Annotated in this window: 37 protein-coding genes and 1 tRNA gene (1 of these 38 running past the window's edge); 30 read left to right on the plus strand and 8 right to left on the minus strand. The window is 53.0% G+C overall.

The annotated features are described in order from the left end of the window. Window positions 1–187 precede the first annotated feature (187 nt). Window positions 188–1,213 (plus strand): phenylalanine--tRNA ligase subunit alpha, encoded by a 1,026-nt coding sequence (pheS, locus tag L215_RS0102705; protein WP_025884236.1) that lies wholly within the window; start codon window positions 188–190, stop codon window positions 1,211–1,213. A 14-nt stretch (window positions 1,214–1,227) separates the two neighbouring features. Next, window positions 1,228–1,875 carry an endonuclease III gene (nth, locus tag L215_RS0102710; protein WP_025884235.1) on the plus strand — a complete coding sequence of 216 codons (648 nt, stop codon included), beginning with the start codon at window positions 1,228–1,230 and terminating at the stop codon, window positions 1,873–1,875. A 37-nt stretch (window positions 1,876–1,912) separates the two neighbouring features. Here nth and dnaX read toward each other — a convergent pair whose 3' ends face one another. The 4 genes from dnaX to L215_RS0102730 form a co-directional block, all read right to left on the minus strand. Then, entirely contained in the window at window positions 1,913–3,733 is a 1,821-nt protein-coding gene (dnaX, locus tag L215_RS0102715; protein WP_154657835.1) for a DNA polymerase III subunit gamma/tau, read from the minus strand. Beyond that, window positions 3,687–4,973 carry an AI-2E family transporter gene (locus L215_RS0102720; RefSeq protein ID WP_025884231.1) on the minus strand — a complete coding sequence of 429 codons (1,287 nt, stop codon included), beginning with the start codon at window positions 4,971–4,973 and terminating at the stop codon, window positions 3,687–3,689. Before L215_RS0102720 ends, dnaX begins: the two co-directional genes overlap by 47 nt. A gap of 166 nt (window positions 4,974–5,139) precedes the next feature. Next, window positions 5,140–5,217, minus strand: a tRNA-Pro gene (locus L215_RS0102725). Between the two features lie 86 nt (window positions 5,218–5,303). Then, a complete protein-coding gene (locus tag L215_RS0102730) occupies window positions 5,304–6,188 on the minus strand; it encodes a helix-turn-helix transcriptional regulator (protein WP_027451298.1) in 885 nt (294 codons plus the stop codon). Window positions 6,189–6,648: 460 nt separating this feature from the next. Between L215_RS0102730 and L215_RS0102735 the strand changes: the two genes are divergently transcribed. From L215_RS0102735 to L215_RS0102820, 18 genes are all read left to right on the plus strand, one after another. Next, complete coding sequence (locus L215_RS0102735; protein ID WP_025884228.1) at window positions 6,649–6,849, plus strand: PspC domain-containing protein; 201 nt, start codon at window positions 6,649–6,651, stop codon at window positions 6,847–6,849. A 27-nt stretch (window positions 6,850–6,876) separates the two neighbouring features. Continuing rightward, window positions 6,877–7,545 carry a MarR family winged helix-turn-helix transcriptional regulator gene (locus L215_RS0102740; RefSeq protein ID WP_025884227.1) on the plus strand — a complete coding sequence of 223 codons (669 nt, stop codon included), beginning with the start codon at window positions 6,877–6,879 and terminating at the stop codon, window positions 7,543–7,545. A 63-nt stretch (window positions 7,546–7,608) separates the two neighbouring features. Then, complete coding sequence (locus L215_RS0102745) at window positions 7,609–9,420, plus strand: AMP-dependent synthetase/ligase (RefSeq protein ID WP_025884226.1); 1,812 nt, start codon at window positions 7,609–7,611, stop codon at window positions 9,418–9,420. Window positions 9,421–9,499: 79 nt separating this feature from the next. Further along, a protein-coding gene (gene prfB, locus L215_RS0102750; RefSeq protein ID WP_154657836.1) for a peptide chain release factor 2 occupies window positions 9,500–10,622 on the plus strand; the annotation gives its coding sequence in 2 pieces (ribosomal slippage) (window positions 9,500–9,562 and window positions 9,564–10,622; 1,122 coding nt in all). Between the two features lie 15 nt (window positions 10,623–10,637). Beyond that, window positions 10,638–12,455, plus strand: a complete 1,818-nt coding sequence (locus L215_RS0102755) for a DNA topoisomerase 3 (protein WP_027451300.1) — start codon at window positions 10,638–10,640, stop codon at window positions 12,453–12,455. 748 nt (window positions 12,456–13,203) lie between these two features. Beyond that, the gene (locus tag L215_RS0102760; RefSeq protein ID WP_025884118.1) at window positions 13,204–14,700 is read left to right on the plus strand and encodes an Mfa1 family fimbria major subunit; all 1,497 of its coding nucleotides are present in this window, start codon (window positions 13,204–13,206) and stop codon (window positions 14,698–14,700) included. A gap of 117 nt (window positions 14,701–14,817) precedes the next feature. Further along, on the plus strand, window positions 14,818–15,813 hold the full coding sequence (locus L215_RS0102765) for a FimB/Mfa2 family fimbrial subunit (protein WP_081780329.1): 996 nt from the start codon (window positions 14,818–14,820) through the stop codon (window positions 15,811–15,813). Window positions 15,814–15,841: 28 nt separating this feature from the next. Beyond that, window positions 15,842–17,176: a hypothetical protein gene (locus L215_RS0102770; RefSeq protein WP_025884116.1), complete on the plus strand. Its 1,335-nt coding sequence runs from the start codon at window positions 15,842–15,844 to the stop codon at window positions 17,174–17,176. A 57-nt stretch (window positions 17,177–17,233) separates the two neighbouring features. After that, window positions 17,234–22,528, plus strand: a complete 5,295-nt coding sequence (locus L215_RS0102775) for a hypothetical protein (protein WP_044111650.1) — start codon at window positions 17,234–17,236, stop codon at window positions 22,526–22,528. Between the two features lie 535 nt (window positions 22,529–23,063). Further along, window positions 23,064–26,027, plus strand: a complete 2,964-nt coding sequence (locus L215_RS0102780) for a putative LPS assembly protein LptD (RefSeq protein WP_025884111.1) — start codon at window positions 23,064–23,066, stop codon at window positions 26,025–26,027. A gap of 35 nt (window positions 26,028–26,062) precedes the next feature. Then, window positions 26,063–26,782 carry a rhomboid family intramembrane serine protease gene (locus L215_RS0102785; protein WP_025884109.1) on the plus strand — a complete coding sequence of 240 codons (720 nt, stop codon included), beginning with the start codon at window positions 26,063–26,065 and terminating at the stop codon, window positions 26,780–26,782. Continuing rightward, window positions 26,754–27,557 carry a rhomboid family intramembrane serine protease gene (locus L215_RS0102790; protein WP_025884108.1) on the plus strand — a complete coding sequence of 268 codons (804 nt, stop codon included), beginning with the start codon at window positions 26,754–26,756 and terminating at the stop codon, window positions 27,555–27,557. Before L215_RS0102785 ends, L215_RS0102790 begins: the two co-directional genes overlap by 29 nt. 11 nt (window positions 27,558–27,568) lie before the next feature. Continuing rightward, window positions 27,569–28,738 (plus strand): endonuclease/exonuclease/phosphatase family protein, encoded by a 1,170-nt coding sequence (locus tag L215_RS0102795; protein ID WP_027451302.1) that lies wholly within the window; start codon window positions 27,569–27,571, stop codon window positions 28,736–28,738. Between the two features lie 660 nt (window positions 28,739–29,398). Next, window positions 29,399–31,609 carry a polyribonucleotide nucleotidyltransferase gene (locus L215_RS0102800; RefSeq protein WP_027451303.1) on the plus strand — a complete coding sequence of 737 codons (2,211 nt, stop codon included), beginning with the start codon at window positions 29,399–29,401 and terminating at the stop codon, window positions 31,607–31,609. 180 nt (window positions 31,610–31,789) lie between these two features. Beyond that, window positions 31,790–33,070 carry an MFS transporter gene (locus L215_RS0102805; RefSeq protein WP_025884390.1) on the plus strand — a complete coding sequence of 427 codons (1,281 nt, stop codon included), beginning with the start codon at window positions 31,790–31,792 and terminating at the stop codon, window positions 33,068–33,070. A gap of 37 nt (window positions 33,071–33,107) precedes the next feature. After that, on the plus strand, window positions 33,108–33,518 hold the full coding sequence (locus L215_RS0102810) for an MliC family protein (protein WP_025884389.1): 411 nt from the start codon (window positions 33,108–33,110) through the stop codon (window positions 33,516–33,518). Window positions 33,519–33,799: 281 nt separating this feature from the next. Next, on the plus strand, window positions 33,800–34,249 hold the full coding sequence (locus L215_RS0102815; RefSeq protein ID WP_027451305.1) for a hypothetical protein: 450 nt from the start codon (window positions 33,800–33,802) through the stop codon (window positions 34,247–34,249). A 32-nt stretch (window positions 34,250–34,281) separates the two neighbouring features. Next, window positions 34,282–34,851 (plus strand): cob(I)yrinic acid a,c-diamide adenosyltransferase, encoded by a 570-nt coding sequence (locus L215_RS0102820; RefSeq protein WP_025884094.1) that lies wholly within the window; start codon window positions 34,282–34,284, stop codon window positions 34,849–34,851. 155 nt (window positions 34,852–35,006) lie between these two features. Here the strand turns inward: L215_RS0102820 and L215_RS0102825 are convergent, their stop codons facing one another. From L215_RS0102825 to L215_RS0102835, 3 genes are all read right to left on the minus strand, one after another. Continuing rightward, entirely contained in the window at window positions 35,007–35,612 is a 606-nt protein-coding gene (locus tag L215_RS0102825; RefSeq protein WP_025884095.1) for a response regulator transcription factor, read from the minus strand. Window positions 35,613–35,624: 12 nt separating this feature from the next. Beyond that, window positions 35,625–36,347 (minus strand): hemerythrin domain-containing protein, encoded by a 723-nt coding sequence (locus L215_RS0102830; protein ID WP_027451306.1) that lies wholly within the window; start codon window positions 36,345–36,347, stop codon window positions 35,625–35,627. 315 nt (window positions 36,348–36,662) lie between these two features. Then, window positions 36,663–37,682, minus strand: coding sequence for a branched-chain amino acid aminotransferase (locus tag L215_RS0102835; RefSeq protein ID WP_025884096.1), 1,020 nt, complete (start codon window positions 37,680–37,682; stop codon window positions 36,663–36,665). Between the two features lie 408 nt (window positions 37,683–38,090). Between L215_RS0102835 and L215_RS0102840 the strand changes: the two genes are divergently transcribed. The 8 genes from L215_RS0102840 (at window position 38,091) to L215_RS0102875 (ending at window position 51,073) form a co-directional block, all read left to right on the plus strand. Beyond that, window positions 38,091–41,708, plus strand: coding sequence for a T9SS type A sorting domain-containing protein (locus L215_RS0102840; protein ID WP_027451307.1), 3,618 nt, complete (start codon window positions 38,091–38,093; stop codon window positions 41,706–41,708). 217 nt (window positions 41,709–41,925) lie between these two features. Beyond that, a complete protein-coding gene (locus tag L215_RS0102845; RefSeq protein WP_154657838.1) occupies window positions 41,926–43,788 on the plus strand; it encodes an InlB B-repeat-containing protein in 1,863 nt (620 codons plus the stop codon). Window positions 43,789–44,365: 577 nt separating this feature from the next. Continuing rightward, window positions 44,366–45,796, plus strand: coding sequence for a cardiolipin synthase (gene cls, locus L215_RS0102850; protein ID WP_027451308.1), 1,431 nt, complete (start codon window positions 44,366–44,368; stop codon window positions 45,794–45,796). A gap of 709 nt (window positions 45,797–46,505) precedes the next feature. Next, entirely contained in the window at window positions 46,506–47,453 is a 948-nt protein-coding gene (gene trxB, locus L215_RS0102855) for a thioredoxin-disulfide reductase (RefSeq protein ID WP_025884102.1), read from the plus strand. A 59-nt stretch (window positions 47,454–47,512) separates the two neighbouring features. Next, the gene (locus tag L215_RS0102860) at window positions 47,513–48,247 is read left to right on the plus strand and encodes an SIMPL domain-containing protein (RefSeq protein ID WP_025884103.1); all 735 of its coding nucleotides are present in this window, start codon (window positions 47,513–47,515) and stop codon (window positions 48,245–48,247) included. Between the two features lie 118 nt (window positions 48,248–48,365). Next, window positions 48,366–48,851, plus strand: coding sequence for a deoxycytidylate deaminase (locus tag L215_RS0102865; RefSeq protein ID WP_025884104.1), 486 nt, complete (start codon window positions 48,366–48,368; stop codon window positions 48,849–48,851). A 66-nt stretch (window positions 48,852–48,917) separates the two neighbouring features. Further along, complete coding sequence (locus L215_RS0102870; protein ID WP_238296628.1) at window positions 48,918–50,489, plus strand: S41 family peptidase; 1,572 nt, start codon at window positions 48,918–48,920, stop codon at window positions 50,487–50,489. Window positions 50,490–50,503: 14 nt separating this feature from the next. Beyond that, window positions 50,504–51,073 carry a 5-formyltetrahydrofolate cyclo-ligase gene (locus L215_RS0102875; RefSeq protein WP_025884107.1) on the plus strand — a complete coding sequence of 190 codons (570 nt, stop codon included), beginning with the start codon at window positions 50,504–50,506 and terminating at the stop codon, window positions 51,071–51,073. 320 nt (window positions 51,074–51,393) lie between these two features. Here the strand turns inward: L215_RS0102875 and megL are convergent, their stop codons facing one another. Continuing rightward, window positions 51,394–52,596, minus strand: coding sequence for a methionine gamma-lyase (megL, locus tag L215_RS0102880; protein ID WP_044111652.1), 1,203 nt, complete (start codon window positions 52,594–52,596; stop codon window positions 51,394–51,396). A 954-nt stretch (window positions 52,597–53,550) separates the two neighbouring features. Between megL and L215_RS0102885 the strand changes: the two genes are divergently transcribed. Both L215_RS0102885 and L215_RS0102890 read left to right on the plus strand, forming a co-directional pair. Beyond that, window positions 53,551–56,070: a T9SS type A sorting domain-containing protein gene (locus tag L215_RS0102885; RefSeq protein WP_025884346.1), complete on the plus strand. Its 2,520-nt coding sequence runs from the start codon at window positions 53,551–53,553 to the stop codon at window positions 56,068–56,070. A gap of 12 nt (window positions 56,071–56,082) precedes the next feature. Continuing rightward, window positions 56,083–57,671: the 5' portion of a hypothetical protein gene (locus tag L215_RS0102890; RefSeq protein ID WP_027451311.1), read on the plus strand. The gene runs 712 nt beyond the window's last position; the window shows 1,589 of its 2,301 coding nt (coding positions 1–1,589); the start codon lies at window positions 56,083–56,085; its stop codon lies beyond the right edge, outside the window.

Raw genomic sequence — 57,671 nt, forward strand, 5'->3', positions numbered from 1 at the left:
CCTCAGCGCCTTGCGCTTCATCCTTTCTGCAAAGTCAAGACAATCTTGCAAGCAAGATTGTGAGACTGTTGACTTTTGCAACAGTCTCACCATAATGTAGCCCATTCGTTGAGAGCTATCTGCGTCACGCTACGCTCATGCGCTAGCTTGACGTGGCGGGTAGCTCTCTTTGTTATATATCCCATCTATGCTTGATCAAATCCAGCAACTACAATCGGCTCTCGCCCACCTCGTAGCCTCTACGCCCGAGGAGGCTGAGCAGCTACGCATAGCTTATCTAGGCAAGAAAGGTCGTATCACTCAGCTCTTTGAGGCGTTTCGCCAGCTTCCCCCTGAGGAAAAGCGCCAACTCGGAGCAGCTCTCAATCAGCTCAAGCAAGAGGCCACTGCACGTATCAAGGAGCTCCTATCCTCTGTCGCTACGCAGTCTGTACAGCAGACGATCGACCTGACCCGTCCTGCGGTGCCTTACCCGCTAGGCTCTCGTCATCCGCTCACACTCATACAGGAGGAGATCTGTAACATCTTCGAGCGCATGGGCTTTAGCATAGCTGAGGGGCCTGAGGTGGAGGATGACTGGCACGTCTTTGAAGCGCTCAACTTCCCGCCAGACCATCCCGCACGAGACATGCAGGACACTTTCTTTGTGGATCACAAGAGCAATATCTTGCTTCGCACCCACACCTCCTCCGTCCAGACGCGCGTCATGAAGAGCCAAGAGCCTCCCATACGCGTCCTCTGCCCTGGGCGTGTCTATCGCAACGAGGCTATATCCGCTCGTGCTCACTGCTTCTTTCACCAGATCGAGGGACTATACATTGATCGCAACGTGAGCTACGCCGACCTGAGAGAGGCGTTGCTCTTCTTCGCTCAGTCGCTTTTTGGCGCTGATACACAGATTCGCTTGCGCCCCTCCTACTTCCCCTTTACCGAGCCGAGCGCTGAGATGGATATCTCTTGCGGGCTGTGCCATGGCGAGGGTTGTGGCTTCTGCAAGCATACTGGATGGGTCGAGATCCTAGGCTGTGGCATGGTCGATCCCAACGTGCTGGAGAATTGTGGCATCGACAGCTCCGTCTACAGTGGCTACGCCTTCGGACTAGGCGTGGAGCGCATTGCCAATCTTAAGTACAATGTGAAGGATCTACGCTACTTCTCGGAAAACAACCTAGACTTCCTCTCGCAGTTTACCGCACACACCACTCCCCTCTAAAGGCTCCTTCGAAAGTGACTCTAGACGAACGCTACGGCTTGGCTCTGGAAGGGCTGACCAAGCTCTACCCCAACGCTGATACGGAGCTTATCTATCACGATCCCTTTAGTCTACTCGTGGCGGTCGTCCTCTCGGCTCAGTGCACCGACAAGCGGGTTAACATGGTTACTCCGCAACTGATGGCGCACTTCCCGACGCCCGAGGCGATGGCGCGCGCCTCGGTCGATGATCTGCTAGCTTTCATGGGGAGTGTGAGCTATCCAAACAATAAGGCGAAGCACCTCATTGGGCTCTCCGAGCGGATCGCTCAGGAGCATCACGGCGTCGTCCCCTCTACGCGTGAAGAGCTAGAGGCGCTCCCAGGCGTAGGGCGCAAGAGTGCCAGCGTGATGCTGGCCGTCTGCTTTGATACGCCAGCGATGCCTGTTGATACGCACGTCTTCCGTGTGGCCAAGCGCATTGGTCTCGCCTCCTCACGAGCCACCACGCCCTTAGCTGTCGAGCAAGCGCTCAGGCGACGCATACCTCGTGAGCAACTCATACGGGCGCATCATCAGCTTATCCTATTAGGCCGTTACATCTGCAAAGCGCGCAAACCGCTCTGCGACGAGTGCACCCTCACCGCCTGCTGTCGCCATTACGCTACAGCTTCGAAAGATTAAGTGACCGGAGGTTTCGGTGTTACGAGCACTTTCTCCGTCACTTGACACGGAGACCGAGTGTTTCCGTTAGGTAGGCGACCTCTTTGTAGTGCTCCTTGTAGTAAGCCGCACGCTCCTGAGCTGTCGAGGCGTGCTGCGTCTGCTCCACAGCTGCGACCTCAGTCGTCAGGGTCAGGTGATCGTTGTGTAGCTTCTCCTTGAGATAGCGTAGCAAAGAACGCTCGATTCGCTCGAACGACTCTAGCTGTATGTTGCTTACGAGTGAGAGCTTCAGCTCATGAGGTGGCTGTAGCTCCGGGGTGACCGTGTGGAGTAGCTGGGAGAGATAAGCCTCCTCCGTGAGCTCCTCGTCAGCGTAGGCGAGCCACCACTTGAGTAGCGCCTCAGGCGTGACAGGCTCGTCACGTTGCTCTGTGGCCGTGGTGGCGCTATCGTCCTCAGCCTTACTGGCAGTGGCTTGTGCGGAGAGGGACTCCTCCGCCTGACGCTTGAGCGCCGATATACGTAGTGAGGAGGCCTTGGGTGTGTACTGCTTTGGTTGGCTAGTGGCTACCTGAGGACTCTTTTTTTTTTCGTCCTGTGTAGACGTAGCTGTAGAAGGCTTAGGCGTAGCCGCAGGAGGCGCCTGATAAGTAGCTTGCGGAGCTTGGACGCTACTTTCTTGTGGTGCTGGAGCTGCTGGTGCTTCTGTCTGGGGAGCGACCGTAGCATTCTTAAAGGCGCCACACATCTCGGAGATCCCCATGAAGGTCAGCTCTACGAGTAGGCGCTTAGCTTGTGACGAGCGGTAGTTACGCTCGCAGGAGACCAACTTAGAGATAGACTTATAGAGAAAGAGCGGATGTATCTGCTGCGCTAGCGTGGCAAAGCGCTCCGCATGTACGCCCGTATAGGGAAAGAGTTGCATCGTCTCCGGGGTGCGAGCTACCAGCAGGTTGCGCATGAAGTCAGCCAAGCCGATGATCAGCTGTCGCATGGCTACTCCCTTGGCTAGGAGCTCGTCGAGGAGTAGGAGCGTGCGCTTGTAGTCACCACTATATAGGTAGGTGGTGAAGTAAAAATAGTACTCGTCGTCTAGTATGTTGAGCGTCTGTAGCGTCTGCTCGTAAGAGATGACACCGTCCTGCGCTGTGCTAGCCAGGCGGTCAAAGAGTGAGAGCGCATCGCGCATACCGCCATCGGCAATGCGTGCGATCGTGTCAAAAGAGCGAGGGTCGTACTGCAACCCCTCCGCATCAGCCACACGGCGTAGCTGCTCTGCGATCTGCTCCGGCGGTATCGGCTTGAAGTCGTACACCTGACAGCGTGAGAGGATCGTGGGGAGTACCTTGTCCTTTTCGGTTGTGGCTAGGATAAAGACTACATAGCCAGGGGGCTCCTCAAGGGTTTTGAGAAAAGCGTTGAAAGCGCCCGACGAGAGCATATGCACCTCATCGATGATGTAGACCTTGTACTTGCCCTGCTGTGGACGTATGTAGACATCCTCGTTGAGACGGCGTATATCGTCGACCGAGTTGTTGGAGGCGGCGTCCAGCTCGTATATGTTGAACGCACGCTGATGCAGAGCAGCCTGACAGTTGGGGCATACGCCACACGCCTCTCCCTGCGGGGTTAGTTGCTCACAATTGATCGTACGGGCTAGGATACGCGCTGCAGACGTCTTGCCCACACCGCGAGGCCCGCAGAAAAGGTATGCGTGAGCTATCTTGCCCTGCTGTATAGCACTCTTGAGCGTGAGACAGATAGCCTCCTGCCCGAGCATCTCGTCGAATGTCTGCGGGCGGTACTTACGCGCTGATACTATAAAGTTGTCACTCATCTCCTTCTGGTTTATCATCGTCCGTATGAGCCTTCTCATAGCGCTCCTGCTCTGACTGGCTTAGGGCTGAGAGTCCGCTGTTCTGTACAATTTGTGAGAGACGCTCGAGCGACTTCGTCTCTTGAAGGTCCGTAGAGGCGGTCGGCTTGGCCTTTGACCCAGGCACGTAGTCGTGACGATAGAGATTGATAAAGAGTACGATCAGGGAGAGTATCAGCGGTCCGAAGATGACTCCCCAGAAGCCAAAGAGCGAGAGCCCGATGAAGACACCGAAGATGGTGATCAGCGGGTGAATGTTTGCCATCTGCTTCTGTAGGAGTAGTCGTGCCACATTGTCCACGCCTCCGATGACGATGAAGCCGTAGAGCGCTAGTAGGATAGCATTGAGCCAGTCTCCGTTGATCCCCATGAAGACCGCTAGTGGAATCCATACGATCATAGTACCTAGCACGGGGATGATCGTCGTAAAGGTCGTCAGTACGGCAAAGAGTAGCGCATTGTTTACCCCAAAGATGAGGTAGCCTATATAGGCAAAGACTCCCTGTACGATCGCTAGGACTGGTATGCCGATAGCATTACTCTTGACGATGCTGACTGTCTCGTTGGTGACTGTCTTTTTATTATCCTCTGTAAAGGGAAGTAGCTCCTCCACGGCTGCCTCAAAATGGTCATAACCTCGTAGCATGAAGTAGAGGAGGAAGAGGATGACAAAAGCGTTTAGGAAGAACGAAGACATCCCCTGTAGCAACCCTTTGACCAAAGTGGTTGAGAAGCTCGTCAGCTTCTGCAGGTTTTCTTCGCTCCATAGTTCTATGCCAAAGCGATCCTCCACCTGCTGGATCATATCTTGCGCCTGCGTCGTCAGTACATTGAGTGACTCTGGATCGAATGTGGAGAAGAGGTCGATGAGCATCAAGACGATCCCCAAGAGTGGTATGAGAAAGAAGAAGATAGCCTCTATGGTCAGTAGCGAAGCGGCCCAGTTGCGTCCCCAGTGCTTGCGCTCCACAAGCCACTTCATCTGACCTCTCAGGAGGACGTAGATGGTTAGGGCTCCCAGCACACCACTCATGTAGGGTAGGGCATGCTTGCCGATTATAAGCATCAAGATGAGGATGAGCGTGATCAGAGAGGTACGAGGCGTCCAGAAGGAAACCTTGTATATAGGCTCTCCGAGCTTCGTGTGGCTGTGCGTGAATTCGTTAGGAGCAGTCTGGCTGGCACCCTTCGTTGCAGACGATGGGGCGTTTGAGTCGTTAGGGGCTTTTCTATCTGACATAGGGCAAGAGTGAGTTTTGGGAAAACTGTCTTGAGAAATAATAGTTAGACGTATCAAGTTTCACCCAAAGGTACGAAAAAAGAAGTTAGAGCTCCTCGCCTTAGACGCAAAAAAGAGAGTGACTCACACGCTGTGTAAGTCACTCTTGATATAGGTCTGACGACCTTGGTCGGGATGACTGGATTCGAACCAGCGACCTCACGCCCCCCAGACGCGCACTCTAACCGGACTGAGCTACATCCCGTATTTCGAGGGGCAAAGGTACAACTTATTTTTGGACTAGCCAAATCTACGGAGCCCCTAGACTGTGTGTCACGACGAGCCTCTCGGCTAGTCGTTTTTGCCACTCCTCTGTAGCAACTCTTCTGGAGAAGCTCCCTCCTGCAAGGTGTGGCGTAGCTCCGAGGGGGAGAGCCCGAAGTTGTTGGAGCAGTAGCGTGAGAAGCTGGACTGTGCGCTGAAGGATAGCTGGCTGGCTATCTCGCCGATGGAGAGATCGTAGTCCTGAATGAGGAAGAGTATCTGCTTATTGCTCTGCATACGTATCCACTGCTCGGGCGAAGTGCCAAACTCCTCTCTAAATCGCTTGTAAAAAGCGGAGGTAGACATATAGACCCGCTCGGCTAGTTCGGAGACCTTTGTATTGCAGGAGAAAGCACTGATCACATCACTATGAAACTTGGACTCTCCTAGGATAGGCCACAAGAAAGTGGCTAGCTCCTCACGGCTATAGTAAGCTCGTAGATTCCAAAAGAGCTCCTTGACCTTGAGCTCGTGGAGGTAGGCGCACAGTGCCTGATCATTGAGGTACACCTTGAGCGTTGTTAGTAGCGAGTGGATAGCCCCACGTATCTCAAGCGGAGCTGGATCGTAGGTCACCTCCAGCTTGAGCTCCTCGAGTTGCTGCAGTGAGATCTTGTCGCATATGAAGTCCACAACGTCAAAGTATGCGTCTAGGAGCTCTCCGTCGGCACTGAAGGTGGCATTTACCGTACTACCACGCGGGATAAACTTCATCTGCCCCTCTCGCAGTTCCCACAGTTCGTCAGATATGGCTAGACGCACCGATCCTCTCGTGCAGAAGAGGATCGAGTGGTATTCAGTCATCCCACGGTAGAATCTTTTGTCAGAGCCATCGACGCGGAGCCACCCATTATTGGCATGTGTTGCGTAGTGGTGGCAGGAGAGATGCTCTGGTGGGTTGAATAGTGTCATAGAGGTCATCTTAGGTTAGTGCTTTGAGCGAGCTAATCTTCCGATGAGGCTCCCCCTGAGAAGCTAGCCCAGCGACTTGAAGTCATCAGCATCGTGACTCACAAGCTTGCCACGTTTCTAGCGACCCACCCCTCCTACTGATCTAGTAAAAAGGGAGCATGCAGGGACGGGCCTCATCCGCTCGCCCAAAAAAAGAACAGCCTGATCCAAAAGGGTACAGACCACCCTTCCTACCTCAAAGGTAGTGAAAACATTTGTAACGACAAATAGGCTGGAGGACGCACGGGGCGAGTAGCCCGTCGTAGGGCTACTCGTCCGATCACTCCGATAGCTCTATTCCCGCTATCTCTAATCTCTCAGCGAAGTCTAGAACTTTTTGTACATTTGTAGGTAGATGAGCGTGGCTTACTAGGACGAGCTACGGCGAAATTGTGAATCAACTTAAGATCATTGCAGTATTATGGAAAACAACAAAAGATTCTACCGCTCTCGTGATGCAAGGATTGGTGGCGTATGCGGAGGCATCGCAAACTACTTCGGATGGGATGCGACAGTCGTGCGAATTATCTACCTATTGCTAACATTCACAACGGCCTTTGCGGGGATTCCCATCTATATCCTCATGTGGATATTCGTCCCGCGGGAGAGGTTTAACAACTAACGAAACCCTTTTGGAGCATAGCACAATATGAGTTACCCATTACTACATGAGTTACTTGACCTAGTTGAGAGGTACGAAGAGTTTCGTGGCAATGCTGAGCAGTCGATGAGCAATTTCCTGCGCTTTGCTGATCAGTCTCTTGAGCAGCAGGCATCCACCGAGGAGTCTAAGACGGGCTCAAAGGGTGATGCCTATCTTAATGCGGTGATAGCACGTGACATAAGCTTCGTATACCGCTACATGCGCTACCTCGTGCGTAAGGCGATCAAGGATACGCCTCTACAGACCATCGATGAGTACTCTTATCTCATCACGCTGATGGCCAAGGGCGAGATGACCAAGACCGAGCTCAACAACTACAACGTCGTCGAGAAGACCTCTGGTAGTGAGATCATACGTCGTCTCCTCAAGAGTGGGCTAATCTCACAAAAGCGTAACATGCAGGACAAGCGTAGTCTGCTCCTCTCGATCACGCCCGAGGGACGCTCCGTGGTCCGGGAGCTACTACCTCGCATGCAGCGGAGTAGCGACCTACTCCTGCGAGACCTCTCGTGGGATCAGAAGATCTTCCTCCATACCCTCCACGAGCAGCTCTACGAGAGCAATCACCCGCTCTTCCTTAACGAGCGAGACACAGAGCTCGATAAGCTACTAGAGAAGGTCCCCATCAAGCACGCCACGCACCCTAACAAGTAGGCTCTAATATCTAACCTCTAACCTCTAACTTCTAATCTCTAACCTCTAACCTCTACCCAACCCATGAATCATCTGAGTGATCTGCTTAAGCTCTTTGCTACCACTTATCGACACAAGACGCTCCTGCGCTTTATGGATCGTACGCCTGAGGAGCGCTGGCATGAGTGGAGTGGCGAGCAGCTAGCCGAGCAGACTATGCTGGCAGCGCAAGCACTCGTACGCGCTGGCGTCAAGCCTGGCGACCGTGTGGCACTCTACACGCAAAACATGATGGAGGGCATCATCACCGAGCTGGGACTGATGGCGATACGGGCTGTCTGCGTACCGCTCTACGCCACTTGCTCGCCAGAGCAGGTAGCCTTCATCACGGAGCATGCTGGGGTCCAGTTGATCCTCGTGGGGGAGCAGTTTCAGTACAACAATGTCTACCCACTCCTGGCGAACCACTCCACACTACGCCAGCTAGTCATACTAGACGAGCGGGTCGTGCGTGATCCCGCAGACGATCGGAGCGAGTACTTTGACACCTTCCTCTCGATGGGTGATGCGATGCCCTACGAGACGGAGGTGCGGGCGCAGCTAGGGGCTGGCACACCCGACGAGACGGCGGTCATCATCTACACCTCAGGTACTACGGGCACGCCAAAGGGGGTGCAGATCACCCATCACATGATCCTCACACAGGTAGAGCGACACCAGAATCTCTTCCCGACGCTGGGAGATCATGATGTCTCGGTCAACTTCCTCCCGCTGAGCCATGTCTTCGAGAAGCTCTGGGTCTACTACTGTCTCGCCACAGGTATCAAAGTGGCGGTCGTGACCAACCCGAAGCGCATCATGGAGCTGATGCCTCAGATACGTCCCACGGTAATGTGCAATGTGCCACGCTACTGGGAGAAGGTCTACCAAGGCGTCCAGGAGCACATCGAGCAGGCGAAGCCTATGATGCAGCGCATCTACAGGGAAGCGCTACGCGTGGGACACAAGTACCATATAGACTATCGCATCCATGGTCGCAAAGCTCCCTGGGGACTGCGCATATCGAATGCTTTCTACCGCTATACGGTCTTCTATATATTGAAGCGTGTGCTAGGCTTGGAGCGCGGTCGCTTCTTCCCGACGGCGGGTGCTCCGCTTTCGAATGAGATCAACGAGTTCTTGCAGTCGGCCGGCTTCAACATCGTCGTCGGCTATGGACTCTCTGAGTCCGCTGCGACAGTTTCCTGTTACCTACCTGGGCGCTATGTCATAGGCTCCGTCGGGGAGGTAGTGCCAGGCGTAGAGGTGCGCATTGACCCTGAGACACAGGAGATACAGTTACGTGGTGATACGATCACGCCGGGCTACTATCACAACGATGAGGCGAATGCAACAGCCTTCACCGAGGACGGCTGGTTCCGCACGGGCGATGCGGGACGACTAGAGGGGCGTACGCTCTATTACACTGAGCGGATCAAAGAGCTCTACAAGACGAGCAACGGTAAGTACATAGCCCCGCAGCAGGTCGAGTCACTCCTGAGTAGCAGTCCACTCATCGAGCAATGCGCCGTGGTGGCTGACCAGAGGAAGTTTGTCGCAGCGCTCATCTATCCCAACTACGAGCAGCTCCGTCGTCGGCTCCGTGAGCGTGGTCAGGAGGCGCTGGCCGACCTTCCCACGGCAGAACTGGCACAGCGTAGCGAGGTGAGCGACATGCTCCTAAGCCATATAGAACCACTGCAGGCGCACCTAGCGGGATTTGAGAAGGTCAAGCGCATTGCGCTACTGGCCGAGCCATTCTCCATTGAGGCGGGTACACTTACACCGACGCTGAAGCTCAAGCGCAAAGCAATCCTCGAGCAGTACGCCGACCTGATCGAAAAGCTGTACCTTTGACCTCCCAATTGACACAATAAATAAAGGAGCGCACGCCACACCTTCGTGGTACATGCGCTCTAGATAGACACATATTATTATGATAACACAGGACCAACTAGCAGAGCTGTTGGAGCGCACGAAGGCGCTGGGGAGGTATCTTTGACATCGACCAGCGACGTGTCCAACTAGAAGAAGAGGAGCTCCGGACACAAGCTCCAGACTTTTGGGATGATGTACCACGCGCCCAGCAGCAGATGCGACGCGTGGGCGAGATACGCTCATGGATCGAAGCTTTTGAGGCGGTCGATGCGGCTACGCAGGAGGTCTCTCTGGCGTACGACTTTTACAAAGAGGAGGCCGTCGAGGAGCAAGATGTGGACGACGCCTATGCGCGTGCTATCAAGCTCGTCGAGGACCTCGAGCTACGCAATATGCTGAGCGCTGAGGAGGATCGCCTAGGTGCTGTCCTCAAGGTCAACGCAGGCGCTGGCGGCACCGAGAGCCAGGACTGGGCCTCCATGCTGGTGCGTATGTACCAGCGCTGGGCGGAGCGCTCGGGCTATAAGGTGACCATCACCAACTGGCAGGACGGCGACGATGCGGGCGTCAAGACGGTCACCATGCAGATCGAGGGCGAGCTGGCTTACGGCTTCCTCAAGAGCGAAAACGGTGTGCACCGCCTCGTACGTGTCTCCCCATACAATGCGCAGGGCAAGCGCATGACCTCCTTTGCCTCGGTCTTTGTCGTACCCCTCGTGGACGACTCGATAGAGGTGGAGGTGAACCCCGGACTACTCTCTTGGGATACTTTCCGATCCAGTGGAGCTGGTGGGCAAAATGTCAACAAAGTGGAGACGGGCGTACGCCTGCACTACCAATACACCGACCCTGACACGGGAGAGACGGAGGAGATCGTCATCGAAAACACCGAGACACGCTCTCAGATGGACAATCGTGAGAACGCTCTGCGCCTCCTACGCTCGCAGCTCTACGACAAGGAGCTGGAGCGTCGTCGTGCGGCTCAGAGCGAGGTCGAGGCGAATAAGAAGAAGATCGAGTGGGGCTCTCAGATACGCAGCTACGTCTTCGACGATCGCCGTGTCAAGGACCACCGTACAGGCTATCAGACTTCCGATGTCAACGGCGTGATGGATGGCGACATTGATGCTTTTATCAAGGCTTACCTGATGCAGACGGGAGCTGGCGCAACTGATGAGTAAGTGACTGACTGACCTATGATCGTCTGCATTGCTGAGAAACCGTCCGTAGCGCGTGACATAGCCAAGATACTTGGAGCCACCGAAGCTCGCTCGGGCTATATCGAGGGCAATGGCTATGCCGTCACTTGGACCTACGGTCACCTCTGCACGCTCAAGGAGCCGGAGGACTACCAGAGCAGTTGGCAGGGGTGGCGCCTCGCTGCGCTACCGATGATCCCGGAGCGCTTCGGCATCAAGCTGATCCACGAGGAGCACATCGAGCGGCAGTTTGCCGTGATCCAGGGGCTGGTCTCACAAGCAGAGCGGGTGATCAACTGCGGCGATGCGGGCCAAGAGGGCGAGCTGATACAGCGCTGGGTGCTTCAACTGGCGGGTTGCACCTGTCCCGTGGAGCGTCTCTGGATCTCCTCGCTGACGGACCAGTCGATCCGCGAGGGTTTTGCCAATCTGCGTCCCAGCAAAGATCTAGACACGCTCTACCATGCCGGCTTAGCACGCGCTATCGGCGATTGGCTCCTAGGGATCAATGGCACTCGTCTCTACACTCTCACAGACCGCTACAGTAGCAGGCAGAGAGGCGTTCGCTCCGTGGGGCGTGTGCAGACGCCGACACTGGCGCTCGTCGTGGATAGACAAGCGGAGATCGAGAGCTTCGTACCGGTCACTACTTACGAGATGCAGACCACCTATCGGGGAACGCTCTTTAGGGCAGACACGACACAGGAAGTCGAGGTGACCTTTGCCGAGCGACAGCAGGCCGAGGAGCTCATCGAGCGGATCGCTAAGGAGCCCCTTGTCGTGCAGGCGGTCGAGCAGAAGAAGTCGACCGAGTACCCGCCACGCCTCTTCGACCTCACCTCCCTACAGGTGGAGGCGAATAAGAAGTTTGGCTTCACGGCCGAGCAGACGCTCCGACTCATACAGTCCCTTTACGAAAAGAAGGTGACCACCTACCCACGTGTCGATACCACCTTCCTCCCCGAAGACCAATACCCCAAGGTAGGAGAGACGCTCCAAGGCATCGCTCGCCACGCTAAGCTCGGGGGCTTCATCGCTCCGCTACTGAGTAGTGGCAAGCCACTGAAGAAGAGCAAGAAAGTCTTTGACAATAAGAAGATCACCGACCACCATGCCATCATCCCGACGGGACAGCTGAGCAGTGGACTCACGCCCGACGAGGAGCAGATCTACCTCCTCGTGGCGCTGCGCTACATCGCTGCTTTCTACCCTGATGCTAAGGTCTCGACGACTACCGTGCGCGCCACCGTCGAGGAGTACCCGCTACGTGCCTCTGGCAAAACGATCCTCGTCGAGGGATGGCGAGAGGTGCTTAAGCCAGACAGTGGCAAAGAGGGCGACGACACCTCGGAGGGTGCTAAAGATAAGGAGCAGACACTGCCCCCCTTCAAGGAAGGCGAGTCAGGGCCCCACGAACCGACGATCCGTGAGAGCACCTCTACACCTCCACGCTACTATACCGAGGCGACCCTCCTACGGGCTATGGAGACAGCGGGCAAGGGGGTCGAAGACGAAGAGCTACGGGATGCCCTCAAGATGAACGGCATCGGTCGCCCCTCCACCCGCGCAGCCATCATCGAGACGCTCTTCAAGCGTGGTTACATAGTCCGTGAGGGCAAGTCGCTACGCGCTACACCGGCCGGCATACAGTTGATCGAGTCCATACAAGACCCGCTCCTCAAGAGCGTCGAGCTGACAGGTCGCTGGGAGCTCAAGCTGCGTCAGATCGAGAGCCGTGAGTACGACCCAGGGCAGTTTCTCAACGAACTCAAAGCACAGGTCACCGCCCTCGTCACCGAGGTGCGCGGCTTCTAGCGGTTGGCCACTCGTCTTGCTGCACTACGACGGACGCCCTCCCGCTAGACACGCTCGTGCGTCCGTACACAGGGCTAGTCGTTTCGTCTAATTTCTAGTCTCTAATTTCTAACGTTTACCTAGCGATCGAATTCCTACCTAGGAATTTGCCAAATAAGTACCTAGGAATTCCCCATTTCCTACCTAGGAAATAAAAAATTCTTCGGAGGAATCAAATGAAACTTCGGAGGAATCAAATCATAAGTCCGAAGAATTTGTCCATTTCCTAGGTAGCAAATCAAAAATATCTACGGAGGAATTTTGCCATTCCCTAGGGGGGGGATTTAGAGGTTAGAGATTAGAGATTAGAGATTAGAAATTAGAGACGAGTAGCCCTGCGTAGGGACGCACGAGACGAGTAACCCTTTGTACGGACGCACGATCTGTGCGTCCGTCCCCGTTAAAGCGTGACGTGTAGCCATATGTACGGACGCACGGTGTGTGTCCCTACAGCGGTTACCCCTCCGATAGCTCCGATAGTTCCGACCCCTCCGATAGCTCCGATCCCTAACCTCTAATCTCTAACCTCTAATCTCTAATCTCTAGCCTCTAATCTCTACCCTCCTCCTCCCCAACTGTTAAAATCGAGCGAGACGCCGAAAATGTCAAACAAAATACCGAAAATGTCAACACGTTATAGCAATTCGCGTCGTACCTTTGCCCCCGTAAGATATTTACTGTATAATCAACTAACCAAACGAATTCAACTATGAAGAAGTTTATTTATGCAACGTTGGCTCTCGCCGCAGTGCTGCTCTTCGCAAGCTGCAAGAACGACAAGAACCAACCAAAGAATGAGGCAGGCGATGCCTATGTCTCATTCACATTCAACCTCCCACAGGGTGGTACAAGAGCTGGTGTGGACGGCAAGAACGCTGGCGACTTCTACGATGGTACTGCTGATGAGCAGGCTATTAAGACGGTCCGCGTCGTACTCTTCGACCCGAGTAGCGAGGTGGTTAAGTACGCCTTTGACTACAACATCACCGCTACTGGTGGCGCTGCCGCTACGGGTGAAATCGCGGGTACTGCTACAGCTGCTAAGTTCACAACCAAGGCTAAGAAGGTCGAGACCCAAGACTATAAGATGCTGGCTATCCTCAACGGAACAGCTGATGTCTTGGCTGCTACTGCAGAGGGTAAGTACCTCAAGGATGCTCAGGCTGTTCTCACTTCTGATGTTAAGACGCTGTCAGGCGATGGTAAGGCTATCATGATGTCTAACGATCGTGGCCTCGTCGATGTTAAGTCTACGAGCATGAAGGAGAAAGACACAGAGGCAGAGGCTGCTCCTGTTACCGTCAACGTAGACCGTATCCTTGCTAAGGTATTCGTAGGTGGTACCCCAGAGTGTAAGAATGGTAAGCTGACCAACATCAAGTGGCAGCTCAACACGACCAACACGAAGACCTTTATCTATCGTCAGTTTGGCAAGATTGCGGCCACGGACTTCCCAGATGAGACTGCTACAGATGCTAGCACACGCTTCAACCGCTATGCTAAGGATCCTAACTATTCTGGCGCATTCAATGCTGCTGACTTCAACTACCTAGAGGGCACACCTGAGATAACTGGTACCTTTGGCTACGATGACGCTAATGGTCAGTACTGCCTTGAGAACACGATGGATGCTGCCTCTCAGAAGGTTCAGCAGACCACCTCATTCATCCTCAGTGGTACTTGGACACCTGAAAACCATGACGGTATCACCTTCACCGAGGGTGAGACTTGGTACGACTGGAAGGGCTGGAGCTTCACAAAGGCTAAGATGGCTGAGTACAAGACTATCCTCGATGATAACACTAACACCAAGCCTGAGATCAATGGTACGCCTAACGGCTTCAAGGCTGCTCTCAAGGCTGCTATTACTGCTGGTCTAGCTGTTAATCCTCAGGGTGATGTTACTACAGCTTCTGGCACGTTCGGAGAAATCGTAGCTTACAAGGGTGGTGTTTGCTACTACCAGACGAACCTAATCCGTCACTTCAACGATACTCTGTCTGGCAAGGAGATGGGTTATGGTCGCTACGGTGTAGTACGTAACAACATCTACAAGATCAACATCAAGGAGATTAAGCACGTAGGTACTCCTACCGTCACACCCGATAAGGATAACCCCAGGAATGATGACCCAAGTATGTCATACATCTCCTTCGACATTAACGTCAATCCTTGGATCGTTCGCACACAGGATATCTCTCTATAATCCTCTCTTACTGCTCCTTGCCAGCAGTCTAAAGTAATGGCATTATCCTATGAGGGGTTGAATGTTCCCCTCATAGGAACTATTCACATAAAAGAGGGCTAAAGCCCCACGTTGACTATGGTACCACACACGTTATCTCGATCGAGACTATTATATATAGGAGTCATGCTCCTGCTGAGCTGGAGCTTCGTCTCTTGTGACAAGTGCATCTACGAGGATCTATCCACCTGTCCTCTCCGGGTGCAGCTACGCTACGATTACAATATGCAGTACGTAGATCGCTGGCATCGCGAGGCCGAGGATGTGCATCTCTACATCTTCGACGAGGCGGGACACTTTGTCTCAGAGATGACCGATGCGGCTGCACCTTACGAGGAGAAGCAGACCTTCGAGCTACAGCTTGCCCCGGGCAACTACACCATCATGGCACTCTGCGGCCACCGTATGGGAACCCTCTATGAGCAGAGCAAGCTACAGACCGGCACCTCAACGATGAAGGATCTGCTCGTACAGATCTCGAGAGCTGAGGACAAGCGGATCGCTGCCGAGCTACCACCACTACTCTATGGCGTCTCTAAGGATGTCCAGGTGCTGGGCGATGGGAGCCGGCTCATCGTCGTCCCGATGGCTAAGTGGACCAACAAGATCCGACTCGTCATGCAGGACCTCTCGGAGGGTGGCAAGTCCAACATCAAACTCGACAACTACGACTTTAAGATCACCGCTCCCAACGGTCGCTACAACGGTGCTGGTGAGGTGCTCACCGACGACATTCTCACCTACACCCCGTACTATGCTGAGCAGGTCAAGGGAACGGGCGGTATCGCTGTCGAGCTTAACACCCTTCGTCTACTGACCAACCAAAAGCAGCGACTCATCATCACCGAGCGCGCTACGGGCAACACACTCCTCAACGTGGATCTGCTATCGTTACTGCTACAGACGAAGTTCTACGCAAACAACAAGCTTTCCGATCAAGAGTTCCTCGATCGTGAGGATCGCTACGCTATCATCTTCGCCTTCGATGGTCGCCCCGTGACACAGGAGACTTTCCTAGCGGTGAACGTGTGGATCAATGGCTGGCTCATCCGTGAGCAAGACTATAATATATAATGTGTCTAACCTCTCGAGCTACAAAGCCATGACGAAATGCAATCTATATAGCATACAAGGAGGCCCCCGCACGATCCTTGCGTGGCTGCTCTCCGCGATGCTCCTGCTGGCTGGTCTGACAGGTCTGACCAGCTGCGTATACGATGACCCCTCCGCCTGTCCCCCAGAGCAGGGAGACTTCTACCTATCGATGAGCGTGGCTCCGCAGTCCACCTTCCGTCAGGGTACGGATCCTCTGCCTGAGCCTGAGCTACAGGCGAAGCTCACCGCTGCGGAGAATAAGGTCAAGTCTGTGCGTGTCCTCATCTTCGACCACGCTACGGGCAAGTGTCTAGTCAACCAAGTCTTAGGAGGCTATACACAGCCAGCAACCGATGGCACGCCTTGGAGCCATCCTGTCCTTATCCCTGGAGATGTAAAGAGCTTTGACTTCTACTTCGTTGCCAATGAGGCGTCGAAGACTTACAACCTAACGACAGCCCTGCAGGGTGTCTCCGAGCGGGGGCACCTCTACTTCCGTCCCGAACTGACGAAGATACCCTGGCAGCCGGAGTTCATGCCTAAGCTAGCGGAGGGTGGCAGCGGTGAGGAGGACCTCATCCCGATGACCGCCATCTGCTCTAACGTCTCTCTCGATGATATCAAGCAAATGCTCGGTCAGGGCACCAAGCAGGATCCCTACCGCTTCCTCGCAAAGAACGGGAAGCGTCGCCACGTACGTCTGACCCGTGTGCTAGCTCGTGTCGATATTACGATCCCCAACGTGATCGCCAACAAAGTGCTGGGCGACCCAACTTCGGATCAGGTGCTCGTGCTGGACTATATAGATGACTTTGAGATGGCACTGTACAATGTGCCACGCTACTTCTCCCTCTTCGCCTCTCGTTACTACGACGAGAACCAGTGGACCACGACGCTCTACAGTCCCATCAGCAATAACTACTACACCAATCCTCAGGACGGACAGGACTGCTACTATCTAGAGCGAGACAAGGACAAGGTGCAGCGCAATATGGCTAGCACCGCAAGCGCCGGTCACGCTATCGGCGAGCTCAGAACGTCCGACTACTACACGACGATCTATGTGCCAGAGTTCATCCGTCCGACGAGTGCCGATGCGGGACTAACGTCCGACCAGCTGGCAGCGATGCAGCTCAGGCTCACCTTCAAGGTCAATGGTTGGGACCCCCAGCGCCGCACTGGCTATCAATTTGGCAAGCACCCGATCGAAGACAACAAGCTTAACGAACGTGTCTCAGAAGAGACCGGTCAGCTTGCGGCAAATAATAAGGACGTGAGCAAGTACTCCGTCATCCGCAATACGTGGTACAGAATCAAGATTACACAGCGAGAAGACCTCTAGTCGCGTGCCTCGGCACTTCTCACTTTTCCCCTTTACACATCCTATGTCTCATACGCTATGAAACGATATAGATACATCACCCTCTCCCTCCTTCTCCTCCTCTTGTCGATCTCCGCGCTCTCTGCGCAGAAGGACTACCAGCGGACTGATAAAGAGACTAACTACTTATTCAAAATAAAGACTACACCCTCTTATTGTCAGAACGACGGTACGATTATGGTCACACTGGCTGATCCAGGGTGGGGCCTCCCGATACCGATTGCTCAGATAGAAAAGGTCGAGTACGATGTCAGGGCTCAGGATGTCAGCTACTCCAAAGTTTATGTGCCTGCTTCAGCACCTACGGATGCATGTCTCATAGAGCAGCTACCAGGGCGTAAAGACTACCGTATCTATGTTAGAATAACGCCTAAAGAAGGAGTGGGCAAGTCTGTTCATTATACTGAAATACCCATTGACATAGAGGTCGAGAACAAGTATGTCGACCTAGCGGTGGTTAAAGAGGAGTTTGATCCGTATCGACTAACCTGTAGGCCTTACGGGCGCTTTCATATCGTAGCGCGAGGCAGTGCGGAGCGTCCCCCACATCTGAACATTGAGGATGCGCCCAAAACCTTTACGGGAGCTAGGAAAATGCAGCCTACTAAGCAGGAGGTTAAGGATGGCTTCGTCCTCTATCACTTTGACTATAACGGAGTATTACCACAGGGTACCTACAAATATACTGTAGAGAGTAAGTGTCGGCGGAATGATCAAGAGAAGTTTGACGTCTACGGTCCTGACCAAGACCTCCCAGAGGTGCCAACGAATCTCAAGATCCCCTTTGGCATCAACATCATGAGTGGTGAGGGTTGCGCCAGTGACATCTCTGAGTTTGGCGCTAACTTTAGTAAGGATAAACCAGAGCTCCGTGAGCTCTTTAAGGAGATCAATAAGGGCCACGATAATAATCCAGAGGCATACTTCCCTGAGTATAGAGATTCCTTCCCCTCTACTTTTATGGCAAACTACGAGGTCGTTGTCGTATCCCAGCAAGAGTATGAGAAGATCCAGCAGGGTACGCTAGACGCCAGCACGCTCCTCTGGAGTAGTCAAACGGGGTCTCTCACAAAGGTTTACGCCAATGACTCGGAGGGCGGTGGTGTCAGTCTCTCTTATAGACTACCTCAGTCGATGTCCCTCCGAGAGCTTGGCACAAAAAAAGCTCTCCCAGGTGCCGTGCTGATACGAGTCAAGCGTCCCAATACGGGATGTACGGATTATATCACTATTCCCATTGCGGTGGACTTAAACTTTCACAAAAGACGCTTTGAGCTCTTGAAGACAGAGAGTACGTTAGACTGTTCGATAGGTCAGATCGTATGGTTCCAAGGATGGAATTTCTGCTCCTTATATATTAAGTACTACGAGCTAGCTGATGGTGAGAGCAAACCAGCTCCTGGAACTAAGCCCGTCCATACTTCAGATGACTTTGGTCCTGCGGTCTCTACTCTGGTAGACAAGCGATATACTTTTGAGGGATATGATCCGACCAAGCGCTACTATGTCGAGCTGGATGTCATCGACCTCTATGGCAAGCCTGTTACCCCCAAGCCCAGCTTGATCCTTGCACCTACGAATGGGAAGCCTGTGAAAAATCGACTATTCGACTTCGGAAACCTCTACGTGCGTCTAGACAATCCGCTCTCTGATAAGATTAATAGACCATTAGATGCCTATCTAGCGCCAGCTTATGGCACAAAACTCTTCACAACTCAGCGAACTTCTCTTAATGCTCTTGCTGGCATGAAGGTGACCCTCGTGAGAGCTCCAGAGGGGTATGAGGAGTTTCAGAAGAGTAGAGAGGATTACTACTATCGCAAGCCTGACCCAACTAAGACTGACACTGAACGTTTCGGAGGTGGTATGATACGACTCGGAGAGACTATCGAGCTCTCCTCGACGTTTACTGAGACTGATGAACGAGAGGAACTTTATCCATTTAGGTTTCTCTATATAGAGGGAAAAGATGGTCAGCGTGTCGTCTATCCCTACAACAAAGAGAATGGAACAGACAACTTGAAGTCTGTTCTAGTCAAGGATGATGCTAAGCTTAAGTATATGTCGGAGCATCTGATGCCGAGGGGCATCTACCGCTTCAAGTTTGAGCACCCTTGTCAGCCGGGAGCGTCTTTCTATATCAATATAGATATGAACGAGCCGAACTTCGAACCTAAGCTTACCGAGCTGATTGATCCAGTCGTAGACTACGTATCCTGTGACGAGGCATATGTCTATCCCTTTGCTGATGGTCGCTTAGACTATGGCATAGATGAGAATGGACGCCCCCGTAATCTTGTGTTTTATGTCACGGGACTCCCTGGTGGAGATTCTAAATACCTCTACTTCTTCCCCTTTGATAGCAAGGGCAATCCGATTGATCATACCAAGTTCTACATCCCTCTTAAGATTAGAGATCTAGATCCTGCCAAACCTAAGATTAATCTACGCTACTTTTATCCACAGTCTACGTACCAATGGATCATCTATGACAAGGGCTCTAATTGGGTCGACTCTGTAGGTGTCGATCAATTTGTCCTCAATGAACTTCAAGGGGGAGGCGACAGCAGATTTAAACTACCGATTTCGGACTACAAACCCGCTGACGATATTGATGACTGGGGTGACGATGGAATGGGCTGGCGATGGCGAGAATGGCCATATTTGCCATGGGTCTCCGTCGATGTACCTATCAATGTGACAAAGGTTATTCCCTCTTATAGCCGTCCTACCTACGTGGGGTATCGCTGCTCCAAGGAGACGGGCTATATGGAGTTTAAGCTGATCAACATTCCTAACAAGACGGGCACCGTGGTTCTCAAGGACGGGGAAACAGTCATCAAGAGCGAAGACATCTCAAAGCTGACTGACCTGATGGTTCGCTGGGATCTTGCTGGTAACCTCAAGAATGAGTACACACTGGAGATAACGACCAGCCCTTGTCCTGGAGGACAAGGCATGCCGACGGAGAAGTTTACTGTCAAGCTTATAGACATCACGGAGGGTATCGAGGTGACGTTCTCTCCACGCAGAGGCCTTTGCCCTGGAGAGACAGTTACCTTGACGGCGAGCAATCTGGGTATCGACAACAAAAACTATACTTGGAAGATTACGAAAGCTGATGGATCGATCGTGTCACGTACAGGTCGTATCGTATCCTGTGATGTGGTGGCTCCCCGTGTAGCATCAGATGGTAAGGCTCACTATAATACCTACGAGCTGACCGTCACAGGGACTAAGTGTGGAGGAGAGCAGTTTGCAGAGGGTATCATCCCCGTGGCTCCAGACGAGCTGTGGTGGAAGCCTGATCTTGACGGTTATGGGACAGGTACGTTGCCCGGTGCTCCGGGTGAGGATGAGACGCCCAACAAGCCTGAGTCCTCAGACGCTAAGTACTATGATTGGCATAACCCCGACAACTGGGTGTTCCTCCACGAAAGAAAGTTTTACCCTGCCAAGGCGGTGCCTACCCGCTGTACCAATGTGCATATCATGAATCTGTCTGAGTTCGATATACCGACTAAACAGGGTACGTTCCGAGCACAGCCGGACTTGGCTAAGGAGGTGACCCTGCGTGACCTTTACGGCGAGCCGACCTGTATCGATATCACCTTCCACTCGGGAGCCTTTGTCTACAATATCCAGCAGCTCAACTACCGACGGGCTATGGTGCGCTACAACTTTGGCGTAGCTAATGCTACAGGAGGCTATGACAGGGACAAGTATATCTACACCGACAAAGAGCACGACACCGATGAGTGGCCTTATGAGCGTAACGAACTCAACCTGCTGGCTGCTCCGCTATACGATATCTATGCGGGTGACTACAGCTTCAGCGCCTCGCCCTATACCTATCAGCTCGGCTTCAAGGCGGTGCCTGGAGTCGATAAGAATGATCAGTATAACGTGGCAACGTTTGACCCCAGCGCCTTCAACGATCCCTCGCCACTACAGTCTATCTCGATGGCGGGCAATAATAACTGCATCGCTCTGGTCGTAGCTAAAGATACTCAGGGCTTTAACCGCAAGAGTAGCACGGTGCCTGTCATCACGCAGCGTCGTGGTATCTTGGAACTGCCTTACTTCGACCGTCCTGACATAGCGAGCTCCTTCTACCATCAGACTTACGATGCTAGCACGGGGCAGACGCGCTTCCAGTACTTCGATGGCAAGGCAAAGCGCTTCCGTGGTTACTACTCGTATGCTCAGCGCAGCAAGATGGCTTACCGCTTTATCTTTGAGGACCCCGCGACGCAGCGTATTCCTAAGCTTGCTGGCGATACCGAGGGTTACACGATGGAAGTGAGCGCTACTGCTGCTGGTCAGGAGGTGATGGTGGGCAATCCATTTATGGCACCGCTAGAGGTTGTTCCTTTCCTAGAGGCTAATAAGGATGTCATAGAGCCTTATGTAAGACTCTTGTATCCTAAGGTAACGAGCTATGATCCACTGAAGCTAGAGGGTTCGATCACTACCTACTACCGAGATGAAGCAGGGAGTATGAAGATTGATCAGCTCGGAGCCTTTGTGGTCAAACTCAAATCTGGTGTCGGACCTAAGGCACAGCTGGTCTTCCCGACGAGTGCTCTCGACTCATACGCTAAGCAACATCCACAGAGCCGTAGCCTACGTAGTACGAGTGGTGACGCGACAGCGGAGACGGCACGCTACCTGTCGCTGACGCTACAGAGTCGCCTCGGCAAGGATCGTGCGCTGGTCGCTTATGGCTACGAGTCTGGCTCGGTCGACAAAATGCTCCTAAGCACGGAGAGCCGCTATCCCTCGATCGCTATCATCGATCCCGCAGGTGGCTCCTATAAGGATCTCTATGCCGACGATGCGGCTACGGATCACTACGGGCTAGCCACACGGGTCTCCGAACCGATCGACGTGACGCTCTCGCTCGCCGGTAGTGTGATGGGACACGTTGTGACGGCTCGTCTGATAGACCACAAGAGCGGTCTGGAGCATGACCTGACGGGTGGTAAGAGTTGCCAGATCAAGCTCTTCCCGGATGACGCTGAGGGTCGTCTGGAGCTACGCGTGGACGGAGACTTTACGTCGGTCGCACCGATGGCTGAGCCTACAGATGAGCTACAGGCGCAGTACAGCGAGGGTATGCTGACCGTCCGCACGACACAGGAGATGTCGTCCTTACGTCTCGTACAGGGTGACGGTATCACGGTCTACACGCAGTCGCTACCTGGACTGACGGAGTACAGCGAGCGTATCCTCCTTTCGTCAGGTAGCTACGTCGTCGAGGCGGTCGGCACGGACGGTGTCGCACGCCGTGCGATGCTCGTCGTGAGATAGCTTTTTAGAGATTAGAGGTTAGAGATTAGAAGTTAGAAACTTATAGATTAGAAGTTGGAGATTAGTAGCTAGAGGCACTGGTACTCGTGGTAGTACTGGTGCCTCTAGTCTTTTTAGCGGGGATCGGAGGAAACGACCGCTTGCGGTCGGACGCATCGTAGCCCCCAGTCGGAGGAGCAAAGCTCCGAACGACTGCGGGGTCAGGAGTGCCACACGAAGCAAGCGACCTCCCCTGTGTGGGAGGTCGGACTGGGACTGTAAGCTTCGTCTAGTCCGACCCACAAGGGGTCGATCTCCTAACACGTCTGCCTATCCATCGGTCGTTCGGGGCTTTGCCCCTCCGACCGACGGCTACGATGCGTCGGACCTCTTGCGAGGTCCTATCCATCGGAATCATCGGAATCATCAGAGGGATCGGAGGTGTCGGAGCGATCGGACGAATAACGGCTGTAGGACGTGTCGTGGCACGCCACTATTTAGTACCTTTGCCTGCGGTTGATGTATCATCATAAGCTTGGTCGCGTTATTATAGCACATGTCTAGCTCTGTCATAGCTTCCCGCTCGCTCGTGCGGCTGCTCCTACTGCTTGTCATAGGGGTGGCGGTCGTGTCGTGTGCGACACAGGTACGACGCACGGAGCCTCCTGCCGCTACGCCGTCACAGACGGCGTCGCCAGACACGGTCGTGGCGGATCTCTCGGCAGATACGACCCGCTTGCTGGATACGCTGGCGACGCCTCAGGACTCGTTGGCAGCGGTCAGCGACAGCCTCGCTGCAAAAGCGGATACGACGCTGGCGCCTGCTGCGACCGATACATTGGCAAAAGATGCCGAGGTGCCTATCGCTGAGCCTGATTCGGTGGAGCTCTTCAAGCTGGAGGCGCCTGTGACCTTCTCGGCTGAGGACTCGCTCGTCATGACGGGGCGCAATGTGATGTACTTCTTCGGCCCTAGCGAGGTCAAGTACCAAAGGATGAGCATCGAGGCGAACTATCTCAAGATCGTCTCTGACAGTTCGGAGGTCTATGCGCAGTATGTGCTAGATAGTCTAGGGCAGCCGACGGCTAAGCCAAAGTTTGCCGATGGGGATCAGAAGTTCGAGAGTACGACGATGAAGTACAACTTCAAGACGGGCCAAGGCTTCATCACGGACGTGACGACCCAGCAGGGCGAGGGCTATCTGACGGCTACGCAGACGAAGCGCCTCAAGGACAATACGATGTACCTCAAGGATGGTCGCTATACGACTTGCGACCTGCACGATCATCCGCACTTTTACATTAACCTGACGCGTGCTAAGGCTAAGCCTGAGGACAAGATCGTCACGGGGCCTGTCTATCTAGTTATGGCAGATGTACCGCTCTACTTGATCGGCTTGCCGTTTGCCTTCTTCCCCTTCAATGAGAAGCAGACCTCAGGCGTCATCATGCCGAGCTACGGTATAGACCAGACACGAGGGCTTTACCTGACGCATGGTGGCCTCTATCTTAACCTCAATGACTACTGGGACTTGACACTCACGGGCGATGTCTATACGAATGGCTCCTGGGCGCTCAATGCGGCGTCCAACTATCGCAAGCGCTATAAGTATAGTGGTAGTGTGCAAGCGGGCTACATATCGACGGTACAGGGAGACAAAGATATCCCCTCGACCTATAGCCGCTCGCAAGATATCTCTCTCCGATGGACCCACTCGCAAGACCCCAAAGCGGATCCGCTACGTAACTTCTCGGCATCAGTCAACTTCTCGACGAGTAGCTACAATCACAACGCTACGCAGGCGGTCTACAACCACCAGCGACGAGCCGAAAATACTAAGGGCTCTAGCATCAGCTACCGACGGAGCTTTGCGGGTATACCGCTCTCGCTGACGGGAGCATTTAACATAGATCAGCGCTCGCGTGACTCGACCATCAGTGTGACCCTGCCGAACCTCTCGCTCTCGCTCTCGACGATCTACCCCTTCAAGCGAAAGAACCGTGTGGGCAAGGAGCGCTGGTATGAGAAGATCTCTTTCAGTTACAACGGCTCGCTACGTAACAGTATCACGACCAAGGAGAATCTGATCCTCAAGAGCAATCTAGTCAAAGATTGGCGCAATGGTATGCAGCACTCGATACCTATCTCTGCCTCCTTTGACCTCTTTAACTATATCAAGATCTCTCCCTCGATCAGCTATACGGCCTACTGGTACACCTCTCGTGTGGAGAAGCAGTGGGACGAGGCGCAGCAGCGGATCGTCGATGCGGACACGACTTATGGCTTCTACCACCTGAATAACTTCAGCGCGTCGCTCTCTGTAAGTACGACGCTCTACGGCTTCTACAAGCCGTGGCGTAAGCTCTTTGGAGATCGTGTGCAGATGATCCGTCACCGCTTCTCGCCCTCGATCTCGCTCTCGTATGCGCCAGACTTTGGCGAGCCCTTCTGGGGTTATTACCGTGAGATAGACTATGTCGATACGCTGGGGCAGGCACACAACTATGTTTACTCGCCTTACGAGCGAGGTATGTTTGGATATCCAGGACGCGGCAAGATGGGGTCGATCAACTTCTCCTTTGACAATAATGTGGAGATGAAGTGGCGCCTGCCGAGTGACTCGACCGCCGTGGAGGAGCAGTTTAAGAAGATCTCGCTCATTGATCAGTTTGGAGTCAGCTTCTCGTACAATATGGCTGCCGACTCCTTCCGCTGGAGTAACATCAATACGAACATAGCACTGAGGCTTACGAAGACCTTCGTGCTACGCCTCTCCGCCTCCTTCGATCCCTACGAATGGAACTACTACACCGACCCGCAAGGCAACGTGAGGCCCTATCGTGTGGACAAGCTGAGGATACTCAACGGACACGGCATCGGTGCTTTCCTCGGTACGGGTACGAGCTTTAACTACACCTTTACCCCGCAGACCTTCGATAAGATCGGTAAGTGGATCGGTGGGCTCTTTAATAAGAAGAAGGGCGCAACGACAACGGACGATGAGACGGCTAAACCTCCTAGCGACGACCCGACAGCGATGGACGGGGACGCTAGACCGGAGAGGGTAGGACCCGACGGCTTGCCTGGTGGAGGCCCTCGCAGCAGCTACAACGAGCGCGACAGCTGGGACGATGATGGATACTTGAAGTTTGACGTGCCGTGGAGCTTCTCCATTAACTATAGTGTCAATGTGGCGCAGGATAGGGAGAAGTTCAACACGCACCGACGAGAGTTTGAGTATAGGTTTATCCAAAACCTCTCTTTCCGAGGACAGCTACAGCCTACGCCGAACTGGAACTTCTCCTTTGATGCCAACTACAACTTCGACTTGAAGAAACTGACGGGTATGACTATCAACATAACCCGAGACCTGCACTGCTGGTCTCTCACGGCTAGTGTCATACCGCTCGGTGCCTACAAGTCATACAACCTCGTGATCGGGGTCAATGCCTCCCTCCTTCGTGACCTTAAGTGGGAGCAGCACAGCCTGCCCACCTACGGTGGCGGTGGCTGGTACTAACTCCCTACACAACGCAACGATTAGAACATAACGCTATGCACTCATTTGATACAACCCGCCGGATACAGATCCCGCCTGTGACGCTCAATCTGCTCATCATCAACGTGCTTTGCTACATCGCTCAGCAGGTACTGCCCCGTGTGGGGATCGACCTGACGGGGCTCCTCGGGCTACACTACGTGACGGCTCAGGACTTTCACATCTGGCAGCCGGTGACCTATATGTTCCTTCACGGGAGCTTCACGCACCTCTTCTTCAACATGTTTGCGCTCTTCATGTTTGGCGTGGCGATCGAGCGAACTTGGGGTGCTAAGCGGTACCTGCTCTTCTACCTGGTCTGCGGACTGACGGCTGCGCTCTCGCAGGAGCTCGTCTGGGGCTTGACGACTGTCCGAGAGGTGGCGGGATATGAGGTGATCGCCTTCCCCGATGGCTCTCGCATGGCTACGGAGCTCTTCGTCAATAAACTCCTGACGATAGGCGCTTCGGGGGCTGTCTTTGGGCTCCTGCTCGCCTTCGGCTGGCTCTACCCGAATGCGGCGATCTACCTCTTCTTCATCCCCATACCGATTAGGGCTAAGTACTTTGTGATCGGCTACGGCGTGATCGAGCTCTTCCTCGGGGTGGCTAATATAGAGAGCGACGTGGCGCACTTCGCCCATTTGGGCGGAATGCTAGGCGGTCTGCTCCTCATACTGCTATGGCGTAAGCAAGGCAAGCTGTACAATGCTTCGGGAGAAACCTATTACTACTAATCAGCGACTGCTCTGGGGCATCACGCTCCTGCTGGTAGCCTTTTGGTTGGTGGACTTCATCGTTTGCCAGCTACCCTCGCCACTGCCCACTCGGTGGACGCGTGGGGTGGTGGACCAGCTATATCTCTCCTGCTCGCTGGAAGCTCTGTGGCGTAGACCCTGGACGATCGTCACCTATACGCTCCTGCACAATAGTGGCTTGCACCTATTGCTCAACCTGCTCCTACTCTGGCTCTTTGGCGAGATGCTACTCCGTCACAGCGGATGGAGACAGTTCGTCTGGAGCTATCTCGGGGGAGCGGTCGTAGGTGGTATAGCCTTCGTGCTCTGCACCTCGCTGCTACGTGCTGGCGGGGTGATCCTGCTGGGGCTGCCCCTCGTGGGAGCTTCTGCATCGGTCATCGCTCTCGTAGGCTACATGGTGGGGGCTGCTCCTCGTGCGGAGATGCCTTTACCTTTGATCGGCTCGCTCCGTGTATGGCAGGTGGGGCTATTCGTCTTCTTGCTCCTACTACTTGCCTATGGAGGGTACAATGTAGGCGGACTGATCGCTCACCTGGCTGGGGTCTTGTGGGGCTGTGGCTTAGGGCTGTACCGCCGTCGGCGACAGCGCTCGGCACGACAGCAAGCGACGCTACAAGATGCTCAGACGGCACGCTACCAGCAGCTCCTAGATAAGGTGCAGCAGTCGGGCTATCAGAGCCTATCCGATGAGGAGCGCGAGCAGCTCATCGAGCACAATAATCAGTGGCTCGACCAGTCGGGTCACAACTAGTCATGCACTCTATGGATAGCACCACACCTTCCCCCGCACCTCGTAAGACGAGCCCGCAAAGCCCAAAGAAGCCGCGTACCCTCTGGGGGATGATCCGTGGCTTCTGGCACACCTTCGTCTCCTTTGCTAATCTGCTCCTCTTGCTGCTCTTCGCGGGAGCCTTGCTGAGTCGCTACATTTCGCCGACGACCATTATCCTCTCGGCTTATCTGGGGCTGCTCTTTCCTCTGCTCTTCGCACTGGTCGTCTTGCAGGCGATCTATTGGTTTGTCATCCGTGCCTGGAGTCGCGCTGCGATCAATACGGTCATGCTCCTCTTATCCCTGCCGACGCTCCTTCTGTACGCTCCGCTACGAGCACGCCAGACGCAGCCGATAGATCGTGAAAACTGGATTAAGGTGGTGAGCCTCAATGCAAATGCCTTCCAGTTTACCAAGCTAGGGGCACACGATCAGCACGCCACCACAGAGTACCTGGCTAAGAGCGATGCCGATATTATCTGTCTGCAGGAAGCATGGCTCAGCTCCAACAAGTCAAAGTATATGTCGGAGCGTAGTCTGCGCCACATCCTGAGCGACTATCCCTATTACAGCTCGGCCTATGCGGTCAAGGATCACGGCAGTCGTCTCATCGTACTCTCTAAGTACCCCATCCTATCGACACGTCCTATAGATCTGCACTCCGATTTTAATGGGGGAGCGGTCTTTACGATCCTCGTCGGGGAGAAGAAGTTAATCCTGTACAATCTGCACCTTGAGTCTTTTGGCTTTACAAAAGAGGAGCAGGCGCACTACTTTCAGCTAGCGCAGGAAGTCAACCCAAAGGGCTTCACGCAGGCTGTCGGGGGACGCTTTTCGCCAGCCTTCAAGCGTCGTGCTCAGCAGGTCGAGCAGATCTATCAAGACATCAACTATCAGGAGTCGCCCTACCTGCTGGTCTGCGGAGACTTCAACGATACGCCGATCTCCTACACGCATCACCGTCTTTCGACCGGTCTGCACGATGCGATTGCGACGACTGGGCGAGGTACCAACTACAGCTACTACTTCAAGTCGCTCATCGGGGTGCGTATCGACCACATGCTCTACAGCGACCAGATCGTAGCGCGAGCTGCCCATGTGGATCGCTCCGCGAATATCTCGGACCACAAGCCGATCATCTGCTACTTCAAGCTGAAGTGACGGAGCGTGAGGGGCGCAGTTTGCAGGGTCGGCGCATTGTAACCCGTTTTATAGAAGCTACACGTGACGATAACTAGAAAATAGACGGTTCTAGTATCGCTACAGAGTGGCTACGGGACCTCGCTGATTACACCTTCCCTCCGAAGAGAGACTGTTGCATAAAGGCGAATCGCTGTGTTGCTTTCGGGATTCGGCTTCGGTCACATACGGAGGTATGCTCCCTTCAGACCTCACCCTCAGCGCCTTGCGCTTCATCCTTTATCAAAGTCAGGGCAATCTTGCAAGCAAGATTGTGAGACTGTTGACTTTTGCAACAGTCCCGAAGAATGGAATCCCTACCTAGGAATTTGCCAAATAGCTACCTAGGAATTGCCCCAATTCCTACCTAGGGAATAAAAAATTCTTCGGAGGAATCAAATGAAACTTCGGAGGAATCAAAAAATAAGTCCGAAGAATTTGCCATTTCCTAGGTAGCAAATCAAAAATATCTACGGAGGAATTTGGGCAATTCCTAGGTAGGAATTGAAACGAGCTCATTTTTATCATGCGTTAACTCTAGAGCAGTATGCGATAATTGTTGCTATCTGCTTTAGTTTTCGTAACTTTGGACGATTTTATCGAGGTATAAGACAAATAGAACTAAGTAATCAGACGATTTTTATGATCAATCCGGTCAACAAGACAATCAGCCTCCCCGATGGTCGCACGATTACCATCGAGACGGGCAAGCTTGCTAAGCAAGCCGACGGTGCTGTCACCGTCACCATGGGCTCTACCGTACTACTCGCAGCTGTGACGGCTGCCAAGGAGGCTAAGCCCGATGTGGACTTTATGCCACTACAGGTAGAGTACAAAGAGAAGTATTCAGCCATAGGTCGCTTCCCAGGAGGCTTCACACGCCGTGAGGGACGCGCCTCAGACTATGAGATATTAACCTGCCGACTGGTGGACCGCGCACTGCGTCCACTCTTCCCCGATGATTACCACGCAGAGGTTTATGTGAACATTATCCTCTTCTCCTCTGATGGGGAAGATATGCCAGACGCACTTGCTGGACTAGCAGCTTCGGCAGCACTGGCGGTCTCTGATATTCCTTTCGGAGGTCCTATCAGTGAGGTGCGCGTAGCGCGTGTTGATGGCGAGTTTGTCATCAATCCTACCTTCGCACAGCTAGAGCATGCAGACATTGATATGATGGTCGCAGCAACGCTCGACAACATTATGATGGTCGAGGGCGAGATGGAAGAGGTCCAGGAGGAGGAGATGCTCGAGGCTATCAAGGTGGCTCACGAGGCTATCAAGGTACAGTGCCAGGCTCAGCTAGAGCTCTCGGAGGCTGTCGGTAAGATGACCAAGCGTGAGTACCCTGCTGAGGAGCAGGACGAGGAGCTGCGTGACCGTATGCAGCGTGAGCTCTACGACAAGATCTACAAGGTAGCTACGGCTGGCACCGACAAGCATGCTCGTGGCGACGCTTTTGAGGCGATCGTTGAGGAGTTCAAGGCGCAGTTTACCGAAGAGGAGCTAGAGGAGAAGGGCATGATCATAGACCGCTACTACCACGATATGGAGAAGGCGGCTATGCGTCGTATGATCCTCGACGAGGGCAAGCGTCTCGATGGTCGTCGCACCGATGAGATACGTCCTATCTGGATCGAGACCGACTGCCTGCCTGGTCCTCACGGATCGGCTATCTTCACACGTGGTGAGACGCAGTCACTATCTACTGTGACGCTCGGCACCAAGAGCGATGAGAAGCTGGTCGACGATGTACTTAACTACGGCAAGGAGCGCTTCCTACTACACTACAACTTCCCACCCTTCTCCACAGGCGAGGCAAAAGCTTCGCGCGGTATCAGCCGTCGTGAGATAGGACACGGAAACCTAGCACACCGTGCGCTGAAGCGTATGATCCCTGAGGACTATCCTTACGTGATCCGCGTGATGAGCGACATCCTTGAGTCCAACGGGTCCTCCTCTATGGCTACGGTCTGCGCTGGTACGCTCGCTCTGCGTGATGCGGGTGTCCAGATGAAGAAGCCAGTCTCTGGTATAGCTATGGGTCTCATCAGTGAGAACAAGGGTACCAACTACGCTATCCTCTCTGACATCCTAGGCGACGAGGATCACCTCGGCGATATGGACTTTAAGGTAACTGGTACGCGCGACGGTATCACTGCTACGCAGATGGATATTAAGGTAGATGGTCTGAGCTATGAGATCTTAGCAAAGGCTTTGGCACAGGCTAAGGCTGGTCGTCTCCACATCCTAAATAAGATCGAGGAGGCACAGCCTGAGGCTCGTCCCGACATGAAGCCTCATGCACCACGCATTGAGACGCTCCGCATCGGCAAGGAGTTCATCGGAGCTGTCATTGGCCCGGGCGGTAAGATCATCCAGGGTATCCAGGAGAAGAGCGGCGCTACGGTCAACATCGAAGAGGTGGACAACTATGGTATCGTCGAGATCAGTAGCTCCAACAAGGAGTCTCTCGATGCTGCTCTGGCTATGGTACGTGGCATCGTCGCTACCCCGGAGGTGGGCGAGGTGTACAAGGGTACCGTCTCCTCAGTGATGCCGTACGGTTGCTTCGTGCAGTTTATGCCAGGCAAGGATGGTCTGCTCCACATCAGCGAGATAGACTGGAAGCGCTTTGCTACGATTGAGGAGACAGGTCTTAAGGAGGGCGACACGATCGATGTCAAGCTCATCGAGATCGATCCCAAGACTGGCAAGTTTAGCCTCTCGCACAAGGCACTCCTACCTAAGCCCGAGGGCTATGTAGAGCCTGAGCGTCGTCCACGCCGTGAGCGCCGTGACGATGGCGAGCGCCGTGAGCGCCGTCCCCGTCGTGAGCGTCATGAGGACTAGACAATAGAGACTAGAGCTGCAGTGCCGCTGTACAAAGCGCTCTAGTAGGACTAAAAATAAAAGAGGTCACCAACCGCAAGAGCCTTCTGCAACCTTTGCTGTGAGCATGTGATGCGAGAAACTTGTGCTTGGTGACTTCTTTTTCTATAACTTTGCAGCGGATTAGACAAGTTGGTCCCTATGCCGACCCATTCGATAGAAAATAAGCCGAACTATCTCGGCCCCTTTATAACTATGGTGATCATGATGACCGTCATCGGCTTCATCACGAGCATCAATCAGCAATTCCAAGCACCTATCCAGAGCGCCTATCTGCACTCGGCAGGAGCCTGGACCAATAGCTTTACGACGCTACTTATCTTCGCCTTCTTCCTCTCTTACCTAGTGCTAGGGCCTACCTCAGCACGCTTTGTGGAGCGACACGGCTACAAGATGACCATCGTCAGGGGGTTGCTTTTGTTGGCAGGAGGCATCCTACTTTTCATTCTCTCGGCGCTGCTCTTCATGCGCACCTCGATCTGGATCACCCTCTCCGAGACGGTGCAGCTACCGGTGAGCTACTTCATCTTTCTCCTCGGCTCCTTCGTCTGCGGTGCGGGTATCACCTTCATGCAGTCGTCGGTCAATCCCTATCTCATCGCTTGTGCTGTCCCTGGTACTTCTGCCGTGCAGCGGCAAAACATCGGGGGCGTGGGCAACTCGACGATGACTATGCTGGCGCCACTCTTCGTCTCGATGGTTATCTTCGGCGGGGTGGCTGACCTCAAGGACGTAAAGATCCAGGAGGTGATCCTCCCGATGACGATCCTGATGGGTGTCGTTCTGGTCCTCTCTTACGTAGTCAAGCGACTCCATGTCCCGCACATCGAGGGGACGACTAGCGACGAAGATGCTCAGGTGAGCTTCAAGACGGTGTGGCGCATACCACGTGTGCGGCTCGGCTGCATAGCGCTCTTCTGCTATGTCGGTGTCGAGGTCTGCATCGGTGCTAACATCATCCTATACGGTAAGGACGACCTAGATCTGAGCTATAAGACCGTCGCTCTCTACGCAACGCTCTACTGGGCCGCTATGCTCTTGGGTCGCTTCGTCAGTAGCTTCCTCAGCCGTGTGACTGACCGCAAGCTACTATGGAGTACGACGCTCCTCTCTGCGATCCTTATCCTGATCGCCGTCGTGACCAATCAGCCTTACTGGCTCATCGCCGTAGGACTTTGTCACTCGGTCATGTGGGGCGCTATCTATTCGCTAGCTCTCAAGGGGCTAGGGAGCCTCGCCACGAGAGCTTCCGGCGTACTCTTGATGGGACTCATCGGTGGGGCACTCTTACCCTTCCTCCAGAGTGTGCTGGCAGACCTCCTCGGAGGCTATCACTATACATGGCTCCTCGTCGTAGGTGGCGAGCTGTACATGCTTTACTACGCCTTGCTAGGCTCCCGCTTTAAGGAGTCGCAGGCATGATCAATCGGATCTATTCACTTTAATCAATCATATGAATATGAAAAAGTTTATGCTAATCGTAGCTGCTGGTCTAGCACTAGTAGCTTGCAACACGGAAAAGAAGGACGCAACGGTTACTACCGTAGACTCTACCGCTATGGTTGTAGAGGCTCCTGTTGTCGCTGAGCCCGAAGTCTTCAACTACGCTACCGCTGATGGCAAGCAGCACTTTGAGCTGACCGTCACTGGCGAGAACCGTGAGAATGCAACGCTCAAGGATGTCGAGGGCAACGTCGTCTACGACATGAAGATCGCTCAGAGCGCTGACGGTGCTAAGTGGGAGAGCGAGGATGGTCACTCTTTCTGGACGAAGGGTGATACTTTCACCTTCTTCGAGGGTGACAAGCAGCTCTGCGAGGGCGCTCTAGTCGTAGAGGCTCCTGCTGCTGAGGCTCCTGCAGCTAAGTAATCTTAGCTCACAACGGAATAGACATGCGAAGGCAAGCTGATGTTTCATTGGCTCGTCTTCGCATGACTCTATTATGAGACTGTTGCAAAAGTCAACAGGCTCACAATCTTGCTTGCAAGATTGTCTAGACTTTGCAGAAAGGATGAAGCGCAAGGCGCTGAGGGTGAGGTCTGAAGGGAGCATACTCCCGTATGTGACCAAAGCCGAATCCCGAAAGCAACACAGCGATTCGCCTTTATGCAACAGTCTCATTATATAAGTAATGATCTTCTGACCATACGATGGTAACCGCTCTCCAGCGCTGGTGGACTTCGCTAGGGCATGGCGTCCACTCGCCGACAGCCTTTCGGCTTATCACGCTAATCCTAGATCAGCGTGGTGTAGCGTACTATCCAGCGCATCGGGCGGCGCTCCACGATCTGGATCATATGCTGGATCATCGTCAGAAGCAACTAGCTCTCCAGCTACTCCATCAGTGGCCACTCATGCAACTGGTCACGCAGTACGACGAGACGCTCTCCTACGACCGTGCGCTGATCCTATGGCAAGACGCAACGCTAGCCGAGATGCCGTGGGGCACAGGCTCCATCCTGTGGCATGTCGGACGAAAGGTACCGCCCCCTTTTCGCCAGAGAGAGGCGGGCATGATGGTCGACTACGGCGCTGGACAGCTACTCTTCCTAGACCATAAGCTGCCCTGCCAAAACTTCTGGACACGCATCAGACATTAACCCTACTACCTACTCAAAGCAACCATACAACTATGAAGAAAAGCCCCGTATATACCCGCCGTGGTGACGATGGTACCACAGGACTCGTCGGCGGTACACGTATCTCTAAGGGACACATACGTCTCGAGTGCTACGGCACGGTCGATGAGCTCAACAGCCACATCGGCGTCCTCCTCGCTGAGGAACTGACAGACGAGACGCACGACTTCCTCCTCCGCCTGCAGCATATCCTCTTCAACGTGGCTGGCAGTCTAGCTACCCCTCCCGATCAAGAGGAGTACCTCGCAGCCATGCGGATAGACCCCACAGATATTGAGAAGCTGGAGCATAAGATCGACGAACTAGACGCTACGCTCCCTCGTCTCAGAGAGTTCGTCCTCCCCTCGGGTGGTCGCACGGCTGCGCTCTGTCACGTCTGCCGCACCGTCTGCCGTCGTGCCGAGCGCAACATCTACCGCCTCCGTGAGGAGAGCCGTGTAGATGATCTGATCGTTCGCTTTGTCAATCGTCTGAGCGACTACTTCTTCGTCCTCGCTCGCACCGAAGCGCTGCGGACCTACGGCTCAGAAGTTACCTGGAATAGAGGCTACAGCACGCTGTAGACGAAGAGAGATTAGAAGTTAGAGGTTAGAGATTAGAAGTTAGAGATTAGAGACTAGCTAGTGTCTCTAGCGCTCCTAGTGCCACTAGTTCTTCTAGAAGCTAATCTCTAACTTCTAACCTCTAACTTCTAATCTCTAACCTCTAACTTCTAATCTCAAATCCCCTTCGCCTCGTCCATCGAGATGAGGTTGTTCATCAGGGCGTAGATCGTCAGACCGCTAGGTGAGTGGATGTCTAGCTTGGCGGCTATGTTGCGTCGGTGTGTCACCACCGTGTGTGGGGATAGGTGGAGCACATCTGCTATCTCCTTATTGGTCAGCCCACGAGCCACCCATGTGACCACCTCGCACTCTCGCTGCGAGAGCAGAGTTTGCTTTGACTCTTCGCTCTCCATCGGCTCCACATCAGGTTGTTCAGACTCTTGGATATGCTGTATGAGGCTCTGCGGATCAATCGTCGGTAGGCAGACGAAGCTGTAGCCTTTGTAGAGATCCTCTGGGAGGAGATTGTGATTGATCGCTACGATGGTAGCCTCCTTACCTGTGGGGAGCAAGTCTGGACTGTACTGTATGCCCGTCAGGAGCGGGTTGGCAATGATGATGTCAGGTGCGATAAATGTGATATGCTGTCGCAAGGCATCGGGATCGAGTAGGTCCACGCATATCTGTACGGAGGAGTCGGGGAAGCCTCTCCGTAGTGCTAGTTGCAAGCCATAAGCAAGGAGCTTATGAGGCTCGATGATGAGTATCGTGTGTTGCATCCGTTGGGTCGTTTATGCGTGTCTATTGCTGGCTTGGAGCGTCTCTTCCTTCTGCTTGATGAGCGGTACGAAGAGACAATCCTCGATATGGTTGTGCCACATCAGGTCACTCTCGGTGGTAAAAAGCTCGTGCAGCACATTTGTCAGCGCATAGTCTCCCATCGACTGATAGTACTTGATGAGGATATTCTTGAGATCCGTGATCTTCATCTCTATATGGTCGTGTCTACTCTCGAACTCATCGATCGAGTAGCCCTTGTCGCGCTCACCCTTGAGCAGACGATGCACGTAGGGAAAGAGCACCTCGTCCTCGTATCCCATATGCTTGTGCACCTCCTCAACATAAGCATCGTAAAAGCGGTGAATCAAGGCAGCCACCTCTGGCGATCCCCCCTCGACAGCGGTGAAAAGGTTCCCTCGCAGATCGGGGAGCTTGTAGTCTAGGAAGTAGTGGTGCGACCGCTGCAGGTAAGCGATGAGGGACTCTGCCGAGATCTCTTGTAGTAGTTCCTCGGGGATCGTGTCGGACTGCGTCGTCAGCATGTTGACGACAGCTAGGAGCGTATTCGTGTCCACACCATTGGCTTGACACACCTCATCCACGCTCTTGTCGCCGAAGCCTAGGGGGATGCCAAAGCGGGTGATCACCATGAGCAGGTCATAGTGCGTCAGGATCAACTTACTCAGAGAGGTCTGAGCGTCGAAGGGATGGTTTAGGAGGGTGGGAGGATTCATGGGTAGAATAGTTTTTAGAATAAGTGTGTCGCTATTACTAGCTAGATAGTATGAGCAAAGGTACAAAGGATTCGCAAATCACCCTATACCTATCAATAGGTAGAGGGGAGAGATTAGAAGTTAGAAGTGAGAGGTTAGAGATTAGAGGTTAGAAGTTAGAGATTAGATCATTCTGATGGTTCCGATAGCTCTGATAGCTCTGATAGCTTTCTCTCTCTCTCTCTCTCTCTAAATCAAAAAAAGCGCACCCAGCATCGATGCTGAGCGCGCCTTTTCTTGTGTTGCGTCTCGTGATAGGCGAGACGAGAAACTTATTTAGTCTAGTATGGTGACCCAGCCGTGTGTATCGGGCTCGTCGCCGTACTGGATGCCACGTAGCTTGTTGTAGAGCTTCTCGCAGATAGGACCGGGCTTGCCATCCTTAGAGATCTGGTAAGTCTTGTGCTCATCGAGATCGTCGACACGTAGTATCGGGCTGATGACAGCAGCCGTACCGCAAGCACCAGCCTCCTCAAAGGTAGCTAGCTCCTCCTCAGGTACATGACGACGCTCCACCTTCAGACCTAGATCCTCAGCAAGCTGCATCAAGCTCTTGTTCGTGATAGAGGGTAGGATAGAGGTAGACTCCGGCGTGATGTACGTGTTGTCTCTAATGCCGAAGAAGTTGGCTGGACCGCACTCATCGATATACTTCTTCTCCTTAGCATCCAGGAAGAGGCAAGCACTGTAGCCCTTCTCGTGAGCCAGGACGGTAGGTACCATACCAGCGGCATAGTTACCACCCACCTTGATCGTACCCGTACCTAGAGGAGCCGCACGGTCATAGCCACGCATGATAGCCATAGGTGTAGGCTTGAAGCCCTCCTTGAAGTAGGGTCCTACAGGAGATACGAAGACGATAAAGAGATACTCAGGAGCAGGCTTGACACCTACCTGAGCACCCAGACCGAGTAGGAGTGGGCGGATGTAGAGCGAAGCACCACTCTCGTAGGGAGGTACGTAGTCCTTGTTGAGCTCGACAGCCTTCTTGACCGCCTTGATAAAGAGCTCCTCAGGTACGGGAGCCATGACGACACCCTCAGCTGAGCGGATCATACGCTTAGCATTCTCCTCGACACGGAAGAGACGTATCTTACCATCCTTGCCACGGTAAGCCTTGAGACCCTCAAAAGCCTCCTGGCCGTAGTGCAGACAGGTAGCACCCATGTGTAGCGTGATCGTCTCCTCCGAAGAGACCTCTAGCTCGCCCCACTTGCCATCACGATAGTAACAGCGCACGTTGTAATCGGTCTTGAGGTAACCAAACCCCAATGATGACCAGTCCAAATTCTTCATACTATATATAGGTAATAAAGTTGTTAGTAAAGTCCGTGGTAAACGATTCGTCCACAAAGATACCTATTTTATTTGGGATTGGAAGTGAGAGGTTAGAGATTAGAGGCTAGAAGTTAGAGGCTAGAAGTTAGAGATTAGAAGTTAGAAGTTAGAGATTAGATGTTAGATCATTCCGATGGCTCTGATAGCTCTGATCACTCCGATAGCTCCGACACCTCCGATCGCTCCGCTCTAACTTCTAACCTCTAACCTCTAATTCTCTCTCCCCCCACGCTGTATCGTTTTTTTTATTATCTTAGCCCTTTGAAGAGGGTCAGGTAGCTGTAGTGTTGTGTAGCTACGCCCGCCTCTACTCCGCCTCCATACAGAAGAATATATTAATCACTTACACTTAAAACAGATACGCTTATGAAACGAATGTTATCTATCTTAGCGTTGTTGGGTACCTTCCTGCTCTTGCCCCTCGTGGCGCAAGCGCAGCAGTACACAATAACCATCAATCAGGTGGAGCACTGCACCATCACGGCTAAATATGTTTACGCAGGTCAAGAGACCATTGTGAAAAACGGGGATCAAGTGCCTCGGAACAAACGGCTAAGAGTTAAGGCGACTCCTGATGAGGGCTATGTGGTTACCCACTACATCATTAACAATGTAGAAAAGGAAAATCTAGGAAATGAATACTCAGAGTATGTAACCTCTGACCTAATCATCTCTGCACGGGTGGCACCCGCTACGCTACACACCGTCACGATCACACAGCCAGAGCATGGCACGCTTAAGGTCAAAGACGGAGCCACGGAGGTCACCTCTGGCGATCAGAAGTACTTTGGAACTAGGCTCTCGCTAGAGTTAACTCCCGAGACTGGCTATGAAATCGAGTACTGGATCGTCAATGGTAAGAAGAACATGCCTAGCACGAAGGCAGAAGCTAAAAACAAGGCTAGTCTAACTGTTCGGGAAGATGTGACCGTCACGGCTCAGCTGAAAGTGGCCGGGACGAAGACGATGGTCCCTGTGACCGTTGTCAAGCCTGAGTCTGCTACAGTCAAGGCTTACAAGGGTCGATCCACATACTCTCCCGAGCTAGCAGCAGGAGAGCAGGTAGAGGCTGGTGATTATGTCACGGTAGTGGTCACTCCTGATGCTGATCACTCTGTAGATTATTGGCTCTTCAACGACCAGCGAGTAGAGAGGTCCCTGTCTACGCCCAACGAGTATACCTTTAGGATTATAGAGGCATCAACCATCAAGCCTGTACTCAAGGAGGCTGGCTACAAGATTACCTACGAGCAGCCCGCAGAGGGTGGTACTCTTTCGGTGACGGCAGGCTACGGGTCTTCTGCTAAGCTGGTACCCTCAGGCACTCGTGTCAAGGAGAGAGAGTCGCTTAAGATTGAAGCGACGGTAAAGGCGGGGTACCTGTTTAAGCACTTCCTCATCAACGGAAAGGTGAAGACCGTTACCAATCCAAGACTCCCGTATACATACGAAACTGCAAACTCCGATATGACCATCGCTGCGGTCATCGAGAAGCTGGAGCCCTGCATCGTCACCATCACACCATTTGAGCATGGTACGCTGACGGTCACGAATGCTAGCACCTCTGCCGCTATCAAGGATGGGGAGGAAGTCGCAGCGAACACCTCTATAAGTATTGAGGCCAAAGTGGATCCAGATTACGAGTTCAAGCACTTCCTCATCAATGGTGTGGAGACTCCTCATACTTACTACTCTGATTACTTTAAGACCTACCGCTATAACTACACGGCGACGGGTCCTGTGACCATTGCTGTCGTAGCAGAAAAGAAGCCAACAACGAAGGTCACCATTGAGCCCTTTGAGCATGGTGAGCTAGTAGTTAAGTATGGTCAGTATCCTAATTCCATCGAAGTGAAGAGTGGCGACGCTGTACCTCAGGGTGCGAAGATAAGTGTTGATGCCTTCTTTGACGATGGGTATGGTCTCGACCACTTCCTCGTCAACGGAGAGTCTAAGCCCTCTGATAGTTCAGAGTATGATTACATTGAGCTTACTGTAGGCAATACGCCTCTGAAGCTTTCAGCCGTTGCTAAGAAGACGCACGGACTGATTGTCATGGTACAGCCTGACGCTGCGCAAGGCACGATGGCGGGCCACTACACTGACAATGGCCAACAGAAAGATCTACAAGACAGCACATGGGTGGCTCTAGAGACTCCCGTTACCTTCGTCGTAACACCTAAGGAGGGCTACGAGATGGACTCTTGGAAGGTCAATGACGAGACCAAGCCTCTCGAGAGTGCTGATCCTAATCAGCTCACACTCCCCGTCACGGCCGACTTCAAGGTAGAGCCCGTCCTCAAGGAGGCTGCCCCCACTGAGGGCAAGATCACACTGATACAGCCTAAGAAGGATGATCAAGGTAAGGAGACTGGAACTCTAGCTGCTTCTTACATTGATAAGGAGTACGGTATGACCGAACTAGTCAACAATGGTGATATGGTAGACATTGGCACGGTGGTTACGTTTCAGGTTACGCCAACCGAGGGCTACGAGATAGATTACTGGATGGTTAATGACCAGCGAAAAGATCTTGAGCAAAATGATCCTACCATAATAAACATCACCGTCACGGGCAACCTCAAGGTAGAGCCTATCATGAAGGCAAAGGCGGCTCCACAGCCTACCATGTACACCGTCACGCTGACCCAGCCTGACGCTACGCAAGGCACGATGACGGCTCACTACACGAATGACGACACGAAGGAAGTGACAACTGGTGCGTCTGTAGAGAAGGATACCCAGGTTACCTTCGTCGTAGCACCTAAGGAGGGCTACGAGATGGCTTCTTGGAAGGTCGATGACCAGTCCAAGGCGATCGATGAAGCCAAGCCTAATGAGCTTACGCTCACCGTCACGGCCGACCTTAAGGTAGAGCCCGTCCTCAAGGCGAAGGCTCCTGTCAATCCGACAGAAGGTACAATTATCGTCAAGAGAGAGGGTACGGCAGGCTACATTACGGGTAAATGTAAGACCCCAGACGGTACGACTTCCTCTATCTTTGAAGACAAGGCTAAGACACTACCTAATGGTACGGAGGTGACGCTCACGGCATCACTTACTGCAGGTTTCGAGGTAACCTATACAAACAATGATAATCCAGTTCCCGCAGAGGCACTCTCCGCAGATGGTAAGGTTTACACCTTCACCGTTAATGGTGATGCCACAGTGGTAGCTAAGATTGCTCAGAAGCAAGTCACAGGCGAGTTTGAGGTAAAGTGGGTTGCTGAGCCCGAAGAAGGTGGTGAGGTCTCAGCCTCAACAGCCGAAGGCCCTATCTCTAATGGAGACAAGATTGCTGGCGGTACCTTAATCACGGTCAATGCAACAGCTAAGGAGAACTTCGAAGTTGACCAGTGGTTCCTCAATGACAAGGAGCTCGAAAGTCAAAAGGGTAAAGAGTCTCACACCTTCGCCCTAACTGAGAATGTCACGATCAAGGTAACCTTCAAGTCTACGCTGCCTCCCGCTGAGTACGCTGTCACAGTAGAGCCTGTCCTGCCAAGTGCAGAGGCTGGTGCGGTGAAGCTCTTCTACAAGGACGGCTCTGTAGTTGCCTCTGGCACGAAAGTCGTCACAGGCTCCGAGATGTATGTCGAGGTGAAGCCTGCTGACAAGTACGAGCTGGAGACACTCCAGGTGGGTGAGACGAAGATCCCCGCTGGTGACGAGAAGCTCATCAAGCAAGCTGACGGAGGCTTCAAGTATGCCTTCACAGTTACAGAGGCGACCAAGATCCAGGCTACCTTCAAGCTCATCAATGCTGTCGAGCAGTTGACAGCTGGTCAGGTTGCTGTCTACGTGACCAATGGTGGTACACGTCTCGAGGTAGCTGGTGCTGCTGAGGGCGCAGAGGTACGCCTCTACGACTACACGGGTCAGCTACTCCTTGCTAGCACAGAGCATGCGCTCGACATCAGCGCACTGCCCGCTGGTAGCTACATCGTCCTCGTCGGCAACTACACGACGCGCATCGTCAAGTAAGTCTAAGACGACGGTCCGCTAGGACCATCGTACCGTGAGACTGTATTATATGCAGCTCTTCAGACGATAAATAATATGTGTAGGGGCGGATCTGAGTATTCGCCCCTACATACTTTCTCTTTCAACTGACTGTTGACACAGTCTATCCATACGACTTCACACTCCGCTTCACAACGGAGAGCTACACCTAATAGATTCAACTTAAACAGATACTTCTATGAGAAAAGGAATTACTTCTTTGCTACTACTTCTCTTGGTCCTAGGACTCTCTTCAGTAGTCAATGCAACCGAGAGCACACGTGCCCTAGAGGATGGCTTGCGAGCCTCAGGCGAGCCAACGGTCAGCTTTACCACGTCTACAGAGATTGGCTCTGACTGTTCATTTACCGTGGTACTACCCCCCCGCCAGTCCATACGGATAGACTGGGGTGATGGTCGACTCGTATCTTCACAGGAGGCAGAGGTCAAAGGCAAGAAAGCAGGCGAAGAGATTAAGATCTACGGAGACTTCTTCTCATTTACTGCTGCTGGAGCTGGGATCACCTCAATCCAGATTCAGGTTCCATCGCTTGCCTATCTAGTCTTGGCAGACAACGAGCTCACCTCTCTCGATCTCTCTAACGCTCCAGCCTTAGAGCGCATCTCTGCACCAGACAATAAGCTGACAAGCCTTAAGGTGGAAGGGCTGAGCCGCCTCACCACGCTTAATGTGAGACGCAACAATCTAAAGTCCCTCACCCTCTCTAACTTGAGGATGCTTCAGAAGCTGTATGTATCGGGGAATAACTCACTGACCATGTTAGACGTAGCTAACCTTACTAGGCTCACTAGTGTAGAGGCTGATGCTTGCGCCTTGAATGAGGTTTATCTGCCTAAGTCCATTACGACGTTCTCCGCAAGAGGTAACCAATTGACAGAGATAGAGGATCTTTCGACCTGCACCAAGCTGACTACGCTCAATGTGGCTGAAAATGACTTCGCCTCACTCTCCCTGAAGGGCTTGACAAGACTAAAAAAGCTAGACTGTAGTGACAATGCACTCACAGCTCTGAACCTTACCCCTTGCGTTGCCCTGGAAGAGCTCCGCTGCCATAAGAATGCCATCACAGAGCAGGCTATGAAGCAGCTCTTCGAAAGCCTTCCCAGTAGAAGCACTGCAGAGCCAGGTACGCTCTATGCTATCAACTCTATCGATAGTGGAGAGAAGAATCAGGTAAACAGCGCCGACATCAAGATTGCCACGGACAAGTCTTGGGTCTACAAAGACTACAAAGAGTCTGAGGCTAAAGTCCTCTTCACCACGAAGGGTACAGGTGGCTCGGTCTCAGGTAAGTACAAGACGCCTGGTAGTGAGCAAGAACTCCCCCTAGCTGAAAAGGAAGCAAAGATGCTACCCATCGGTACCGTTGTGTCGCTCACGGCAACTGTCAATGAGGGGTATGAAGTCTCTTATATAAATAGCAATCAGCCAGCTCCTGCGGAGGCACTCTCAGAGGATGGCTCGGTCTACACCTTTACCGTATCAAGAAATTCGACAGTCCGAGCAACCTTTACTGAAAAGCAAGGTGTAGAGAAATACCAAGTTTCTTGCACTGCCGAGCCTACTAAGGGTGGTACAGTAAAGCTCTTTGAGGAGAATGGTACAGAGATCAAGAGTGGTTCAATGGTTGCGGCTAATGCCAAACTGTATGTCGAGGTGAAGCCTGCTGACAAGTACGAGCTAGAGACACTCCAGGTGGGTGAGACGAAGATCCCCGCTGGTGACGAGAAGCTCATCAAGCAAGCTGACGGAGGCTTCAAGTATGCCTTCACAGTTACAGAGGCTACCAAGATCCAGGCTACCTTCAAGCTCATCAATGCTGTCGAGCAGTTGACAGCTGGTCAGGTTGCCGTCTACGTGACCAACGGTGGTACACGTCTCGAGGTGGCTGGTGCTGCTGAGGGCGCAGAGGTTCGCCTCTACGACTACACGGGTCAGCTACTCCTTGCTAGCACAGAGCATGCGCTCGACATCAGCGCACTACCCGCTGGTAGCTACATCGTCCTCGTTGGTAACTACACGACGCGCATCGTCAAGTAAGACTAAGAGGACGGTCCGCTAGGACCCGATCACTTCACGAGGGAGATCCCCGCACAACTGGCGGAGGTCTCCCTCGTTAGTGATTAGAGGTTAGTGATTAGAGGTTAGAGGTAGGGGTGACGCATGATAAAAATGACTTGTTTCATTTCTACCTGGGAATTTCCAAAATAAGTACCTAGAAATTTGGCAAATTCCTAGGTAGAAATGGCCAAATTCTTCGGACTTATTTTTTGATTCCTCCGAAGTTTCATTTGATTCCTCCGAAGAATTTTTTATTTCCTAGGTAGGAATTGGGCAAATTCCTAGGTACTTATTTGGCAAATTCCTAGGTAGGAATTTAGAGGTTAGAAGTTAGAGGTTAGAATTTAGAGGTTAGAAATTAGAATTTAGAGATTGGAAAGATCGGAGTAATCGGAGCCATCGGAATCATCGGAGCTGTCGGAGCTGATCTCTAACCTCTAACCTCTAACCTCTAACCTCTAATCTCTGACCTCTAACTTCTAATCTCTAATTTCCTTACCTTTGCGATAGTGGGTCTGCTACAGCACTTTGAGCAGGCTCCGTAGGCTTGCAATCTATGTGGACGATACTGCTGACTATCCTATACACGCTCCTGGTCGTGGGCGTGGTGGTCGTTATCCTGACAGGCGGCGATGACATCTATCGGATGTTTTCGTGGCTGATGGTTGTGCTCTTTATTCCCATCGTGGGGGTGATCCTCTACCTGCTCTTTGGGCGCTCGACAGCCTCCATGCGGTTGATCCCTAAGGACTTCCTCAGAGAGATCAATAGGATGCCACTAGAGCACACCGATCAAGCCTTTCACCAGGCGCTCCTAGAGGATCCCTACTACGGGACGCTCGGCAAGTTGCTCTACAAAAGTGATGATCGTACGGTGCTGGCCGCCTCCTCGATGTCGGTCATCACGGTGGGTACGGACAAGTACCGACGGCTCTTTGAGGACATACGCTCGGCACGGAGCGAGATACACCTGATGTACTACATTATCGCCTCTGACGAGCTGGGGGTCAAGCTACGTGACCTCTTGGTGAGTAAGGCTCTCGAGGGAGTTCGCGTGCGGGTTATCTATGATGGTCTGGGCTCCTTCTGGAGCGATGTGCGGGGCTTCTGGAAGCCTCTTCGTAGGGCTGGGGGAGAGGTCTATGCGTTCCTGCCGGTGCGGCTCCCCTTCATTGATCTGCGTATCAACTATCGCAACCATCGCAAGGTGGTGGTGATAGATCAGCGGATAGGCTATCTCGGGGGGATGAATGTGGCGCAGTACTATACGCAAGGCAATGAGCTGGGGCAGTGGCGCGACACGCACTTTCGCATAGAGGGTAGTGCCGTGGCGGGGTTGCAGCGTGTCTTCCTGGTGGACTGGGCTGTAGCGGTGCGCAAGCGCTTTGACGTAGCTCCTTACTTTGCCGAGATCGATCGGGGCGCCCCGTACGAGCATCCGATAGCGATGCAGTTCCTGACGAATGGTCCGCAGGCGCACTGGCAAACGATTGAGCAGGCGTTCGTCAAGGCGTGCTCGATGGCCCACGAAGAGATCTTGATCCAGACGCCTTACTTCCTCCCGCCTGAGGGGTTGCTGATGAGCCTCTGTAGCGCAGCTATGCGTGGTGTGCATGTCTGCGTCATGATCCCCGAGCGGGGCGACTCGTACCTGACGCAGCGCGCCTCGGACTCTTACCTGACGCAGCTGATGCAGGCGGGCGTGGACGTGAGTCGCTACCGTGGCGGCTTCCTACACTCTAAGCTGATGGTGGTGGATAGGCGTATCGTCGGTGTCGGCAGTGCGAATATGGACTTCCGTAGCTTGGAGATCAATCTGGAGGTGATGTCTTTCGTCTATGACAGGCAGATCGCTGAGGAGCTCTGCAAGACCTTTGAGGAGGATCTGCAGTCGTGTCGTCAGCTAACCCTAGAGGAGTGGAATAAGCGCTCCCTGTGGATACGTAGCTGGGAGGCTGTCGCTCGGCTCTTCTCGCCACTCCTCTGAGTACGGACACAAAAAAGCCGCACTGTGGATTAGGAAAACTCCGAAGAACATACAAGTTTTGAGGATCCACCACCATCTGAAGTCCACTGGAGCAACAAGTGCTCACATACTCACCAGGAGCATGTCGAGGCCGGTCATCAAGTAGGTAGAATGATCTCGGAATAGTCGATTAAATTTGAAGAGTTTCCGTATCAAGCAGTGCGGCTATGGGTCTGTGCCGTGCTACATATCATATGCTAAGAACACATTGCTAAGTCACCTATCGGTGTCTTGCTACGACAAATATAGGGTAATATTTCGAGCTGTGCAAATTGGCGCGTACATTCCACCCGCTAATGCAATTTCTCAAGAATGATGTTTTTGAAGACTTCCTCGGGGGAAACGTATAACCCTTTGTAGGGACGCACGGCTCGTGCGTCCGTTCCCGTTAAAACCACGGATACCGTAACTTTTGACACAACGGACGCACGACCGTGCGTCCCTACAATCGTTACTCGTCGGCTGGTTTGACAACGGACGCCCTCCGACTCAACACTCCCGTGCGTCCCTACAACGGGTTACACGTCTCGTTGTACTACAACGGACACATAGATCGTGCGTCCCTACAGGGCGACGTCTCACTCTAATCTCTAACCTCTAGCTTCTAACCTCTAAATTCGTATCTTTGCGGTGAGGTACATCTCACCATCTAAAAGAATCTATTACTAATATGTCACAAGACAAGACTATACGCTGCCTGATCATCGGGTCAGGACCTGCAGGATATACAGCCGCTATCTACGCTTCACGAGCTAACCTATCGCCTGTGCTTTACCAGGGTCTACAACCTGGTGGACAACTTACTACGACCACTGAGGTGGAGAACTTCCCGGGCTTCCCCGAGGGGATCACGGGCCCTCAGCTTCTCGAGCAGATGCGCCAGCAGGCGGAGCGCTTTGGCACAGACATTCGCTCAGGCGAGGTGACGCGCATCGACCTCTCGGAGCGCCCCTTCGAGGTAGAGATCGACGGTTCTACGGAGCTAACGGCACAGGCGGTGATCATCGCCACGGGAGCTCGCGCTAAGTACCTAGGTCTGGAGGATGAGACGAAGTATGCTGGCATGGGCGTCTCGGCCTGCGCTACGTGCGACGGCTTCTTCTATCGCAAGAAGCGTGTCGCTGTCGTGGGCGGTGGCGATACAGCTTGCGAGGAGGCGCTCTACCTAGCGGGTATCGCAGAGCAGGTCTACCTGATCGTGCGCAAGGATCATCTGCGCGCCTCTAAGGTGATGCAGGAGAGACTCTTCGCACGGGAGAATATAGAGGTGCTCTTTGAGTACAACACGGTGGGGCTCTTTGGCGACAATGGCGTGGAGGGAGCTCACCTCGTTTACAAGAAGGGGACGCCTGAGGAGGCTAAGCGTGATATAGCGATCGATGGCTTCTTCCTGGCTATCGGACACAAGCCCAATACAGACTTCCTGGCAGGTCAGCTGGAGCTGGATGATGCGGGCTACATCGTGACTCGTGAGGGACGACCGCTGACTAGTGTGGAGGGAGTCTTTGCGGCTGGCGACGTGGCGGATCCACGCTATCGTCAGGCGATCACCTCGGCGGGTACGGGTTGCCGCGCTGCGCTGGAGGTGGAGAAGTATCTCCTCGAGAAGGAACTATAACGCTACGCTGGCGAGACTTCTTCGCTCTAACAGATAAATCTTCTAACACAATATAGATTATGAATAAGCAGTGGACCTTTTGGGCAGCCTTGGCACTGGCGGTGGCCTTTGTCATAGGCATTTGGATCGCCGGCTCGACTTATCAGTCGGTGCGCAAGCCTCGCATCGTGTCGGTCACGGGCAATGCGGAGCAGGACTTCGAGAGTGACTTGATCGTCTGGAGCGCTTCCTTTCGTGTGCATCGTGCTACGCTGAGCGACGCTTACACGGAGATCGAGCGGGAGCGCACGGTGGTGCAGGAGTTTCTCCAGAAGGCTGGTCTGAAGGCTGATGGCTACACCTTCGAGAGTCTAGAGGTGTCGCAGGACTACAACAATGGCTACGACACGCATGGTAACTATCAGCAGGTGCCCAACGGCTATGTGCTCACGCAGTCGGTGACTGTGACGAGCAAGGACCTGGACGGTGTCGAGGCTCTGTCGAAGAGTATCTCCTCGCTGATCTCTCAGGGTGTGGAAATAACGAGCCAAGCGCCAGCCTACTACTACACGAATCTGGACGACCTCAAGCATCAGATGCTGCGCCAAGCCTCTGAAGACGCGCTGAATCGTGCCGAGGAGATAGCCTCGGGAAGCCGTGGCAAGGTGGGCAAGCTACAGAATGCCTCGATGGGGGTCTTCCAGATTGTCGGCAAGAATGCTGGAGAGGACTACTCATGGGGTGGTGCTTTCAACACATCCTCACGTCACAAGACGATCTCGGTGACTGTCCGCGCGACCTACGCACTCCGCTAGACGACGGGCGTGCGTCCCGTCTTCGGGAAAATTGCATCCTTGGTGCGAGGAGGGGAGTATTTGTGCCAAATAATCAGTATCTTTGTGGCGGTTTACACTATGGGTAAATCACTACATGATGACAATCACACCGACTACCCCCTCTGCTCCTGACTCAAAGCAGACAATCTTAGATCGTCGCTATCTGCGTATGGCTCGTATATGGGCTGAGAACTCCTACTGTCAGCGTCGACAAGTAGGAGCCCTCATCGTGCACAATCAGATGATCATCTCGGATGGCTACAACGGTACGCCTTCGGGCTTTGAGAATGTGTGCGAAGATGAAGAGGGGATCACCAAGCCTTACGTCCTCCACGCAGAGGCGAATGCAATCACGAAGGTGGCTGCCTCGGGCAATAACTGCACGGGTGCGACGATCTACATTACTGCCTCGCCTTGTCTGGAGTGTGCTAAGCTGATCATCCAGAGTCGCATACGACGTGTGGTCTATGGCGAGCAGTACCGACTCACCGACGGTGTCGAGCTCCTCGAGCGTGCTGGCATCGAGGTGGTCTATATACCGCTTGACACCACCTCGTCAGCCACGGAGTCCTCTACCCATTAGTATTATGTACCTATTTCTAGACATTGAGAGGAACAAGTGGTAGATATGCGTCGTCGATATAAATATTTGCTTTGCCTTCTGGCTGGTGCGCTGATTGGGAGCTTAACCTTCTGGCTCATCTCTCGCTATCGGAGCTTCACGCATGCAGACAAGTTCGACCAGGTACTTCAGTTGATTGACAAGTATTACGTAGACTCTGTGGACATGGAGGAGCTACGGACCAATCTCTTGCCCTATCTGCTAGGTGCTCTGGATCCGCACTCGACTTACATCCCGCCGCTGGAGTCTGAGCGTGAGGAGCAGAGACTGGAGGGACAGTTTGAGGGGATTGGAATCATCTACAACATCATCACCGACACGATCGTCGTCGATCAGGTCTTCGCTGGAGGCCCCTCCGAGACGGCTGGGCTAGAGCCCGGAGACCGCATCCTAGCGTGCGATGGCAAGAGCCTCCTCGGTGAGCGCAACAACCAAGACACGATCACCTCGGCACTGAGAGGACCTGCGGGGTCCGTGGTGCATCTATCGGTACTGCGTCGCCATGCGCGCAGAGATGTGAGCGTAGTGCGTGGACCTGTGCCGATCCAGAGCATCGAGGTGAGCTATATGCTGACACCCACCATCGGGCTAATGCAGATCACCACTTGGGCTCGGACTACCTACGACGAATTCATTCAGCATTGGGGCGCGCTACAAAGAGCAGGGGCGAAAGCGCTGGTCCTAGACTTGAGAGACAATACGGGAGGCTACATGAACTCGGCTATAGCCGTCGCCAATGAGTTCCTTCAGGAGGGTCAACTGATCGTCTACACCGAGGGACGCACCATGCCTCGTGAAGATGTGGTGGCCAATGGCGAGGGCATGCTACAGCGACTGCCACTCGTGGTGCTGGTCAATGAGAATAGTGCGTCAGCCTCCGAGATCTTCTCTGGAGCGATGCAAGACCACGACCGTGCGATGATCGTGGGACGACAGACCTATGGCAAGGGTTTGGTACAGCAGCCCTTTACTTTTGCGGACAACTCCAGCGTGCGCCTTACGGTGGCACGTTACTACACTCCCTCGGGACGTAACATACAGCGCCCCTACGAGCAGGGTAGCCTCTCCTCCATCGAGGAGAGCCTTATGAGTGTCTCGGGCATCAAACCTGTGGGTGACTATGCGGATACGCTCTCACTGACTAAGCAGAAGCAACGAGAGTATCATAGCGACAAGGGACGTCTCCTCTTCAGTGGCTATGGCATTATGCCGGATATCTTCGTACCGCAAGATACTGCCATGATCAATGCTTATGCTGCACGTCTGATCATGTCTGGGCTGATGCAGGAGTACGCCTTTTACTTTGTAGATCTCAATAGAGCGGCCCTCCGTGAGATGGGTTCAGTCCAGGAGCTACTAGAGCTACTGGATCAGGAGAAGTCTCTCGTGAACGACCTAGCCGCATACGCTGCCGAGCGAGGTATAGCACAGCGGCCCCAGATGTTGCGCCAAGCTTCACAGCGCTTGCAACTACAGATGTATGCCTTGATAGCTAATCATCTCTTTGGCGCTACGGGCTTCTATCAGGTGATAACCCAAGACGATCCGATGATCAGTAGCGCGGAGCAATATATAGAGGACAATTATCACATGCGATGATGAGTGGTGACAGAGTGAGAGAAGAGAAAAAAGCATTGCGTCGCACCATCCGTGCTAAGATGCGGAGTGAGTGGACCGAAGAGTACCGACAGACGGTCTCGGAGCGTGTCTGTAGGCAGATAGAGGCCTTCCTGCCCTTCGTGCGGAGTCACAGCATAGCTCTGTACTGTGCCTTGCCCGATGAGGTAGACTTGACGGCTATCCTAGAGCGCTACCAGGGTGAGAAGAGACTACTCATACCCCGTGTCGAGGGCGACGATATCAACTTCTACGCCTATCAGTCTGACTCGCTCGTCACCAGTGAGGACTACAAGATCCTCGAGCCGACAGCTACTGCCGAAGAGGCGGTAGATCCTGCAGAGATAGAGCTAATCCTCGTACCAGGACTCGCATTCGACCCGCATGGCGGACGTATGGGGCGTGGCAAGGGGTTCTATGATCGCTTTTTCGCACGTTGCCCCCATGCACTCCGTGTAGCGGTCACCTCCTCGATGCAGATCGTCGAGCAGATCCCGCTAGAGCCGTGGGACGTCACGATGCACTACATCATATCAGATAGCAAAACTTACGAGGTGCGCGACTAACACTGGTCGCATCAACCGACAAACATAGCAAGAGACTGTTGCAAAAGTCAACAGTCAGGACAATCTTGCTCGCAAGATTGTCCTGACTTTGCAGAAAGGATGAAGCGCAAGGCGCTGAGGGTGAGGTCTGAAGGGAGCATACATCCGTATGTGACCGAAGCCGAATCCCGAAAGCAACACAGCGATTCGCCTTTATGCAACAGTTTCAGCAAATACAAGCTCCCCCCACCACAGTTCATCGACTGTGATGGGGGGAGTCTCTATTTATTAGTAGGCTATTGGATTTGTTTCGATAGCCTTTTACCAGTACCTACTATATATTATAGGAGTGCGTCTAGGCCAGCCTTCAGGTCTGCGATGATGTCCTCGACATTCTCCAGACCGATCGAGAGGCGTACCATACCCTCGGCGATGTCAGAAGCAGCACGCTCCTCAGGCGTATAAGGCGAGTGCGTCATACTAGCTGGGTGCTCGATAAGCGTCTCAGCATCACCGAGGCTCACGCAGAGCGTAGCTAGGTGAAGACTATTCATCAGCTTGCGACCAGCCTCTAGACCACCCTTGAGCTCGAAGGCGATCATAGCGCCTGGTAGGCGCATCTGCTTCTTCGCCAGCTCATACTGTGGGAAGCTCTTGAGACCTGGGTATGCGATCGATGCGACAGCGGGATGCTTCTCAAGGAACTCAGCGACACGCTGTGCATTGGCGCAGTGACGCTCCATACGTATCTCCAGTGTCTTGATACCACGAGCGATCAGGTAAGCCTCAAACGGGCCAAGCACTGAACCCGTCATATCCTTGACAGCGAAGAGACGCACCTGGTCAATATACTCCTTGCGACCTACGACGAATCCGGCGATCACGTCACCGTGACCATTCAGATACTTCGTAGCCGAGTGTACGACCACGTCAGCACCGAGGTCTAGAGGACGCGTGATAAAGGGTGTGCAGTATGTATTGTCCACCATCAGAACGGTTCCCTCCTGGCTGTGAGCTATCTTGGCAGCGCCTTCGATATCTGTCAGGTACATATTAGGGTTGGCAGGTGTCTCGATGTAAACGAGCTTCGTATTGGGACGCATAGCAGCCTTGATCTCATCAAGATTGCGCGCATCGACGAAGGTCACCTCCACGCCAAAGCGTGAGAGTCCGTGCTCTAGGAATGAGTAGGTGCAACCGTAGAGCGTCTTGCCAGCCACAATGTGGTCACCAGCCTGTACTAGGGGGTAGATAGCAGATGTAATCGCACCGATGCCTGAGGAGGCGCTGACACAAGCCTCGCCACCCTCTAGAGAGGCGACCTTCTGCTCAGCAGCTGTGCAGGTAGGGTTCCCTAGGCGGGTGTAGATGTACCCCTCCTCCTCGAGGGCAAAGCGTCTGCCTCCCTGCTCTGCAGAGTCAAAGACGAAGGTAGAGGTTTGGTAAATAGGCGTAGCCAGCGTACCATGCTGATTGTGCTCGCTACCAGCATGGATGGCACGCGTAGCGAAGCCCATCTGCTGCAGTTCTTTTGGATCTATCATAAAGCTTTATCTAAAGGATTGATTATTCGGTACGAAGGTACGAAAAAATAGCGCTCACGCCTACATATACAGGGCTGACGCATGATAAAAGAGACTGTTGCAAAAGTCAACAGTCTCACAATCTTGCTTGCAAGATTGTCCTGACTTTGCAGAAAGGATGAAGCGCAAGGCGCTGAGGATGAGGTCTGAAGGGAGCATACCTCCGTATGTGACCGAAGCCGAATCCCGAAAGCAACACAGCGATTCGCCTTTATGAAACAGTCTCAAAAACGAGCTTGTCAGATTTCCTACCTAGGAATTTCCCAAATTCCTCCGTAGATATTTCTGATTTGCTACCTAGGAAATAAAAAATTCTTCGGACTTATGATTTGATTCCTCCGAAGTTTCATTTGATTCCTCCGAAGTATTTTTTATTTCCTAGGTAGGAATTGGGGCAATTCCTAGGTAGTTATTTGGCAAATTCCTAGGTAGGAATTCCATTCTTCTGGAGGAAGGCGTAATCAGTGAGGTCCCGCAGCCACTCTGTAGGATCCTCGAACTGCGTATTCCCTAGCTATCGTCATGCACAGCTTCTAGATGGCTGGTTATAATGTGTCAGCCCTGCCTACATATAGTATGAGTTGCATTTCTTAATTGGATATCCAGTCTCGAAGATTCGTAAGTCTGTCTATCTTATTTTGAGGTGCGGTGAGGTTTTTCTGTAGAGTATAGTGGATCTAGTCGAATCACTCCTTCATTCAAATGACTGGATCCCTCCCCTAGAGCACTACAGATACGGAAAGCTTGCGAAGTCTGAACAAAAGCGTCTAAATAGAATCATTATATACTAAACTATTGCTATTGCGTACTAAATAAATAATTGCTACCTTTGCTCGCAAAGGCGTGGTTCTGTATCGTATTGATACTGTTCTATGTCAATTAGCAGATATTCCTAACCAACAAACACTCAAAACAATGAATCACCGATTACTTATTGCTACGCTACTAGCCCTCCTCGGGATGACTATTTATGCGCCACTACCAGCTCAAGAGGCTAGCGAGAGCAACATCATTACGATTAAGCTCTCCGAGATGCCTACCAACGATGACGATGAGGCTATACCTCTCAAACTAACCGTACAGGGTGAGGGCGAGATAACCTTCGAGGGGCTTAAAGAGGCTTACGCAGTGGATCGCACTTCTTATTTGCCCACAGCGCTAGAGATTAAGATCCGAGGTGCTGTCAAGTCCATCTCTTGCGACTACAACAGTGTACTCTCAGCGGTAGACATCACTAACTCAAAAACGATCGAGAAGCTCAACATTAAGAACAGTGGCATTACAGACCTTCGCACCAAGGGTGTCACATCTCTTAAGGTACTGAATTGTGGATTGACCTCGCTCTCTACGATAGACCTGACGGGATGCACAGGGCTGACGAAGCTCGAGGCAAACTCTTGTATGAAGCTTACGAACGTCATCCTTACAGGCTGTACAGCCCTTACGGATATAGAGCTGCAAAATGGTGAGATTGCCACACTAGACCTCGCGGGGCTGACCAAGCTAAATAGTATAGACATATCACGCAATCCGCTCAAGACTCTGACGCTCACTGGTCTCAGTAGCCTTACCATGCTAGACTGCAAGCAGAGTGCTCTCTCCACGCTAGACCTCTCTGATTGTACTGCTTTAGAGTCTCTCACAGCTAATGCTTGTGCAGAGCTTGCCTCGGTCAAGCTCCCTAAGTCTGACAAGCTAAAGTACGTCTACCTACAGGAGTGCCAGCTACAAGAGATAGATCTTTCCAATCTGACGGCACTCACTCAAGTCTATCTAGAGCGCAATAAGAAGCTAGCCAAGGTGTCCGCAAACAACTGTCCAGGACTCAAGCTCCTCAGCTTGCATCTCTGTGCACTACCCGCTGAGGCTACAGTCGCTCTCATAGAGCAACTCTCAGACCATAGCGCAGAGTATGATGAGACAAATCCTGCCTACAAGGTCTTTGCTACGGGTATCAAGGTAACCTACAAGGAGGGTAACGTTTGGTCTCCCAAGGCTGCTAGTCTAGCTAGACGCAAGGGGTGGGCGCTCCTCAATAAGGATGAAAACTCCTACGCCTCTCCCACACCACTCTTTGAGGCTTATGCCAAGGTCACAATCGAAAAGACGGAGCATGGCAAGGTCGCTCTAGAGGGGCTGGACATCGAGGACTTAGCTTTCCTCCCCGAGGGTGAGACCTACAAGCTCGTCGCTACACCTGATGAAGGATACGAGCTACAAGAGCTCAAGGTCAATGACGATGATATCCTAGAGGGGCTAGAGTTCCAGCTCTTTAAGGATAGCAAGATCACGGCTACCTTTGGAAAGGCTGGCTCAGTACACTATAAGTACTATCTCACGAAGGTCGAGCCTACGGTCGCTACGGCTACTGTCTACACCTACGGCTATGACGAAAACAAAAGGTGGATCTCCCGTACTGTGAAGAACGGAGATGGAAGTATCTCTTCTCACTATGATATACGATACGATGAGCAGGGACGTATATCAGATATTGACATGACGCTGTCTTTTGACTACGCCAAGGATGGCAAGCCGAGTCAGCGAGCTCACTATACATACGACGAGCAGGGTCGTATGGTAAGACGTCAGATGGGGGTCTATGGCAAGGACCTGGCTGATACCAAGGTTGGCTATCGTCCCGATGGACAGATAGACTATTGGGCAGAGCAAAGCGCCACAGTGATGAATGATTACATCTACAACGACAAGGGACAGCTCATCGAGGAGCAGTTCGGTGAGGCTACGGGAGTAGACACTGATCATCCTACTGTTTTAGTGCCCACAGGCAAGATCTTCTACAGTTACAATGACAAGGGGCAGAAGTCAGAAGTCAAGTATACTTCCATACAGAGTAAATGGCTCTACATAAAGGGTGAGCAGTACACATGGAATGAGCAGGGACTGCTGTCAAGCGTCAAAGCGGTGAACTATCAGTATGAGTCGGGAGATACGATCCCTGAGAACGGTAAGCCTGACTTTGTCTACGAGCTACGCTATCAGTACGACGACAAGGCTGATACTAAAGTTTTCTGGCCGATGCTCCCAGTGACAGAGGAAAACGGTGGCTTCGGAGAGTTCAGCTACGACCTCAATGGTTACTGCACGAAGGCTGAACACTGGAAGTATGGATATGGAGATCCTAGACACACCTTTGACTTTATCTATGTCTTTGAGGCTTCACCAGTACACCTCCAGGAGCTAGTCGACAGAGGTGCCACGACGGTACAGTATGCCTACGGCACGATCACCGCTGAGGGCGCATCCCTAGAGGGCCTTCAGATATACGACACCACAGGTCAGCTACTCCGTGACTACCGCACGGCACCATGCCAGCGCATCGACATGGGGGTCAGCGAGCTACCCGACGGACTATACATCGTTCGCACGATCTCCTCTGACAGCACACAGACTGACAAGGTGGTCATAACACAATAAGCAAAACAACCTATGCTTCATTCTATCATAAGGCGAGGACTCATGACTATGCTCATGGGCCTCGCCCTATGCTCTCTTCAGAGCTACGCAGCTTCTCGTATCCTATTCACCACGGCTCTGCCAGTAGGATCGACGATCACACTCTCCATCTCCGCTGATGGCGCCGTAACGGCTCAAGGCCTAGCAGGACCCATCCTCACCGATGGCAAGGCACACGCCTATACCATCGAGAGTGCTGAGGTGAAGCTCTCGGGAGCCATCACAGCGATCACGCTTTCGCATCAGAAGCTCTCAGCACTAGACATTCGCCAGGCCAAAGAGCTCACCGAGCTACGCTGTGACAATAACAATCTCACCGAGCTAAACATCACTTACGCCAAGGCGCTCCAGCGTCTAGACTGTACCTTCAATCAGCTAGAGCGACTCGACATACCTAGTGCATCGCCCCTCAAGGAGCTACGTCTCAAGGGTAACTACGTCAAGAGCCTAGCTCTGGATCGATGCTCCGACCTAGAGATCCTCGACTACTCGGACAACTACTACCCCACGGTAGTAGACCTGAGCAAGTGTACCAAGCTACAGCAACTAGACGTTGCGAAAAACAAGATTCGCACGCTAGACTTAACGCAAAACGGGGCTTTGCGCACCCTCTCTTGTGGAGACAACGAGATCTCCATCCTAGACGTAGCGCACCTAGCCTCACTGGAGCGCCTCTCCGTAGCTAACAGCTCTAATCTCGCTACACTTACTCTCGGAGAGCATCCCAAGCTACGCTTCCTAGACATCTATGGGACGCAGGTGCAGAGCCTTGATCTAGCTAAGTATCCACAGCTCGAGGAGCTCTCCTGCGCTTATGCTAAGCTTACGAGCCTAGACCTCTCTCACAGCAATAAGTTACGCATACTGAGCTGTGGCAAGAACCCATTTAAGGGACTGGACGTATCACACTCTCCACTCCTCGAGGCGCTCAGCTGTGGAGATCTGCAGATAGCCTCTATCGACCTAAGCAAGAACCCCAAGCTCATCTCACTGCAGATAGGACACAACAACCTCTCTCAGATAGACCTCTCTGCTCAGAAGTCTCTCAAGAGGCTACACCTCTTCTACAACAACATCAGCACCCTCGATCTCTCCGCGCAGACTCACCTAGAGGAGCTACTCTGCAATAACAACAACCTCTCCGAGATCACGTTTGCTGCAGGAGCACCGCTCAGCAAAGTGGAGATCTACGACAATCAGATCAAGGAGCCACAGATGGCGCAGATTGTAGCCAAGCTACCCAATCGCACGGGACTCACGAGGGGACTCTTTAAGGTGGTCAATTCGCCCAGTACCCTCGAGGGCAACATCTGCACCAAGGCTCTTGTGGAGCAAGCTCTCGGTAACTATTGGCGCGTCGTAGACTATGCTGACTTTGCAGACTTTGGCAAGGGACTAGACTACCGAGGCTCCGATGCTCCCGAGATGGGTGAGAGCGTCATCAAGCTCACCTTTGACAAGGCTGGCAGCACCGTACAGCTCACTGTCGGCGGACTAGGTCTGTTCGAGTCTACTGGCACGACCCAACCTATCAGTAACTCAAAGGAGCCTGTCACCTACAC

This window comes from Porphyromonas uenonis DSM 23387 = JCM 13868 (assembly GCF_000482365.1).
Lineage (GTDB): Bacteria > Bacteroidota > Bacteroidia > Bacteroidales > Porphyromonadaceae > Porphyromonas > Porphyromonas uenonis.

Bases quoted from the DNA above. Each gene is read 5' to 3' on its own strand.
- dnaX (WP_154657835.1), bottom strand. From the start codon at position 3,733: ATGAGAAGGCTCATACGGACGATGATAAACCAGAAGGAGATGAGTGAC.
- L215_RS0102835 (WP_025884096.1), bottom strand. From the start codon at position 37,682: ATGAAGAATTTGGACTGGTCATCATTGGGGTTTGGTTACCTCAAGACC.
- L215_RS0102800 (WP_027451303.1), top strand. From the start codon at position 29,399: ATGATCAATCCGGTCAACAAGACAATCAGCCTCCCCGATGGTCGCACG.
- L215_RS0102815 (WP_027451305.1), top strand. From the start codon at position 33,800: ATGGTAACCGCTCTCCAGCGCTGGTGGACTTCGCTAGGGCATGGCGTC.
- L215_RS0102885 (WP_025884346.1), top strand. From the start codon at position 53,551: ATGAATCACCGATTACTTATTGCTACGCTACTAGCCCTCCTCGGGATG.
- L215_RS0102795 (WP_027451302.1), top strand. From the start codon at position 27,569: ATGGATAGCACCACACCTTCCCCCGCACCTCGTAAGACGAGCCCGCAA.
- L215_RS0102840 (WP_027451307.1), top strand. From the start codon at position 38,091: ATGAAACGAATGTTATCTATCTTAGCGTTGTTGGGTACCTTCCTGCTC.
- L215_RS0102745 (WP_025884226.1), top strand. From the start codon at position 7,609: ATGAATCATCTGAGTGATCTGCTTAAGCTCTTTGCTACCACTTATCGA.
- L215_RS0102845 (WP_154657838.1), top strand. From the start codon at position 41,926: ATGAGAAAAGGAATTACTTCTTTGCTACTACTTCTCTTGGTCCTAGGA.
- L215_RS0102730 (WP_027451298.1), bottom strand. From the start codon at position 6,188: ATGACACTATTCAACCCACCAGAGCATCTCTCCTGCCACCACTACGCA.
- L215_RS0102770 (WP_025884116.1), top strand. From the start codon at position 15,842: ATGACGAAATGCAATCTATATAGCATACAAGGAGGCCCCCGCACGATC.
- L215_RS0102865 (WP_025884104.1), top strand. From the start codon at position 48,366: ATGACAATCACACCGACTACCCCCTCTGCTCCTGACTCAAAGCAGACA.
- L215_RS0102720 (WP_025884231.1), bottom strand. From the start codon at position 4,973: ATGTCAGATAGAAAAGCCCCTAACGACTCAAACGCCCCATCGTCTGCA.
- trxB (WP_025884102.1), top strand. From the start codon at position 46,506: ATGTCACAAGACAAGACTATACGCTGCCTGATCATCGGGTCAGGACCT.
- cls (WP_027451308.1), top strand. From the start codon at position 44,366: ATGTGGACGATACTGCTGACTATCCTATACACGCTCCTGGTCGTGGGC.
- L215_RS0102790 (WP_025884108.1), top strand. From the start codon at position 26,754: ATGCTTCGGGAGAAACCTATTACTACTAATCAGCGACTGCTCTGGGGC.
- L215_RS0102860 (WP_025884103.1), top strand. From the start codon at position 47,513: ATGAATAAGCAGTGGACCTTTTGGGCAGCCTTGGCACTGGCGGTGGCC.
- L215_RS0102810 (WP_025884389.1), top strand. From the start codon at position 33,108: ATGAAAAAGTTTATGCTAATCGTAGCTGCTGGTCTAGCACTAGTAGCT.
- L215_RS0102740 (WP_025884227.1), top strand. From the start codon at position 6,877: ATGAGTTACCCATTACTACATGAGTTACTTGACCTAGTTGAGAGGTAC.
- L215_RS0102830 (WP_027451306.1), bottom strand. From the start codon at position 36,347: ATGAATCCTCCCACCCTCCTAAACCATCCCTTCGACGCTCAGACCTCT.
- L215_RS0102775 (WP_044111650.1), top strand. From the start codon at position 17,234: ATGAAACGATATAGATACATCACCCTCTCCCTCCTTCTCCTCCTCTTG.
- L215_RS0102780 (WP_025884111.1), top strand. From the start codon at position 23,064: ATGTCTAGCTCTGTCATAGCTTCCCGCTCGCTCGTGCGGCTGCTCCTA.
- L215_RS0102755 (WP_027451300.1), top strand. From the start codon at position 10,638: ATGATCGTCTGCATTGCTGAGAAACCGTCCGTAGCGCGTGACATAGCC.
- L215_RS0102825 (WP_025884095.1), bottom strand. From the start codon at position 35,612: ATGCAACACACGATACTCATCATCGAGCCTCATAAGCTCCTTGCTTAT.
- L215_RS0102785 (WP_025884109.1), top strand. From the start codon at position 26,063: ATGCACTCATTTGATACAACCCGCCGGATACAGATCCCGCCTGTGACG.
- L215_RS0102805 (WP_025884390.1), top strand. From the start codon at position 31,790: ATGCCGACCCATTCGATAGAAAATAAGCCGAACTATCTCGGCCCCTTT.
- L215_RS0102820 (WP_025884094.1), top strand. From the start codon at position 34,282: ATGAAGAAAAGCCCCGTATATACCCGCCGTGGTGACGATGGTACCACA.
- L215_RS0102765 (WP_081780329.1), top strand. From the start codon at position 14,818: ATGGTACCACACACGTTATCTCGATCGAGACTATTATATATAGGAGTC.
- pheS (WP_025884236.1), top strand. From the start codon at position 188: ATGCTTGATCAAATCCAGCAACTACAATCGGCTCTCGCCCACCTCGTA.
- megL (WP_044111652.1), bottom strand. From the start codon at position 52,596: ATGATAGATCCAAAAGAACTGCAGCAGATGGGCTTCGCTACGCGTGCC.
- L215_RS0102735 (WP_025884228.1), top strand. From the start codon at position 6,649: ATGGAAAACAACAAAAGATTCTACCGCTCTCGTGATGCAAGGATTGGT.
- L215_RS0102760 (WP_025884118.1), top strand. From the start codon at position 13,204: ATGAAGAAGTTTATTTATGCAACGTTGGCTCTCGCCGCAGTGCTGCTC.